The following is a 55200-nucleotide window of genomic DNA, read 5'->3' as shown; positions in this document are numbered from 1 at the left end:
ACCGGCTGGGCTACGCGCCGGACCCGGCGGCGCGCGCGCTGGCCTCGCGCCGCAGCACGCACGTGGCGGTGCTCATTCCCATGCTGTCCAACGCCCTGTTCGTGGACCTGCTGGAGGCGGTGCAGGCCACGCTGCGCCCGGCGGGCTACCAGACGCTCATCGGCGTGACGCACTACGACGACGTGGAAGAGGCGCAGCTGCTGCGCGAGCAGCTGCTGCACCGGCCGGCGGGCCTGCTGGTCACCGGGCTGGAGCGGCCCGAGCCCACGCGCCGGCTCATCGCCCAGGCGGGCGTGCCGGTGGTGCACCTGATGGAGCTGGCCGAGCCCGGCGCCGGCCTGCACTGCGTGGGGCTGTCGCAGCAGGCGGCCGGCGAGGCGATGACGCGCCACCTGCTGGAGCGGGGCCACCGGCGCATCGCCTTCGCCGCGGCCCAGCTGGACACGCGCACGCGCCAGCGCCTGGCCGGCTGGCGCCAGGCGATGCAGCAGGCCGGCCTGCACGACCCGGTGCTGGAGTGGCTGAACCCGGCGCCCTCGTCGCTGGCGCTGGGCGGCGTGATGTTCGAGCAGATCATCGGCCAGCGGCCGCCCGTCGATGCGATCTTCTTCTGCAACGACGACCTGGCGCAGGGCGCGCTGCTGGCCGCCTTGCGCCGCGGCGTGCGCGTGCCGCAGGACATCGCCGTGGCGGGGTTCAACGACCTGACCGGCAGCGACCAGATGGTGCCGCCGCTGACCACCGTGCGCACGCCGCGCGCCGAGGTGGGTGCCCAGGCCGCGGCCATGCTGCTGGCCCTGATGCGCGGCGAGCCGGTGGCGCGGCCCAGCGTGGACCTGGGCTACGAGCTGGTGGTGCGGGGCAGCAGCTGAGGTGTGAAAGGGGCGGCGTGGCCGCTACCCGCGCTGGAACACCTGCGCGGCGATCGCCGCATGCACGGCGTTCTGCCCGGCCATCGGTGCGGTGCTCTGCGTCAGGTAGGCGGCCACCACGATGGGGCGGCCGGTCGATGTCCAGAACACGCCCACGTCGTTGGCGCTGCCCTGGTCGTTGGTGCCGGTCTTGTCGGCCAGCTGCCAGCCGGCGGGCAGCCCCTTGCGCAGGCGGATGCCGCTGGTCACGGTGGCCAGGCCCCACGCCTTCAGCTGCTGGCGGGCGGCCGGTGACAGGCCGTCGCCCAGCAGCAGCCGCTGCATCAGGGCCGCCATGGCGTCCGGGGTGGTGGTGTCGCGCTCGTCACCGGGGCGTGCCTCGTTGAGCGCCGGCTCATCGCGGTCCAGGCGGGTCCATGCATCCCCCTGGGCGCGCACGAAGCGCGTGAAAGCCGACGGGCCGCCCAGGGCGCGCAGCAGCACGTTGGCCGCGGTGTTGTCGCTGTGGGCGACGGTGGCCGCGCACAGGTCGCCCACCCGCATGCCGCGCCCGGCATGCCGCTCGGTGAACGGCGAGTGCGCGACGAGCTCGTCGCGGCCATAGCGCAGCACCTGGTCCAGCGAGGCCGCACCGGCGTCCACGCGGGCCAGCATGGCGGCCGCCAGCGGCCACTTGAAGGTGCTGCACATCGGGAAGCGCTCGCCGCCGCGCCAGGCGACGCGCTGCTGCCGTGCAGGATCGATCAGCGTCACGCCCAGGCGGCCGCCGGCCTGCGCCTCCAGCGCCTGCCAGCGGCGCACCATCGCGTCGTCGTCGTGCGGGGCGGCGGCGTCCGCCGCGCGGGCGAGCCCGCTCGCCGCGAGCGTGATCAGCGCGGCGAAGGATCGTCTGTCCATGTCGTCTCTCCGTGTCGTTCGTGGATGGGGGCGGACGATAGACAGCGGCGCGATCCCGCACAAACGACGATTCGCAGGGGCAGCCCATAGGAAATCCAGGGCAGCGCGGCGACAGAATCCCCGCCATGCACCTTCCCCTGAACGCGCTGCGCGCCTTCGAGGCCTCGGCCCGCCACCTGAGCTTCACGCGGGCCGCCAACGAGCTCAGCGTCAGCCAGGCGGCGGTGAGCCAGCAGGTGAGGAACCTGGAGGAGCGCCTGGGGGTGGCGCTGTTCCGCCGCCTGCCACGCGGCCTGGCGCTCACCGACGAGGGCCTGGCCCTGCTGCCCACGGTGGCCGATGCCTTCGAGCGGCTGGGCCGCGGGCTGGAGCGCTTCCGCCACGCGCCGGAGGCGGACGTGCTCACCGTGGGCTGCGTGTCCAGCCTGCTGGTGCGCTGGCTGATGCCGCGCCTGCCCGCCTTCCAGCGGGAGCACCCGTGGATCGACCTGCGCCTGTTCGGCAACAACAACCGGGTCGACTTGGCGGGCGAAGGGCTGGACGTCGCCGTGCGCTTCGGCCAGGGCGCGTGGCATGGCGTCCACGCGGTGCCCTTGTTCGAGGCGCCGCTGAGCCCGCTGTGCAGCCCGGCGCTGGCCGCGCGCCTGCTGGCGCCGCCGCAGCTCGCGCGCGAGACCCTCCTGCGCTCCTACCGCAGCGACGAGTGGCCGGCCTGGTTCGAGCGCTGCGGCCTGACCGCACCGCTGCTGCGCGGCCCGGTGCTGGACAGCTCGCTGGCCCTGGCCGACGCGGCGCTGCAGGGCGCCGGCGTGGCGTTGCTGCCGGCGGCGCTGTTCGCACACGAGCTGCAGCAGGGCACGCTGGTGCGGCCCTTCGACACCCAGATCCTCACCGGCCGCTACTGGCTCACGCGGCTGCAGTCGCGCCGCGACAGCCCCGCCATGCAGGCCTTCGCCGGCTGGCTGCAGCGGCAGTGCACCGGCTGACCGCCCGCACCGCACCCCCTCCGGCCGGGTGCCGGCACGCCCGCGCAGGCGCCCGTGCCGGGCGCCGTTGCATCCTTGATCCGGTCGCTTGGCAGCCGGCCGGTGTGGCCCTAGGCTTGCAGGTCCCCCCACTTCCGGAACGCCCGCCGTGACCACCCGCCCGCACCGCTTCGAAACACTGTCCGTCCACGCCGGCTATTCGCCGGACCCCACCACCAAGGCGGTGGCCGTGCCCCTGTACCAGACGGTGGCCTATGCCTTCGACAGCGCACAGCACGGCGCGGACCTGTTCGACCTGAAGGTGCCGGGCAACATCTACACGCGCATCATGAACCCCACCCAGGATGTGCTGGAGCAACGCATCGCGGCGCTGGAGGGCGGCATCGCGGCGCTGGCGCTGGCCTCGGGCCAGATGGCGGTGACCTACGCGATCATGACCATCACCGAGGCGGGTGACAACATCGTCGCCTCCAGCGCGCTGTACGGCGGCACCTACAACCTGCTGGCGCACACGCTGCCGCAGTACGGGATCACCACGCGCTTCGCCGACTACCGCCGCCCCGAGAGCTTCGAGCCGCTGATCGATGCGCGCACCAAGGCCGTCTACGTGGAGTCGCTCGGCAACCCCCAGGGCAACGTGACGGACATCGCCCGCATCGCCGAGATCGCCCACCGCCACGGGGTGCCGCTGATCGTGGACAACACGGTCGCCACGCCCTACCTGCTGCGGCCCATCGAGCATGGCGCCGACATCGTGGTGCACTCGCTCACCAAGTACCTGGGCGGCCATGGCACCTCGCTCGGCGGGGCCATCGTCGATTCCGGCCGCTTTCCGTGGGCGCAGCACGCCCAGCGCTTCACCCGCCTGAGCCAGCCCGACCCCAGCTACCACGGCGTGGTCTACACCGAGGCGCTGGGCCCGGCGGCCTACATCGGCCGGGCCCGCGTGGTGCCGCTGCGCAACACGGGTGGCGCCATCTCGCCCTTCAACGCCTGGCAGATCCTGCAGGGCATCGAGACGCTGGCGCTGCGCATGGACCGCATCTGCGCCAACACGCAAGCCATCGCCCGGCACCTGCAGGCGCACGGCAAGGTGGCGTGGGTGAACTACGCCGGGCTGGAGGGCCACCCGGACCACGCGCTGGCGCAGCGTTACCTCGGCGGCCGCGCCTCGGGCCTGCTCACCTTCGGGGTGAAGTCAGCGCCCGGCACGGGCCGCGAGGCCGGCGCGCGTTTCCTGGACGGGTTGCAGCTGTTCACCCGGCTGGTGAACATCGGCGACGCGAAGTCGCTGGCCACGCACCCGGCCTCCACCACGCACCGCCAGCTGTCGCCGGCCGAGCTGGAGAAGGCGGGCGTGGGTGAGGACGCCGTGCGGCTGTCGGTGGGCATCGAGCACATCGACGACCTGCTGGCCGACCTGGACCAGGCGCTGGCGGCGGTCTGATCGCCCGCCCTGCGCGGGGCGTCGCTCAGGCCCGCACCAGCTCGGGCAGCTTGAGCGACGCGGTGCCCGGGAACACGTCCTTGTCGAGCGCCGCGCGCGCGATGTGCATGTGGTCGGCCAGCACCGCCTTGGCCACGGCGCGCAGGTCGGTGGTGATGCGCAGGTCGCGGCCCTCGTAGCGGTCCTTCGGGGCCAGGCCCGGCCAGTCGGCCAGCACCTGGCCGCCGCGCACCGCGCCGCCCAGCACGAAGGCGGCGCCGCCGGTGCCGTGGTCGGTGCCGCGGGTGCCGTTGATGGCCACCTCGCGGCCGAACTCGGTGACCACCAGCACGACCGTGCGGCCCCACAGGCCGTTGGCCGCGGGGGCGGAGAGCTGCTCACGCAGCAGGCCCAGGCTGGTGTCCAGCTGCGCCAGGTTGTTGAGGAAGGCGCTCTTCTCGTTGGCCAGGTTGGCGTGGCTGTCCCAGCCGCCCTGCTCGAGCATGACGAACTGCGGGCCGCGCGGCTGGCGCAGGAATTCCACCGCCTTGAGGGTGAGCCCGGGCAGCGAGCCGCTGGCCATCTTGCCGCCGCTGGCCGGCGGCATCATCGGGTTGCCGGCGCCGGCCGGCATGTCGGCCCGCAGGCCCTGGGCGCGCGTGAGCGCCGTGGCCAGCGCCGGGTCGTTGGCGTAGAGGCGGCCCAGCCGGGCCACCAGGTCGGCGTTCGGCTCCGGCAGGCTGGACGGCGCCCAGGTGTCCACCGGCTTCGGCCCGCGCATGAGCAGCGGCACGGCGGTGGACAGGGCGAGGCCCGGCTGGCCGCCGGCGGCCAGCGCGCGGCCCACCCAGCCCGTGGGCAGCTGGTAGGGGCGCTCGCCGCCGCCTTCCAGCACGTTCTGGGCGTCGAAGTGCGAGCGGTCGCGGTAGGGCAGGCCGGCGGCGTGCACGACGACCAGCTCCTTGTCCTTCCACGCGGCGTGCAGGCGCTCGAAGCCGGGGTGCAGGGCGAACGGGCCGGCCAGCGGCAGCGGCGCGGCCGGGTACTCGGCCAGCTGGCCGCGCGCGGGGGCGAAGTCCGGGTCGCCAATGGCCGGCACGGTCCACAGGCCGTCCATGCCGCCGCGCAGCACGACGACGACCAGGCGCGGGTCGGTGGGCCGGGCGGTGCCGCCCAGGGCGAGCGTGGCCCAGGGGCCGGCGGCGGCCGCGGCGCCGGCGGCCAGGGCGCCGCGCAGCAGGCGGCGGCGGGAAAGGGCGTGTGCGTCCATGAAGGTGTCCTCGTGCGGCGGGGGGCGTCAGCGCCGCTGGAATTCGGGCGACATGAGCAGCAGCACCAGCGCCTGCGGGCCATCGGCCGCGCGCTCGATCTGCTGCCAGGTGGTGTCGGTCAGCCGGGGGCCCAGGCTGGCGCGCGCCAGCGCCCGTGCGTCCACGCGGTCGCCCAGGCGGGTGGCCAGGCGCAGCGCCCACTCCACGCGCTTCCACACCGCGTCCGGACCCAGCCACTCGTCGGCGTCGTCGGGCCAGCCGGCGGGGGAGGGGGCGGTGTGCGGGCGCTGTCCCAGCGCGCCGAGCACGGAATCCTTGCCCCGGGCGAGGTGGCGCTCGCGGCTGTCGAGCAGGCGCATCGACGAGATGGCGAACTCCTCCGGCGTCTTGAGCTTCTGCGGCGCGGGCTGCCAGGCCTCGGGCGATTCGATGAGCGTGCGGTACACGGCGGCCAGCTCGCCGCCGGAACGCTGGTAGCTGTCGGCCAGTCGCTGCACCAGCGGCTGCGAGGGCTCGTCGGCCACGAAGTGGCGTGCCAGCTTGTAGGCCAGGTGGCGGGCCGTGCTGGGGTGGCGGGCCAGGTCGGCCAGCACCATGTCGAGCGCCTGCGGGCCCTCCGGGTAGGTCCTGCCCATCACGGTCTTCGGCCCGGGCTCGTGCACGTCGGGCAGGAAGGCCGTGGCCTGGCCCTGGTGGGGCGGGTCGTAGGCGCGCCAGCCGGTGAGCAGCGCGGCGAAGGCCGTCACGTCGGCCTGCGTGTAGCCGCCCCAGGGGCCGTAGGCGCCGCCGCCGCCGGCCACGCCCAGCGTGTGCAGCTCCAGGATCTCACGCGCCAGGTTCTCGTTCAGGCCGCTGGAGCGCTTGCGCCGCATCTCCGCGTTGCCCTTGCGTGCCAGGCGCTCGGCCGCCCGCGAGCGCGGGCCAGTCGACACGTTGTTGTCCAGGTAGCGCAGCATGGCCGCGTGCAGGCTGGCCTGGCGCAACAACGTCTCGAAGCGCCCCGCGATGTGCGGGCGGATGGCCTCGCGCTCCATTGCGCCGGCCAGGCCGCGCACGGGGCCCTTGGTGATCGACACCGAGAAGTGGTTGGCCCAGAACAGCACCAGCCGCTCGGCAAAAGGGCGCCGCGTGTCGACCGCGGTGGCCAGGCGCGACTCCCCGTCCAGGTTCATGATGTCGCGCAGCGTGAAGGCCGGCTCGGCAGGCGCGGCGCCCGGGCGGCTGGCAGCGCCCGGCACCTCCAGCAGCTTGGACACCGGGACCTTCTGCTCCGCATAGGCCTCTAGGGCCTGCGCGGTGGTGGGGAACGGGCCGCCCTGCGGCGGGTCGGCCGGGCCGATCTGGCGCCGCAGCCAGTCGGCCGGCTCGGCGCCGACCGTGGCGAGGTCGGGCTCGCCGAGTCCGAAGCGGTGGGCGGCGATGGCCGCGTGGAGGGTGGCAGGGCGCATGGCGGCGTGGCGTGAAAGGGCACACGGACGGCCCGCCGTGCGGCGGACCGGAGTGAACCCTTATAACGCCGCCGGGTGGCAGCCGTGCACGGCCCCTCGGGGCCGTGCGGGTAAAGAAGCGTGTCAGCGCGCCAGCAGGGCGTCGGCGGCGTTCAGGTCCTCGGGCTGCAACTGGCCGGCCACCTGGCGCAGCTTGAGGTCGCCCACGATCACGTCGTAGCGGGCCTTGGCCAGGTCACGCTGGGTGGTGAACAGCTGGGTCTGCGCATTCAGCACGTCCAGGTTCACGCGCACGCCCACCTTGTAGCCGAGCTGGGTGGCTTCCAGCGCCAGCTTGCTGGACGACTCCGCGGCCTCCAGGGCCTTGACCTGCGCCCGGCCGGTCTGCACGCCCAGGTAGGCCTGCCGCGTGAGCTGGGTGACACCGCGACGGGATGCGTCCAGGTCGTTGCGTGCCTTCTCTTCCAGCGACAGCGTTTCCTTCACGCGGTTCTGCACCGAGAAGCCGGCGAACAGCGGCACGTTCACCGTCAGCGCCAGTGCCGCATTGCGGCCCTCGCCGTTGCGTGACGTGCTCACGAGGGTGTCGGTGCCGCGCAGGCGCGTCTCCGTGCTGCCGTTCGGCCAGGTCTGGCCGTAGCTGGCGCCGAGCGTCACGGTGGGCAGGTGGCCGGCGCGCGCCTTGTCGGTCTCCAGCCGGGCCACTTCCAGTGCCAGCTGCGCGGCCTGGATGGAGGGGCTGCGCGCTTCGGCGCCGCTGACCCAATCGTCCACGTTGGCGGGCGCCACGGGGGGCAGGGCGACCGGCAGCGCCAGCGGCCGCGGCTCGACCGCGGGCCTGCCCACCAGCTGCTCCAGCGCGAGGCGCTTGACGCGCAGGTCGTTCTCGGCGGCCAGCTCCTGCGCCAGCGACAGGTCGTAGCGGGCCTGCGCCTCGCGGGTGTCGGTGATGGTGGCGGTGCCCACCTCGAAGTTGCGCTTGGCCGAGGCGAGCTGCTCGGAGATCGCCTTCTTGCTGGCCTGCACGGTGGACAGCGTGTCGCTGGCGGCCAGCACATCGAAGTAGGCCTGCGCCACACGCACGATCAGCTCCTGCTCCACCGCCCGCCACTGCGCCTGGGCGATGGCCAGCGAGCGCTCGGCCTGTTCGATGGTGGCGCTGTTGGCGCGGTTGAACAGCGTCTGCTGGGCATTCAGCACCACCTGGTTGGTGGTGGTGTCGACCTCGGTCGTGACGGCCGTGCCGCTGTTCTCGCTGTCCTGCTCGGCGCGCACGAGCGTGGAGCTGGCCTGCAACCCCACGCTGGGCAGGCGCAGTGCCCTGGCCTGCGCCGTGCGGTACTCGGCCGATTCGGCCTGGGCGCGCGCGGCCAGGTAGCTGGCGTCGTAGGCGCGCGCGAGCTCGTACATCTCCTTGAGCGATTCGGCGCGGGCGCCCGCGGCGGCGAAGCCCAGGGCCAGTGCCAGGGCCAGGGGCGTGAGCCCGGCGGCGCGGGTCAGGGCAGGGCGGCGCGTCAGCGTCATGGTCGGTCCTCTCTCGTGTCGTTGGCGTGGTATGCGTTGGCGGCGACGTTGTACGCGAGCAGGGGGCCGTGGCGCAGCCGGAATGCGACGACTTGCGCCCAGCGAACCCCGTGTGGTCGGAATCGGGCGACGGGCTGCGCGGCCATGCGGGCTCAGAAATGGAAGCGCGTCGGCTCCGCGAAGCCGTCCAGGCGGTCGGCCAGCGTGTCGAACAGGGCCACCTTGGTGAAGGCGCCGTCGCCCTGGCGGGTGTAGAGCACCGCCTGCATGATGGGCTCGCTGCCCTCGATGGTGACCAGGCGGCCGCCCGGCTTGAGCTGGGCGAGCACCGCCTCCGGCACCTGGGCCACGGAGCCCGACAGCACGATCGCGTCGAAGGCGGCGGGGCCGCCCACGGCCTGGCGCCCGTCGGCCTCGCGCACCTGCACGTTGGCCAGGCCGGCGCGGCGCAGGTTGTCCGTGGCCAGGCGCACGAGCGCCGGGCGGTTGTCGATGGTCAGCACCTCGCGGGCGCGGTGGGCCAGCAGCGCCGCCATGAAGCCGGAGCCGGCGCCCACCTCGAGCACGGACTCGTGGCGCTGCACCTTCAGCTCCTGCAGCAGACGCGCCTCGAGCTTGGGCGCGAGCATGTGCTGGCCCTCGGGCAGCGGCACCTCGGTGTCCACGAACGCGAGCGCGCGGTAGGCGGCGGGCACGAAGTCCTCGCGCTTGACGGCCGCGAGCAGTTCGAGCACGGCCGGATCCAGCACCTCCCAGGGCCGGATCTGCTGTTCGATCATGTTGAAGCGGGCTTGTTCGATGTTCATGGCGGCCTCGGACGACTCGGGTTGCGGCAGACGAAAGAAAGTGCGGGACAACCCTTCATTCTAGAGAAGCGGTCATGCGCCGGACGTGGGCTTTCGCAAGCCGTAGAGCACGAGGTCCATGTGCTGCCGGATGAACTGCGGCGGCGGCGGCAGGTGCGGGTCGGTGAAGCCGCAGGCGCCCATCGAGTGCTTGTGCAGGCACAGCATCACCATGGGCAGCACGATGGCGTGCACCACGCAGTCGACGTCCACGGCGCGGAACTCGCCGCGGTCGATGCCGCGCTGCACCAGCGTGCCGATGAGCCGGTGGCCCGGCTCGACCACCTCGCGCACGTAGTACTGCCCGATCTCGGGGAAGTTGCGCACCTCGGTCATCACCAGCTTGAACACCGCCGAGCTGGGGCTGTCCAGCACGGCGGACCACCATTCGGTCATCAGCTCCACCAGCAGGTCGGCGGACGGGCCGTCGGCCTGGGCGAGCTTTTCCGCGCCGCGCGCGATGTCGGCCATCAGGGTGTGGCCGATCACTGCCTTGAGCAGCTCTTCCTTGCTGGGAAAGTAGAGGTACAGCGTGCCCTTGGACACGCCGGCGCGTGCGGCCACCTCCTCGGCGCGGGTGGCGGCGAAGCCCTTTTCCACGAACAGCGCCAGGGCCGCGTCCAGCAACTCGCTGGGGCGGGCCTCCTTGCGGCGTTGGCGGGCGGAGGGGGCGGAAGACGGCATGGGCAGTTAATGACTGACTGGTCAGTAATTCTAGCGGCAGGCCGCCGGCCGTCAACCGGCGTGGCCGTAAGATGCCGCGCTTTGCTTGTCTTGTCGGAGCCCCGCTTGGACCCGCTGCTGCTGCTCAAGGCTGCCCTCATGGGGCTGGTCGAGGGCCTGACCGAATTCCTGCCCATCTCCTCCACCGGCCACCTCATCCTCGCCGGGCAGCTGCTGGACTTCCACGACGCCAAGGCCAAGGTGTTCGAGATCGCCATCCAGAGCGGCGCCATCCTGGCGGTGGTCATCGTGTACTGGGCGCGCCTGGCCGGCGCGGTGATCCACCTGCCCGACAGCGCGGGCGCGCGGCGCTTCGTGCTCAACGTGCTGATCGGCTTCCTGCCGGCGGCGGTGGTGGGGCTGCTGGCCTACAAGGCCATCAAGCTGCACCTGTTCAATGCGCCGGTGGTGGCCACCTCCTTCATCGTCGGCGGCTTCATCATCCTGTGGGCGGAGAAGCGCCACGAGGCGCACGAGCCGCGGGTGCTGCACGCCGACACCATGTCGCCGTGGGATGCGCTCAAGGTTGGCCTGGTGCAGTGCCTGGGCATGATCCCCGGCACCAGCCGCTCGGGCGCCACCATCATCGGCGGCATGCTGCTGGGCCTGTCACGCCGCGCGGCCACCGATTTCAGCTTCTTCCTGGCCATCCCCACGCTGGTGGGGGCGGGCGCCTACAGCCTGTACAAGGAGCGCGCGCTGCTGAGCTGGGCCGACGCCCCGCTGTTCGCCACCGGCTTCTTCGTCTCCTTCGTGTCCGCGTGGGTGTGCGTGCGCTGGCTGCTGCGCTACATCGCCAGCCACCGCTTCACGGTGTTCGCGTGGTACCGCATCGCCTTCGGCGGCGTGGTGCTGGCCACCCACTGGCTGGGCTGGGTGCGCTGGACGGACTGAGGCCGCCCGCCGGCGCAGCCGCGGCGCGTCAGCGCCGGCGGAACACCAGGTCCCACACGCCGTGGCCCAGGCGCAGGCCGCGCTGCTCGAACTTGGTGAGCGGGCGGTAGTCGGGTCGCGGCGCGTAGCCCTCGGCGGTGTTGGCCAGCAGCGGCTCGGCCGACAGCACCTCGAGCATCTGCTCGGCATAGGGCTGCCAGTCGGTGGCGCAATGCAGCACGCCGCCGGGCGCCAGGCGGCTGGCGATCAGCGCCACCAGCGGCGGCTGGATGAGCCGGCGCTTGTGGTGCTTCTTCTTGTGCCAGGGGTCGGGGAAGAACACGTGCACGCCGGCCAGCGAGGCGGGGGCCACCATGTGCTCCAGCACCTGCACCGCGTCGTGCTGCACGATGCGCACGTTGCCCAGGCCCATCTCGCCGATGCGCTTGAGCAGGGCGCCCACGCCAGGCGTGTGCACCTCCACGCCGAGGAAATCCGTGTCGGGCCGGGACTGGGCGATCTCCGCGGTGGCGTGGCCCATGCCGAAGCCGATCTCCAGCACCGTGGGCGCCTGCCGGCCGAACAGCGCGGCCATGTCGGCCACCTCGGGCGCATACGGCAGCACGAAGCGCGGCCCGAGTTCGTCGAGTGCCCGCTGCTGGCCCGTGCCCATGCGGCCGGCGCGCAGGACGTAGCTGCGGATCGCGCGGCGTGGGGCCGCGCCCGCGCTGGCGTGGTCCTCTGCGAGGGACGGATCGGGGGCGGGCGTCTCGGGTCTCACGGTCATGGCAGGGTGGCGGCAGGGCGCCGCATTCTGCCCGAGGCCTCATCGGTGCCCCGGGCTTGACCTCGGACAAACAGCGCGCCGTTTCGCGCGGTGCGGCCGGGTGGCGACGGATACATTTGGCCACATCCCTCCGCCGACCGCGCCGCCTCCGGGCACCGCGGTCTCCGTGATGATCCACTGCATTTACGCCAGCGTCAGCGCACGCCACTGGCGCGACGACGAACTCAAGGCCCTGCTGGTGGCCGCGCGCGCCAAGAACCGGAGACTGGGCGTGACGGGCATGCTGCTGCACGCGGACGGCTGCTTCTTCCAGGTGCTGGAGGGGCCGGCGGCCGGCGTGGACGCCGTCTACGCCGACATCGAGGCGGATCCCCGGCACGAGCAGGTGACCCTCATCGTGCGCGAATCCATTCCGCATCGCGCCTTCGACCGCTGGACGATGGGACTGGCCAGCGCCTCCGCCGAGGAGATCGCGGCGCTGCCGGGCCTGAACGACTTCCTGCACCGGCCGGGCGGCCTGGCCGCGCTGGACGCCGGCCGCGCCATGAAGCTGCTGGACGCGTTCCGGCGTGGACGGTGGCGCCTGCGCCTGCACGAGCCGGCGACATGACCCCCCGGTGCCCCCCCGCGCCGGCCGGGCGTCAGGTGGCGTCCGCTCGCGCCACGGGCCCCTGGCCTGCCCATGTGCATGCCTTCCAGCCCATCGTGGACACGCACAGGCAATGCGTGTTCTCGTACGAGGCGCTGCTGCGTGCGGCCGACGGCCGGTCACCCGTCGAGCTGTTCGATTCGCTGCCGCCCGCTGATCGCCACCGGTTCGACGAGATCACGCGGCAGTCGGCCATTGCCGCCGCGGCCCGGCTGGACCTGGCTTGCCACCTGAACGTGAACTGCCTGCCCTGCGGCCTGCTCGAGGACCCGGCCCTGCTGGATCGCACACTCATCGAGGCCGCGCGGCATGGCTGGTCGGCCGACCGCCTCATCATCGAGATGACCGAGAGCGAGGTGATCGACGACCCCACGCGCTTTGCCGGCATCTTCGACCACTACCGGGCCCGCGGGCTGCGGGTGGCCATCGACGACTTCGGCGCGGGCTACTCCGGGCTGAACCTGCTGGCCGCCTTCCAGCCGGACCAGGTGAAGATCGACATGAACCTGGTGCGCGGCATCGAGGGCCACGGGCCGCGCCAGGCGATCGTGCGCGCCATCATGCAATGCTGCACCGACCTGGGCATCGACGTGATCGCCGAGGGCGTGGAGACCATGGCGGAGTACACCTGGTTCGCGGCCGAGGGTGTCCGCCTGTACCAGGGCTGGCTCTTCGGGCGCCCGGCGGTGGGGGCGCTGCGCGCGCCCACGTGGCCACGCTAGAATGCGCAGCTCCTGCGGGCGTCGTTCAATGGCAGGACCTGAGCTTCCCAAGCTCAAGACGTGGGTTCGATTCCCATCGCCCGCTCCACGGCCCCGGCCGTGCGCCGCCGGCTGCGCCTCAGCGCTCGCCGGCCTTGAGGATGCTGATCTTGCCGTCGGCTTCCAGGAACGCGCAGCGCATCTGCGACAGCTCGCAGTCGGCCTCGCGCAGGGATTCCTCCACGTCGCTCTGGCTCAGGCGGTTGCGCTTGAGCACCTCAGGGAACCACCGGCCGTCGCGGCCGATGAGCACCGGTTCTCCGTCGACGAACTTTTCCACCGCCTTGTTGCGCGCGCTGAGCCAGCCGACGGCCGAGCTGAGCGCCAGCAGCGTGGCGGCCACGAGCAGGCCGCCTGGGACGGAGTCGTCGCCACCCGACAGGGAGTTGCTCACGCCTTCGCTGAGCAGCATCACGACGAGCAGGTCGAAGGGCGTGAACTGGCCCACCGTGCGCTTGCCCGAGACACGCACCATGACGAGCAGGGCCAGGTAGATGATGGCGGCACGCAGCGGCAGTTCCCACCACGTGGCCTGAAGTTCGAACATCGGCCGGCTTCGGTTGTCGACGATGCCGGCGATCGGCAAGTGGCGTGCCCCACGGGCACCGGCGCCACCCGGCCTCAGGCGTGGCGGGCGAGCGTCTCGCTGGTGGCCAGCACCGGCGACAGGGCGGCCGACTGCGCCACCACGGCGGCGTCGTAGCTGGCGTCGGCCAGTGCGCCGACGGCCAGCGTCACGATCAGCGTCATCGCCACCGACAGGCCGGCCGCGGCGCGGCGCACGGTGGATTCGTTGGCGGCGAAGCGGAAGGGCGTGCGGTCCATGGTGGGCTCCTGGGGGGTCATCGGGTGTCGATGGAGCCACTGTAGGGAGCCGGCCGCCCGGCGGCCACGCCGGTGCGACGACCCGTCGACCGGCGCGGCTGGCCGGCAGCTGGGGCCGACGAACCGCCGGCCGCCAGCACGGCCGTCAACCGGGGGAATCCCCGTGGGCCGCCGCCCCGGCACCGCCGGCGGGGTGGTGGTGGCGGCGCGGCAGCCAGCCCTGGATCTTGTGCACCACGTCATCCACGAAGGTGAAGATCACCGGGATGACGAGCAGGCTGAGGAAGGTGGAGGTGATGAGCCCGCCGATCACCACGATGGCCATGGGCGAGCGGAAGCTCGGGTCCACGCCCAGGCCAAGCGCGATGGGCATCATGCCGGCGCCCATGGCGATGGTGGTCATCACGATGGGGCGGGCGCGCTTGTGGCAGGCGTCCAGCAGCGCCTCGGTGCGTGTCATGCCGTGCTCGCGCCGGGCCATGATGGCGTACTCCACCAGCAGGATGGAGTTCTTGGTGGCGATGCCCATCAGCATGATCAGGCCGATCATCGACGGCATCGAGAACGCCGTGTGCGTGACCACCAGCGCCAGGAAGGCGCCGGGGATGGACAGGAACAGCGCCATCAGGATGGTGATGGGCTGGACGAAGTCCTTGAACAGCAGCACCAGCACCACGTAGATGCACAGCACGCCGGTGGCCATGGCGAGCGCGAAGCTGTCGAACAGCTCGGCCATGGCCTCGGCGTCGCCCACGCTGCGCTGGATGACGCCGGGCGGCAGCTTGGCCAGGCTGGGCATGGCCAGGGCCTGGCGCTCCACGTCGCCCAGTGGCTGGCCGTTGAGCTCGATCTCGAAGTTGATGTTGCGCAGGCGGTCGTAGCGGTCGATCTGCGCGGCGCCGCTGTCGATGCTGAAGTGGGCGACGTTGCCCAGCATCACCGGCCCGTGCCGGCCCGGCACCGCGAGCCGGGCGAGCAGGTCCAGGTCGGTGCGCGCGTCGTCGGCCAGCTTCACCACCACCGGCACCTGGCGCTGCGAGAGGTTCAGCTTGGGCAGGGCCTGGTCGTAGTCGCCCGACAGCGCGATGCGCAGGGTGTCGGCGATGGCCGCCGAGGTCACGCCCAGGTCGGCGGCGCGGGCGAAGTCGGGCCGCACCACCACCTCGGGCCGCACCAGGCTGAGCGTGGACGTGACCGCGCCGATGCCCGGGATGCTGCGCAGGTCGCGCTCGACCAGGCGGGCGTGCTCGGCCAGCACCCGGCCGTCCTCGCCGGCCAGCACCAGCAGGAACTTCTCGGCCGAGCCGCCGAAGCCCACCTTCACCCGGGCGCCCGGCAGCGGCGCCAGCGCCTCGCGCAGCTGCGATTCGATGGCCTGCTTGCTGACGCCGTCGCGCTCGGTGCGTGGCGTCATGTTGATGGTGAGCGTGGCCTTGCGCACGTCGCCGGAGCCCGACGGCATGAACGGGTCGGCGCCGGTGGAGCCGCCGCCGATGGCGGTGTAGACCAGCCGGACGTGCGGGTGCTTCGAGATGAGCGTGCGTGCCTGCTCGGCCGCGGCGTAGGTCTGCGCCAGCGTGCTGCCCGGCGGCAGGGTGACGGTCACCTGGGTCTGCGACAGGTCGTCCGGCGGGATGAAGCCGGTGGGCAGCAGCCCCACCAGGCCGAAGGACGCGAGCGTGAAGCCCACGGCCGCCAGCGTCACCTTGATGCGGTGCTTCAGCGCCCAGGCGGCCCAGCGCATGTACACCGTCATCCAGCGCGGGTCGGCCTTCTCGGGCTGCGGGCGCAGCACGTAGGCGGCCATCATGGGCGTGAGCATGCGCGCCACCACCAGCGAGAAGAACACCGCGATGGCGGCCGTCCAGCCGAACTGCACGAAGAACTTGCCTGGCACGCCCGCCATGAACGCGGTGGGCAGGAACACGGCGATGAGCGTGAAGCTGGTCGCGATGACGGCCAGGCCGATCTCGTCGGCGGCCTCCAGCGCCGCCTGGAACGGCGTCTTGCCCATGCGCAGGTGGCGCATGATGTTCTCGATCTCGACGATGGCGTCGTCCACCAGGATGCCCACCACCAGCGACAGCGACAGCAGCGTCACCATGTTGACGGTGAAGCCCATCAGGTACATGGCGGCGAAGGCCGGGATGATGGACAGCGGCAGGGCCGTGGCCGACACCAGCGTGGCCCGCCAGTCGCGCAGGAAGAACCACACCACCACGACGGCCAGGAAGGCGCCCTCGTACAGCAGGGTCATGGAGCCGTCGTAGTTCTCGATCACCGGTTCGACGAAGTCGAAGGCCTCGGTGATGGCGACGTCGGGGTGGGCGGCGCGCAGGCGGTCGAGCTCGGCCATGACGCCCTCGGCGACGTCCACCTCGCCGGCGCCGCGGCTGCGCACGATCTCGAAGCCCACCACCGGCTTGCCGTCGAGCAGCGCGGCCTGGCGGCGCTCGGCGACGGTGTCTTCCACCCTGGCCACCTGGTCCAGGCGGATGCGCCGGCCGTCCGACAGCGGGATCTCCATGGCCGCCAGCTCGGCCGCCGACTGCACCGTGGCGATGGTGCGCACGGACTGCTCCGCGCCGCCCACGTCGGTGCGGCCGCCGGAGGCCTCCTGCTGCACCTGGCGCAGCTGGCGGGAGATATCCGACGCCGTGGCGCCCAGGGCCTGCAGCTTGAGCGGATCGAGGGCGACCTGCACCTCGCGGGACACGCCGCCGACGCGGGTCACGGCGCCGACACCGCGCACGCTGAGCATGGCCTTGGCCACCTGGTTGTCCACGAACCAGGACAGCGCCTCGTCGTCCATGCGGTCGGACGCCACCGTGTAGGTGAGGATGGGGGTGCCGGCCAGCTCCATCTTGGAGATCACCGGGTCACGCAGGTCGCCCGGCAGGTCGGAGCGCACACGGGCCACCGCGTCGCGCACGTCGTCCACGGCCTCCTGGGTGGGCTTTTCCAGGCGGAACTCCACCGTGATGCTGGCCACGCCGTCCTGCACGGTGGTGTAGATGTGCTTGATGCCCTGCAGCGTGGCGACCGAGTTCTCGATCTTGCGCGCCACCTCGGTTTCCAGCTGCGAGGGCGAGGCGCCCGGCAGCGAGGCGGTGACGATGACCGTGGGCAGGTCGATGTCGGGGAAGTTCTGGACCTTCATGGCCCGGAAGCTCATCAGGCCCACCACGGTGAGCATGATGAACAGCAGGACCGACGGGATCGGGTTGCGGATGCACCAGGCGGAGACGTTGAACATGGCGGTCCTTCGGGCTCAGCGGGAGGCTGCCGGCGCGGGGGTCGCCGGGGTCGCCGGGGCCGCCGACGCGGCGGCGGCGGCGGCGGCGGGAGCGGCCGCGACCACGCGCACCAGGTCGCCATCGGCCAGGAAGGCGCCGCCCGCGGCCACCACCCGGGCGCGCGGGTCCAGCCCGCCGGTGACCTCGATGCGGTCGCCGACGCGGCGGCCCACGCTCACCTTGGTCTGTACCACCTTGTTGTCCGCGCCGATGCGCAGCACGTAGCTGAAGCCGTCACGCAGCACCACAGCGGTCTGCGGCAGGGTCAGCGCGGGGCTGCGGCCCACCTCGAACTCGCCACGGGCGTACATGCCGGCACGCGGGGCCGCGGTGCCGGCGGGCGCGGGCGCCAGGTCCACGTAGACCAGCGCATTGCGCGTGCGGTCGTCCACCGTGGGGCCCACCGCGCGGACCTTGCCGCGCACCTGGCCGCCGGTGGGCAGGGTGAGCGTGGCGCCCATGCCCGGGCGGATGCGCGGCAAGTCCGCCGCGGGCACCTCGGCGCGCCACTCCAGGCGGCCCTGCCGGATCAGGCGGAACAGCTCCGTGCCGGCCGGCATGACCGCACCCACGGTGGCGTGGCGGGCGGAGATGACGCCGGCATCGGGGGCCACGACCTGGGTCTGCCGCAGCCGCAGCTCGGCCAGGCGCAGCATGGCCTTCTGCGCCTCCACGCGGGCCTGGGCGGTGCGCTCGGCGGTGAGGTACTGCTGCACCTGCTGCGCGCTCAGCGCGCCGCTGGGGGTGAGGTCGCGGGCGCGCTGGGCATTGGCCTGCGCCTCGGCGAGCAGCGCCTCGGCTTCGCCCAGCGCGGCGCGGGCCTGCAGCAGCTCCGCCTGCACGGTCTCGGTGGCGAAGACGGCGAGCACCTGGCCTCGCCGGACCACGTCGCCCACGCCGGCGCGCAGCTCGACCAGCCGCAGGCCGTTGGCCTCGGTGCCGATCAGGGCCTCCTGCCAGGGGGCGATGTTGCCGTTGGCGCCGAGCGAGACCGCCAGCTCCGCGGGCTGCGGCGTGGTGGCCACCACGGTGAGGGCCGCACGGGCGGCCGTGGAGGCGGCTGGGTGGTCGGCCTGGGCCCGGACGGCCAGCGCGGTGACGACCAATGCCGTGGTCGCCGAGACGATGGCGAGCGGGGCAAGGCGACGGGGCAGGGGACGGAGCATGACTTTCCTCGGGAATCGGGGGGGGGCGCAGGGCGGCTCAGGACGCGGCAGCGACCGGACGGGGCGCGGGTGGCGGGCCGTCGGCGGTCCACCCGCCGCCCAGCGCCCGGTACAGGGTCACCCAGGCCGACAGGCGCTCCTGCTGCAGCGCGATCCACTGGCTGCGCGCCGCGGCGGCGCTGCGGCGGGCGTCCTCCAGCTCGAACAGGCTGGCCAGGCCGCCCAGGTGGCGAGCCTCCGTGGCGCGCAGCGAGGCCTCGAAGCCGTCCAGCGCACGCTGCGCATCGGCCGCACGGGACGCGGTGCTGTCCAGCTGCACCAGGGCGGTCTCCACCTCGCGCACCGCCTGGCGCAGGCTGCCGCGCCAGGCGGCCAGCGCCTCGTCGTAGCGGGCGGACGCGGCGTCCACCTGGGCCGCACGGGTGCCGGCATCGAACACCGGCAGGCTCACGGCCAGCGGGCCGAGCGTCCACAGGTTGCCTTCCAGCCGGCCGCCGTCGAAATCCACCCGTGCCCGGCTCACCGATCCGGCCAGGGTGATCCGCGGCCAACGGTCGGCGCGTGCGGCCTGCACCTCCGCCGCGGCGGCCTCCACCGCCCAGCCCGCCATGGCGAGGTCGGGCCGCTGGCCAAGCGCCTGCGCCGGCACGCTGTCGACGGCCAGCGCAGCCGGCGCGGGCAGCCGGGCGGTGCGCTCCGCCAGCTGGCCCGCGAGGGCGGCCTCGTCCAGCGCGGTCAGCGCCACCAGCGACTTGACCACGCCCTGGCACTGGGCCGCCTGGGCCACCGCCTGGGCGCGCGCCTGGGCGGCGCTGGCGTCGGCCAGGGCCGCCGTGGCGGGCGCCTGAAAGCCCACGCGGGCCGCCTCCTGGGTCAAGCGTGCCGTGGCGTCGCGTGAGGTGGCATCGAGCTCCGCCTGCTGGCGCAGGGCCTCGCAGGCGCGCAGGGCCACGTAGGCCTGCGCGGTCTCGGCGGCCACCACGACGCGGGCGTCGTGCCAGCCGGCCTCGGCGGCCGCCAGCCGCGCACCCGCGGCAGCGCGCCCGGCCTGGGCGCCGCCGAACAGGTCCAGCTCCCAGCCCGCCTGCAGGCCCGCGACCGCGGTGTTGGCGATCGGGGTGCCCAGCTCGGCGCGGCCACGCGACAGGCTGGCGCTGGCGTCCAGCGTGGGCAGCAGGCGCGCGCCGGCCGCGGTGCGTGCGGCACGGGCCTCGGCCAGGCGTGCCTGCGCGGCGGCCAGCGTGGGGCTGGCGGCCTGTGCGGCGTCCACCAGGCGGGCGAGCAGCGGGTCGTCGAACCGGGCCCACCACCCGGCGATGGCGGCGGGGTCGCCGGCATGCGGCAGGGGGGCGTGCCAGCGCACGGGCGCCGCGGCCGGGAGGTCGGGACGCAAGGCGCCGGGCGATGCGCAGCCGGCCAGCACGCCGGCAGCGGACACCAGCAGCGCCAGGGCGCGGGGTGACAAGGACAAGAGGGTCTCCTGAAGGGCGGTCCGCCGGGCGCCCAGGGGGCCCGGGGAGGGCGCCGAGCGGCCACGGGGCCACCCGGCAGTCGCAGGCAGGCACCCCGTCTGCCCTGGGGCGCGGCCGTGAGCCTACCTTGTCTTTTCTGCCGCCCCGGTTTCCCCTTCGATCCTGGGGGGGCATGTCGCAAATTGTCACTGCGCGTGCTAACTTGGTGATGAAGCGGCACGGGCAGAAGACCACCACGCGCCCCGCGCCGCGTCCCGGGTGCGGGTTGTCGCGCGCGCCGATCACGTCTACAGGGGGATGCCGATGAACACGTTCCGTGTGCCGGCAGTACGGGGTCGATGGCTTGCCGCTGCCGCGGTGGGCCTGTCCGCACTGCTTTCGCTGCCCGCTGCCGCCGCGCAGCGTGAATGCACCTACCAGGTGCAGACTGCCCTTCAATACGGCACCGGCACGCTGGAGGGCGGCCTGCAGCTGCCGCTGCTGCTGGACGCCTACCTGCCGGTGGCCTGTGCCGACGGCCCGCCCGGCGCCGTGCCGCCGGTGGTGCTGATCCCCGGCGGGGGCTTCAACTGGGTGCAGCGCGACCGTCCCCGCATCGTCGAGATCGCCGACGGCCTGGCGCGGGCGGGCTTCGCCGTCTTTTCCATCGAGCACCGGGTGCGCGAGCAGCAGGGCCTGGTCCCGGTGTCCGAGACCCTGGACACCCCGCAGGAGGTGACCGCCTTCAAGCGCCGGATCCGGCACAGCCCCTATCCCGGCGACCAGCACTTCCAGGCGCTGGTGGCCATGGAGGACGGCCTGAAGGCCGTGGCCTGGGTGCGCGACCGGGCGCAGGTGTTCGGCCTGGATGCGCAGCACCTGGGCCTGCTCGGCGGCTCGTCCGGCGCCTGCACGGTGCTCGGCATGGCCTACTCGGCTGACGAGATGCTGATGTCCCCGCTCACCGGCGCGCAGGCCGTGGTCGACATGTGGGGCGATTTCTATCCCCACACCGACCTGAAGAGCGGGAACGCGCCGGTGCTGGTGCTGGCCGGCACGGAAGACCCCGTCATCCCCTACGAGCAGACCACCGACCTGGTCCAGCGGGCGCGCCGCGTGGGCGTGGAGGCCAGCCGGATCACCATGCCGGGGGTCAAGCACGGGCTCGACGATGCCGACATCTTCCACCGCGAGATCGTGGGCACGGACATCACCGTGTTCGAGGCGATCGTGCAGTTCCTGGAGGCCCGGTTGCGGCCCCAGGGTGGCCAGGTGTGGCCGCCCACCGGCCAACGCCGGGAAATGACCGCCGACGAGCCGCCACCCACGCCCTGACCCCCGGTCAACCGGTCAACCGACCGCCCGGCCGCCCGGCCGTGCGCGGCGCGCCCTGTGCGCCGGGGCTGCCCCGGCGCATACTGTTGGCACAGGGAGCGTCGACCCGCGATGCACGGGTGCCAGTCGGTCAAGGGGCGGCGGAAGGGGATGAACACGATGCGGCCCGGGCGGCGACCCGGGCGGCGCGCGGACGCGGTGGCCGCGTGGCTCGGCCGCGCGCTGCTGGCCGGCGCCCTGTACCACCTGGCGGCGCGCCTGGCGCTGGAGCTGCCCTACCTGGGCACGCAGGTGTCGCTGCTGTGGCTGCCTGCCGGTGTGGCGCTGGCAGCGTGCCTGCGGGGCGGGCTGTCGATGGCCGTGCCCGTGGGGCTGGCGGCCGCGGTGGCGAACTGGTCGCTGGCAGGCGATCCGGTGGTCGCGGTGGGTATCGGGCTCGGCAATGCCGCGGGCCCGATGGCAGGTGCCTGGGCGCTGCGCCGCATGCGCTTCGACCGTCACCTGCTGCGGCGCCGTGACCTGGGCAGCCTGCTGCTGGCGCTGGCGGGTGGCGCCGCGCTGAGCGCGAGCAACGGCGTGGCGTGGCTGCGTGTCGATGGCCTGCCGCCCGTTCAGACCGCTTCGGCCTGGCTGGCCTGGTGGGTGGGCGACAGCGTCGGCGGCCTGATCGCTGCCGCCCCGCTCATGGCCTGGGACCTGCGAGGCTGGCGCGAGGCCATGTCCGCACGCCCGGGGCCGGTGCGTCTGGCCATGTTGCTGGCTGCCGCCGCGGCCGCGGCCCTGGTCTTCTCCGGCCGGGTGCCGGCCGATTCACCGCTGGTGTTCGCGCTGCTGGCCGTGCCGCTGTGCGCGGGTGCTGCCTTGGCGCTTGGCAGCGGCCTGCTGCTGCTGTCGACATGCACGCTCACGGTCAGTGCCATCGCTGCGGCGGGCACAGCCCTGGGCCAGGGGCCGTTCGCCGGCCAGGGGCAGCAGGCCGGCCCGCTGGCGTTGTGGAGCTTCCTGGCCGCCCAGGCCGCCAGCGGGCTGCTGTTGTGGGTGCTGGCGGCCGAGCTGCAGGCGGCGCGCCGCCAGTACGAGGCCCTGTTCGCCCACGGCGACATCGGCATCATCCTGCTGGGCGAGGGCCGGGTGCAGGCGCTCAACCCGGCCGCGGCGGCGCTGCTGGCGGCCGACCCGGTGGGGCGTGTGGGCACCCCGGCCGGGCCGGGCGCCGACGGGGGCGGGCGCCTGGCCGACCTGGCCGGGGGCGACGTGCTGCAGCGCTGGCTGGACGGTCCGGCCGCGGGGCCGGGCGCGGCGGCCGATGGCACCGAGCTGCGCCTGGGCGAACACACCGTGCAGGCGCGGGTGGCCCGCTACCAGGACCCGGGCGGCCGGCCCGCCGCCCAGCTGCTGCTGCACGACGTGAGCGCGCAGCGGGCGGCCGAGCGCCAGGTGGCGCGCAGCGAGCACCAGCTGCGCACCATCACCGACCACCTGCCCGCCCTGGTGGCCTACATCGACCGCGACGAGCGCTTCCGCTTCGCCAACGCCGCCTACCGCGACTGGCTGGGCCTGGAGCCGGCCGACATGATGGGCCGCACCGTGGAGGACGTCCTGGGGCCGCACGCGCGCGCTGTGCGCCAGGCGCCGCTGCGCGCCGCCCTGGCAGGGCAGCGCAGCAGCTACGAGCTGAGCATCGGCCAGGGCGATCGCTTGCGCCACCTGCGTGGTGACTACGTGCCGGACATGGGCCCCGATGGCCAGGTGCTGGGATTCTTCGCCCTGGTGATGGACGTGACGGAGCTCAAGAAGGTGCAGTTCGCGCTGGACCGCCTGGCCCGCTACGACCACCTCACCGGGGTGCTCAGCCGGCAGGAGTTCGAGCGCCGGCTCGACGAGGCGCTCGCGGCGGCGCGCCGCCATCTCTCGCCGCTGGCCCTGTTGTTCATCGACGTGGACGAGTTCAAGGCGATCAACGACCGGCATGGCCACGCTGCCGGCGACCGGGCGCTGCAGGCCGTCACACGGCGCGTCCAGCAGCAGGTGCGCGGTGGCGACCTGGTGGGCCGGCTCGCGGGCGACGAGTTCGTGGTGCTGCTCGACCGGCCCCATGCCCCGGAAGGGGCCACCGCGGTGGCGGGCAAGCTCTGCCAGGCGATGCACGAGCCGCTCGTCCTGGAGCACGGCGCGGGACGCGTGGACCTGCGCGTGAGCATCGGCGTGGCATGGGCGGACGGCGGTGTCCCGGTGGATGCGCCCGCGCTGCTGGGCGCGGCCGACCAGGCGCTGTACGAGGCCAAGCGGGCCGGGCGCGACACCTGGCGGCTGCGCCGCTGCGGCTGAAGGCGCCCGCACCCCCAGGCGCGGCCGGCGCTCAGCCGTTGGCCGCGGCGATCCGCCGTGGCGGGTGGCGCTCAGCCATTGCTGGTGGCACGCACTTCCTCGATGGTCGTGACCCCGGCCAGCATCTTCTCCAGGCCGTCCTGGCGCAGCGTGCGCATGCCCTCGGCCATGGCCTGGTGCTGGATCTGCTCGGCGCGTGCGCCGGTCTGGATCAGCCGGCGCAGCTCGCGCGAGACCACCAGCAGCTCATGCAGGCCCGCGCGGCCGCGCAGGCCGCCCCCTTCGCATTCCGCACAGCCGGGGGCGTGCCAGGCCTGCAGCCGGCCGTTCACGCCGAAGCGGCCCAGCCACTCGGTGCGCAGTTCGTCGGCGCCGGGCGCGTTCGGCGCGTCCGCGAAGGCATGCAGGTAGTCGTGCAGCCACTCGTCCACCTCGTCGTCGCCGGCCGGCCGGGCCGTGCGGCAGCTGGTGCACAGGCGGCGCACCAGCCGCTGCGCCAGCACGGCGAGCAGCGAGTCGGCGAAGTTGAACGGGTCCATGCCCATGTCGAGCAGGCGCGTCACCGTCTCGGCGGCGCTGTTGGTGTGCAGGGTGGACATCACCAGGTGGCCGGTCAGCGAGGACTCGACCGCGATCTGCGCCGTTTCCTGGTCGCGGATCTCGCCCACCATGATCACGTCCGGGTCGGCGCGCAGGAAGGCGCGCAGCGCCTTGGCGAAGGTCCAGTCGATCTTCGGGTTCACCTGCACCTGGCGCAGGCCGGCCTGGGTGATTTCCACCGGGTCCTCGGCCGTCCAGATCTTGCGCTCGGGCGTGTTGATGTGGGCCAGCGCGGAGTGCAGCGTGGTGGTCTTGCCCGAGCCGGTGGGGCCGACGCACAGCACCATGCCGTAGGGGCGGGCGATGGCGTGCTTGAGCGCGTCCAGGTTGCGCGGCGCCAGGCCCAGCTTGTCCAGCGGCAGCGGCTTGGCCGAGGCCAGGATGCGCAGCACCGCGTCCTCGAGGTTGTTCGCGGTGGGGATCGTGGCCACGCGCAGCTCGATGGGGCAGCTGGGCACGAAGCGGCCGAAGGTGATCTTGCCGTCCTGCGGGCGCCGGCGCTCGGAGATGTCCAGGTCGCACATGATCTTCAGGCGTGCGATCAGGGCCGAGCGGTAGGTGTGCGGCAGCTCCAGGTAGGGCTTGAGCGCACCGTCGCGGCGGAAGCGGATGCGCACCTTCTCGCGCCCCGGCTGGGTCTCGATGTGGATGTCGGACACGCGCTGGTTGTGCGCCTCGACGATCATGGTGTTGATCAGCCGCACCAGCGAGTTGTCGCTCTGCTCGATGGCGGTCTCGTCCTCGAACAGCGAGCTGTTGCCGTCGGATTCCCCCTCCAGCACCGCCAGCAGGCGGTCGGCGCCACCTTCCTCGAAGGAGATGGCGCCCGAGGCATCCACCAGGTGGGCGATGCTGCCGTCATCGAAGCCGTGGCGCTGGTAGACCAGCGCGATCTGGCGGCCCAGGTGCTCGGCGGCCGGCAGCACCGGCACCACCTTGCACTGGGCGATGAACTCCAGTTCGTCCAGCACGTCGCGCCGCGACGGGTCCTCGATGGCCACCACCAGCCGGCCGGGCAGCAGCTGCAGGGGCAGCACCAGCAGGCGCTTGGCCGCCGACAGCGGCACCTTGCGCACTGCGTCGGCCTCGATGGGGTAGGCCTCCACGTCGACCACCGGGTAGCCCATCTTGCGGGCCAGGGCGGTGCGCAGGTCGTGCCGGCTCACGGCGCCGCTGCGCACCAGCAGCTCGCCCAGCGGCACCGAGCGCTCGCTGCGCTGCGCCTGCAGCGCATCGTCCAGCTGCGTCTGGCTGATGAAGCCCAGCGCCATGAGCGCCTCGCCCACGCGCACCATGGGCATGCGCGACTGCGATTCCAGGGCCTGGCCGAGCTGCTCGGCGGTGACCACCTTGCCGGCGAGCAGCACGTCGCCGATGCGCTGCTCGCGCAGGCGGTCCTGCTCGGCCAGCGCCGCGTGGATCTGCGCCGGCGTGGCCGAGTCCTCGGCCAGCAGCACCTGGCCCAGGGGAGGGCCCACGTCCAGGCGCTCGTAGGCCGCGCGCGGCACGAACACGCGCAGCACCGCGCCCTGCTCGTCGTGCGGCGGGAACAGGAACAGGCCCTGCGGGGTCTCCACATGGCCGACCGTCTGGCCCGACTGGGTGGCACCGGCGGCCAGGTGCAGGGTGTAGTCGGTGGCGGGATGGAAGTCCATCAGCGCACCCGGCGCGCCGGTGGCGGCGCTCATCGCCGGGCGCAGCGGGGTGCTCAGGGTGAGCATGCGGAACTGCGAGGTGCGCAGCGGCATGGTGCCGCGCGCCGGGGGGAGCTGCACCTGCGCGATGCCCGCCACCGGGTCGAAGGCCGCCAGCCGGGCGCTCATGGCCTTGCCGTTCATGCCCACGATCTCGCAGGGGCCGAAGTCGGCCAGCGGCTGCGCTTCCGGGTACAGCGCGTACGGCGGGGTCGGCCAGGCGAAGCCCAGCGGGCTCGGTGTCTCGGCGTCGGGCAGGGGCGGCAGCGTGGAGAACGCCGTGTCGCGGGGCACGAGGGACAGTTGCGAGGACAGGTCGGACATGGCCGTGCGGGCTGCCTTCCCGCAGGCCGCCCGCGCGCGGAGTGCGCCGGGCCCGGTGCAGGAGGGGGCCGGTGACGATGCTAGGCAAGGTCGCGCACCGCCAGGGGCGGATAAGCGCCTGGCCGACCGCCCAGTTCGCGGCATTGCCACGGCCCTACACTCGACCGCCCATGAGCGCATCCCCCACCGGCGAAGCCGGCCCCGGCCGCTGGCACTTCTGGATCGACCGCGGCGGCACCTTCACGGACATCGTGGCGCGCCGCCCGGACGGCCGGCTCGCGACCGCCAAGCTGCTGAGCGAACGCCCGGAGGCCTACCGCGATGCGGCGGTGGAGGGCATCCGGCGCCTGCTCGGCCTGGCGCCCGGCGAACCGATTCCCGCCGACCGCGTGGCCGAGGTGCGCATGGGCACCACCGTGGCCACGAACGCCCTGCTCGAACGCCGCGGGGAGCCGACGCTGCTGGTGACCACGCGCGGGCTGCGCGACGCACTGCGCATCGGCCACCAGGCCCGGCCGCGCCTGTTCGACCGGCACATCGTGCTGCCGGCCTCGCTTTACGGGGAGGTGCTGGAGGCCGACGAGCGCATGGCCGCCGACGGCACGGTGGTGCAGCTACTGGACGAGGCCGCGCTGGGCCGGGCCCTGGCGCGGGCGCGCGCAGACGGCTGGCGCGCCTGCGCCATCGTGTTCCTGCACGGCTGGCAGCACCCGGCGCACGAGGCCGCCGCGGCCCGCCTGGCGCGGGCGGCCGGCTTCGAGCAGGTGAGCGTCTCGCACGAGGTCAGCCCGCTGTGCAAGCTGGTGCCGCGCGGCGACACCACCGTGGTGGACGCCTACCTCTCGCCCATCCTGCGCCGTTACGTGGCCCAGGTGGCGGCCGAGATGCCGGGGGTGCCGCTGCAGTTCATGCAGAGCTCGGGCGGCCTCACGCAGGCGGCCCGCTTCCAGGGCAAGGACGCGATCCTCTCCGGCCCGGCCGGCGGCATCGTCGGCATGGCGCGCACGGCCGAGGCCGCGGGCCACGGCCGGGTGATCGGCTTCGACATGGGCGGCACCTCCACGGACGTCTCCCACTACGCCGGCGAGTTCGAGCGCGCCTTCGACACCGAGGTGGCCGGCGTGCGGGTGCGCGCGCCCATGATGGCCATCCACACCGTGGCGGCCGGCGGTGGCTCGGTCATCCACTTCGACGGCGGCCGGCTGCGCGTGGGGCCCGCCTCCGCCGGTGCGCGGCCCGGCCCGGCCTGCTACGGCCTGGGCGGGCCGCTCACCGTGACCGACGCCAACGTGCTGCTCGGACGGGTGCAGCCCGCGGGGGTGCCCTCGGTGTTCGGCCCCGCCGGCGATGCACCGCTGGACGTCGCCGTGGTGCGCCAGGGTTTCCAGCGCATGGCCGACGAGATGACCGCCGCCACGGGGCGGCCGGTGGCCCCGGAGGAAGTGGCCGAGGGCGCCTTGCGCGTGGCGGTGCAGGGCATGGCGCATGCGATCCAGCGTGTCTCCGTGGCCCGCGGCCACGACCTGGCCGGCTACGCGCTGCAGTGCTTCGGCGGCGCCGGCGGGCAGCACGCCTGCGCCGTGGCGGACGCGCTGGGCATGTCGCGGGTGTTCATCCACCCCCTGGCCGGGCTGCTGTCCGCCTACGGCATGGGGCTGGCCGACCCGTCGGCGATGCGCGAGCGGGCGATCGAACGGCCGCTGGACAGCGCCGGGCTGGCCGAGGCGGCGCACTGCGCCGATGGGCTGGTGGCGGCGGCCATGGCGGCGCTGCACGGCCCCGGGGTGGAGGGGCGGCAGCGGTCGGTGCAGCGGCGCCTGCTGCTGCGTTATGCCGGCACGGACAGCGCCCTGGCCGTGGACTGGCCCGCCGGCGCGTCGACCGCGGACGACCTGGACGCGCTGCGCCGCGCCTTCGAGGCCGCCTACCGCCAGCGTTTCGCCTTCCTGCTGCCCGACCGCGGCCTGGTCATCGAGGCGGTGTCGGTGGAGGCGACGGCGCGCCTGGCGGCCATCGGCATGCCGGCGGGCGCCCCGCCGGCGCCCCACGCGGCCGCCCCGCTCGACACCGTGGCCGTGCACGCGGCCGATGCCGCCGGCCGGCCCGGCTGGCAGCGTGCGCCGCTGTACCGCCGCGAGGGCCTGGCGCCCGGCGCCACGCTGGACGGCCCGGCGGTGGTGGCGGAGTCGCACGCCACCACGTTCGTGGCCGCCGGCTGGCGGGCGCGCGTCGGTCCGGCGGGCGAACTGGTGCTGCAGCGCCAGGCGCCGCTGCGCCATGCGGGCGCCGCCACCGAGATGACCGAGGGCCAGCCCGACCCGGTGCTGCTGGAGGTGTTCAACCACCTGTTCATGCACATCGCCGAGCAGATGGGGCTGCGCCTGCAGCAGACCGCCGTGTCGGTGAACATCAAGGAGCGGCTCGACTTCTCCTGCGCGCTGTTCGACGCGGCGGGCCAGCTCATCGCCAACGCGCCGCACATGCCCGTGCACCTCGGTTCGATGAGCGACTCCATCCGCGCGGTGATCGACCGCCATCCGGCCATGCGACCCGGCGACGTGTACATGCTCAACGACCCGTACCACGGCGGCACGCACCTGCCGGACGTGACGGTGGTGGCGCCGGTGTACCTGCAGCCGGACGACCCGGCGCCCGCCTTCTTCGTGGCCGCCCGCGGCCACCACGCCGACATCGGCGGCATCACGCCGGGCTCCATGCCGCCGTGGTCCACCCGCATCGAGGAAGAGGGCGTGCTGCTCGACAACGTGCTGCTGGTGCGTGAGGGCCGGCTGCGCGAGGCCGAGGTGCTGGCGTTGCTGGCGCGCGGGCCCTGGCCGGCGCGCAACCCCGCGCAGACGCTGGCGGACCTGCGGGCACAGATCGCCGCCACGGAAAAGGGCGTGCAGGAGCTGCATGCCATGGTGGCGCGCCACGGCCGCCAGACCGTGGCCGCCTACATGCGGCATGTGCAGGACAACGCCGAGGAGGCGGTGCGGCGCGTGATCGCGTCGCTGGCGGGCCGTGCCACGCAGGCGTTCAGCGTGACCATGGACCATGGGGCGGTGATCCGCGTGCAGGTGACTCTCGACGCGCAGCGGCGCGAGGCCACCATCGATTTCACCGGCACCAGCCCGCAGGGCGGGCACAACTTCCACGCCCCGCGCTCGGTAACCACCGCCGCCGTGCTCTACGTGTTCCGCACGCTGGTGGACGACGACATCCCGCTCAATGCCGGCTGCCTGAAGCCGCTGCACATCCACGTGCCGGAGGGCTGCCTGCTGCACCCCCGGCCGCCCGCGGCCGTGGTGGCCGGCAACGTGGAGACCTCGCAGTGCCTCACCAACGCGCTGTACGGGGCCCTCGGGGTCATGGCCTCGGGCCCGTGCACCATGAGCAACTTCACCTTCGGCGACGCCACCCACCAGTACTACGAGACCGTGGCGGGCGGGTCCGGCGCGGGCCCTGGCTTCGACGGCACCGCCGCCGTGCAGACCCACATGACCAACTCCCGCCTGACCGACCCCGAGGTGCTGGAGATGCGCTTCCCGGTGCGCCTGCAGTCCCACGAGATCCGCACCGGCTCCGGCGGGGCAGGGCGCTGGCGAGGCGGCGACGGCGCGGTGCGCCGCATCCGCTTCCTGGCGCCCATGACCGCCTCGCTGTTGGCCAACGGCCATCAGCATCCGGCGTTCGGCATGGACGGGGGGGGCCCAGGGGCACCCGGCGCCGCGCGGGTCGAGCGGGCGGACGGCCGGGTGGAGCCGCTGGGACCGCGCGCCAGCGTGGCGATGGCGCCGGGCGACGTGTTCGTGCTGGAGACGCCCGGCGGTGGCGGCTTCGGCGTGCAGGAGACCGACGATGCCTGAACCGACGCTGCTGCTGACCGGCTTCGAGCCGTTCGGTGGCGAAACCCTGAACCCCAGCCAGGCCATCGTGCAGGCGCTCGATGGCGAGGTGATCGCCGGGGTGCGCGTGGCGGCCCGCGTGCTGCCCTGCTGCTTCGGCGGGGCCCCCGGCGCGCTGGCGCAGGCGCTGCAGGAACTGCGCCCGCAGGCGGTGCTGGCGCTGGGCCAGGCCGGCGGACGGCCGGACCTGACGCTGGAGCGCGTGGCGATCAACCTGGCGGATGCCCGCATCGCCGACAACGCCGGCGAGCAGCCGGTGGACGCGCCGGTGGTGCCCGGTGGCCCGGCCGCTTACTTCAGCCGCCTGCCCGTCAAGGCCATGGTCGCCGGCCTGCGCGCCGCCGGCTGGCCGGCGTCGGTGTCGCACACCGCGGGCACCTTCGTCTGCAACCAGGTCTTCTATGCCCTGATGCACGCGCTGCGCGACCAGCCGGCGGTGCGCGCCGGCTTCATGCACGTGCCCTGGCTGCCGGAGCAGGCGGCCAGGCTGCCGGCCCCGGCGCCGTCCATGCCGCTGGCGGCGCAGGTGGAGGCGGTGCGCGCTGCGTTGGGCGTCGCACTGGCGCACCAGGGGCCGGACCACGCCGCGGCGGAAGGCCGCACGCACTGAGCCGGCGCGGGCGCTCAGCGTTCGCCGTCGTCCCCGTCGCGGTACGCGCGCCAGTTCCCCATGGCCGAGCGCATCAGCGCCACCTGGCGCACGAACCGCGGGCAGGCGGCGCACACCGCCAGGTGCGCCCGCAGGCGCAGGCGGTCCGTCCAGCGCAGCGGCCGGTCCTCGGCCAGCAGCACCAGGCGCGTCGCCTCGCGGCAGTGGATCATCCAGCGGCTCATGCGGCAGCCCCCTTCGGCAGGGGCGTGCCGGAGAACCAGCTCGCCTGCAGGCATTCGCGCAGCCGCAGGCGCGCGCGGTGCAGCAGCACCCAGAGGTTGGACGAACTGATCGCCAGCTCGCGGCAGATGTCGTCCGCATCCAGCTCCAGCCATTCGCGCATCAGGAAGACGCGCCCCTGCGTGGCGGGCAGGTGCTCGACACAGGCGTCGAGCACGGCGAGGAACTGCTGCTGCCGGCACAGGGCCTCGGGCTGCGCGGTCCACTCCACGGGCAGCTCGTGCCAGTGGCCACGTGCGTCGAACAGCAGCTCGTCCACGTCCTGGGCGTCGTCGGCATCCAGCACGGTGGCCTCGCGCGCGTGGCGGCGCAGCTGGTCCACCAGCTTGTGCTTGAGGATGCCCACGAGCCAGGTGCGCAACGCCGAGCCGCCGGCGAACGCCTGGGGCCGCTCGAGCGCCGCCAGGAGGGTGTCCGACACCGCGTCCTCGGCCCACGCCTCGTTGCGCAGCTGGCTGCGCGCATAACGCATCAGCTGGGGGCGAAGGGCCTCCACCTGCTGGGCGAAGCCGGTCGGGGGCACGGCGCGGTCGGTGGAAGAGGACGGCATGGCCGCGCAGTGTAAGGAACCGGCGGCCCTGGCGACTACTGGGTGTCCCGGGCACCTTCTCATCCCTTCACTTCCCTGTACCAAGGAGCATCCCCATGTCCCGTTCCCCTGCATCGCCCGCCACGGGCACCCTCGTCGCCTCCGCCATCGGCGCGGCCCTGGCCCTCGGCCTGGCGGGCCCCGCGCAGGCCGAGTCGGCCGCCAAGGAAAAGTGCTTCGGCGTCGCGATGGCCGGCCAGAACGATTGCGCGAACCTGTCGGGCACCCATTCGTGCGCCGGCCAGGCCAAGTCCGACCGCGACCCGGCCGAGTGGAAGTACGTGGCCAAGGGCACGTGCAAGGACATGGGCGGCCTGACCGCCGAGGAGGCGAAGGCCAAGGCCAAGGCGAAGATGTGATGGGCGGGGCAGCGCTGCATCACCCGCCCGGTCGCTGGGTCGGCATCGGCTGGCGTCAGCCGCACGAGCGCGAGCTGATGGAGCGCCTGCCTCCCCTGGCCTGCCTGGAGGTTCACTCGGAGAACTTCTTCGGCGACGGCGGCGCGGCGCTGGCCGCGCTGTCGGCGGCGCGGACCCAGTACCCGGTGAGCCTGCATGGTGTGGGGCTGGGCCTGGGCTCCGCCGCCGGGCTGGATCCCTGGCACCTGGACCGTCTGGCCGCGCTCGTCGACCGCATCGAGCCGGTGCGCGTGTCGGACCACGCCTGCTTCGCCCGCGTGGCGTCGCCCGCCGGGCCGGTGCTGCACGCGGCGGACCTGCTGCCCATCGCGTTCACCCAGGCGTCGCTGGACATCCTGGCCACCCACGTGCAGCAGGTGCAGGAGCGCCTGCGACGCCCGCTGCTGGTCGAGAACATCGCCAGCTGGATGGCCTGGGCCGACGCGGACATGCCGGAGCCCGACTTCTTCAATGCACTGACCCGCCGCACCGGCTGCGGGCTCCTGCTCGACCTGAACAACCTGATGGTCAATGCCATGAACCGTGCGGAGGCCGACCCGCTGGCGGCCTGCCGCGACTGGGTGGACCGCATCGACGCCGCGTCCGTGGGGGAGATCCACCTGGCCGGCCACGATGCACGTGGCGACCTCGTGATCGACGACCACGGCGCGCCCGTGTCCCCCGCCGTGTGGGCGCTGTACCAGCATGCCGCCCAGCGGCTGGGCCCGCAGCCCACGGTGATCGAGTGGGACACGCAGCTGCCGGCGCTGGACACCTTGCTGGCCGAGGCGGCGCGCGCAGAGGCACTGTGGCGATGAGCACGGCATCGGGGGCCCCATCCGGCTGGCAGGCGGAGGCGCAGCGCCAGCAGGCGCTGTGGGCCGCACTGCAGGCGGCCGACGGGCGGCCCGCCGCGTGCCCGGCCGGTGCGGTGGCGTGGCGCGGGCCGGCGGGGTCGGCGGATGCGTCGGACGGGGTGCGTGCCGGCCGGGCACACGCCCAGGCCTGCGCCTGGCGTGCCGTCTGCGCCCGTTACCCGGTGCTGGCCGAGTGGCTGGGCGAGGAGGCCACGCAGGCGCTGGCACGCGACCTGTGGCGGGCTCACCCGCCGCGCGTGGGCGACCTGGCCCGTTTCGGCGACGAGGCACCCGGGCTGATCGCGGCACAGCCTGACCTGGCGGCCTGGCCCTGGCTGGCCGATCTGGCCCGGCTGGAGGCCGCCGTGCATGCCGCCCGCACCGCGCCGGATGCCCCGGCCGACGTCCTGGCCCGCGGGATGGCGCCGCTGGCGCACGGCGATCCGGCGTCATGGCGACTGCGGCTCGCGCCGGGCAGCGTCGCGGTGGCGGCGCCCTGGCCGGTGTGGCCGGTGTGGTGGGCCCATGCCCGGCCCGACCGCGTGGCCGCCGAGCGGCCCGATCTCGGGGCGGGGCACCCGGCGCGGGCGGCGGACGCGGATGGCGCGCGCACGGTGGCCTGGGTGTGGCGATGCGGCTGGCAGGTGCAGGTCGCGCCGCTGGACGACACGCTGGTGGCCTGGCATGGCGAGTTGCAGGCCGGGCTGGCCCTGGGGCAGGCGCTGGCCGCGCAGTGGCAGCGCGATCCCGCCTTCGACTTCAGTGCATGGTGGCGGAAGGCGCTGACCCGGGGGTGGGTCGTCGGCTGCGAGCCCGTTGACCGTTCCAAGGAGCCGACATGATCCCCTTCGTCCCTTCGCCCGGCGCCGCCGGGGGCCCGGTGGTGCGCGCCGCGCAGCGCGCCGTGGCAGCGCTCGAGCGCCTGCAGCCTGTGGCGCTGCTGGCGGCCCGCCTGTACGTGGCGCGGGTGTTCTTCCTGTCGGGGCTGACCAAGCTGCGCGACTGGGACACCACCGTGCTGCTGTTCACCGAGGAGTACCGGGTGCCGCTGCTGTCGCCGGTGGCGGCGGCCTGGGCGGGCACGGCGGGTGAGCTGCTGCTGCCCGTGCTGCTGGCGCTCGGCCTGGGGGGCCGCGTTGCGGCGGCCGGGCTGCTGGTCGTGAACGGGGTGGCGGTCATCAGCCTGCCCGAGCTGACGGAGGCCGCCGCGCAGCAGCACCTGTTCTGGGGCTGCCTGCTGACGGGGCTGCTGTTGTGGGGCCCGGGCCGCTGGTCGATCGACCGTGTGCTGCGCGGACGCGCTCAGTTCTGACGGATGGTCACCGTCATCGGCGAGTACAGCCTGCCGTTCTCGTCACGCGGCAGCCTGCCGGTGCGGATGATGCCGTTGACCACCGCCTGGTCCCACTCCGGCGTGCCGCTGGAGCGCGCCACCTTGGCGCTGAGGATGTCCCCGGCCGGCGACAGTGTGACGGTCACCTCGGTGGTCGGGTTGCCGGGCAGCAGGATGGGGTGGTTGACGTTCGGGCGGATCAGGCCCGCCAGGCGGCCTGCGTAGCTGGCCGAGGGGCCGGCGCTGCGGGCGGCGGTGCCGGTGGACGTGGCGTCCCCCGTGCCGCCGAGCTGCTCGCTCATGCGGCGCAGCTGGTCCTGCCGTGCCTTCTCGCGCGCGGCGGCGGCCGCCTGGTCCTTGCGCTGCTGCTCCTGCTTCTGCTGCTCGCGCTGCTTCGCCTCGGCGCGTTCGCGCTCCTGGCGCTCCTTCTCCGCCTCGCGCTTCTCGGCCTCGCGCTTGTCCGCGTCCCGCTGCTTCTTCTGGCGCTCGCGCTCGGCCTGCTCCTCCTGGCGCTGCTGGTCCAGCTTCTGCTGGCGGGCCTTCTCGATGGCGATCTCGGCCTCACGCTCGGCCGGGCTGGGCTGGGGCGGCGCCGCGCGTGGCGGCGGAGGCGGGGCGGGAGTGGGTTCCTCGGCGGGGGGCGGCGGCTCCGCCCGGGGGGCGGCCACCTGCGGCACGGCGGCCCACAGCTCGGCGCTCACGCCTTCGGGGTCGGCGGTGCGCCATTGCACGCCCACGGCGAGCGCCACGATGAGGCCCACATGCGCCAGCAGCGACAGCCCGAGGCCCAGCCGGCGGTTGTCCGACGACGGCGGGCGCAGTGCGTCGCGCGGGATCGCCAGCGACTTCAGCGGATGGCGGGGGTCGAAGCCGGAAGCGGTGGCCATGCCGGTGGATTGCAACGCGTGTGCCCGGGGAACCTGAGGGCGGCCGTCGGAGGACGTGCCTCAGCCGCCCTGCTTGACGGACAGCCCCACCCGCTGCACGCCGGCGCGCTGCAGGGTGTCCATCACCTTCACCACGGACTCGTACTTCACCTGCCGGTCCGCCGAGATGACGACGGGCACGTCGGCCTGGTCGCGCTGCACCTCGCGCACGCGGGCGGCCAGCTGCGCCAGGGCGACGGGCTCGGCCTCGCCCTTGTCCACCTTGAGCCTGAGCTTCTCGTCCTGGCCGACGATGACCTCGACGACGGCGGACGGGCGCTGCTTGGCACGGCCGACGCTGGGCAGGTCCACCACGCCGGTGGTGATCAGCGGGGCGCTGACCATGAAGATGATCAGCAGCACCAGCATCACGTCGATGAACGGCACCATGTTGATCTCGTTCATCGTGCGGCGGCGGCCGGTGCCGCTGCGGGCCATCACGCCGGGCATGGCAGGCGCCCCTTCACCGCACCGTGGGCGCCGAGGCGGGGGCCGCCACGTTGCGCTGCAGGATGTTGGAGAACTCCTCGGAGAAGCTCTCGAGCTGGATGGCGATGCGGTCGATGTCGCGCGCGAAGCGGTTGTAGCCCACCACGGCGGGAATGGCCGCGAACAGGCCGATGGCCGTGGCCACCAGGGCCTCGGCGATGCCCGGCGCCACCGTGGCCAGCGTCACCTGCTGCAGGTTGGACAGGCCCACGAAGGCATGCATGATCCCCCACACCGTGCCGAACAGGCCCACGTAGGGGCTGACCGAACCCACCGTGCCCAGGAAGCCGAGGTTGCCTTCCAGCGCGTCGAGCTCGCGCTGCAGGCTGGCGCGCATGGCCCGGCGGGCGCCGTCTAGCTGCGCGCCCGCGTCCAGCCGGCGCTCGCGCAGCTTCATGAACTCGCGCATGCCACTGGCGAACAGCCGCTCCATGGGCGAGCTGTCCGCCCGGTTGGCCGCGCTCTGGTAGAGGTCGTTGAGGTTCTTGCCCGACCAGAACTCCTGCTCGAAGCCGTCGTGCGCCCGGCGCACGCGCGCCAGCCCCGAGAGCTTGGCGAAGATCACTGCCCAGCTGGCCAGCGACATCAGCAGCAGGCCGGCGATGACGAGCTGGACGACCCAGCTCGCGTGCATCACGAGGGTGACGATGGACAGGTCCTGGTTCATGCGGTGAGGCGGGCAAGAAGGTCGGTCGGAATGCGGCGGGGGCGGAAGGTTCCCTTGTCCACGCAGGCCGCGCCGATCTCGCCTTCGACCAGCAGGGCCTCGCCACACCAGGCCTGCTGCGCCACGCGCAGGCTGGCGCCGGCGATGCGCAGCGGCTGCACGGTGACGCGCAGTTCGTCGTCCAGGCGGGCGGGCTTCAGGTAGCGCAGCCGGCTGTCGGTGACCACGAACAGCGCCCCGGTGGACTCGGCCAGCGCCTGCTGGCCGAAGCCGGCGGCGCGCAGCCATTCGGTGCGCGCGCGCTCGAAGAACTTCAGGTAGTTGGCGTAGAAGACGATGCCACCGGCATCGGTGTCTTCCCAGTACACCCGCAGCGGGAACACGAAGCAGGCGTCATGGGGCGGGCTCATCGATGGCGCGGGCTCGGCGGGACAAGCCGGCGATGATACGCGAGCCACCCCCTGCGGGCGGGGCCGCCCCGGAGCGGGCCGCTCAGGGCTGCCGGGACGCCTCGTACACCGGGCCCCAGACCGGGTGGCCGGCCTCGGCCTTGTTCAGCTGGAAGCCGGGGTCGGCCGTGCGCGCGGCTCGGAAGGCGGCGCCGCACTCGGGCGTGCGCCCGCTGGTGCAGTAGATGAAGGCCAGCGTCTTGTGGGCGGTGGCGCGGTCGCGCGCGGTGGACAGCTTCAGCGACAGGGCCTGGCCGAGGTAGCGCTCGGCGTCGGCGTAGTTCGCCTCGTCGTAGGCGCGCAGCCCCAGCAGCAGGTGGCGCTCGGCGGGCCGGTCGAAGGCGTCGCTGACGCTGGGCGCCTCGCCGGGCGTGGCGCAGCCGGTGAGGGCCGCGACGCACACCCACGACACGACAGCGGCAATCCGGTAGGCGGTCCTCATTGTTCGAATCGGTGCTTGATGGTCACCGGCTGATCGGCAGAAACCTCGACCACACGAACCAGGGGTGGTAACTCGCCGTTACGGACGGTGATGGTGTGGCGGCCCGCCGGCAGGCTGAGCCGGCTCAGCGGCGGTGCGATGCCGACCACCGCACCGTCGACCTCCACCTGGCCCCAGGGGCTGATGGCGAGTTGCACGTGGCCGGGCGGTGGGGCGGGCGCGGGCTCGATCGGCGCGGCGGTGGCCGGGGCAGGCGCCGCCTTGGTGCGTCGGGCGGGCGCGCGCGGCCGGGCGGCGGACGCGGCGGCCTCGGGCGACGTGGGCAGGGGCGTGGCCGCGGAAGCCGCGGCCTCGGGCGCAGAGGGTGCGTTGTCGGCCGGGGGGGGCGCCTCGGTGGGCTCGGTGGCAGGCGGCGCGGCGGCGTCCACCGGTGCCTCGGCGACCGCCTGCACCATGGCGGGTTCGGGCTCGGCCGGTGCCGGCTCGGGGGCCGTGCGTGACCACAGCGCCTGCCCCAGGGCCACCACGCCGACGCTGGCGGCGACGACCGCGCCCAGCATCAGGTGGCGCCGCCGGGCATGGCCCGGGTCTTCGGCCAGCGCGCGCGCCTCGGGCTGGTCCAGCCAGTGCCGCAGCTCCAGCGACAGGTGGCGCGCCGACGGGTAGCGGCTGGCCGGCTCGCGGGCCATGGCACGGGCCACAATGGCCGACAGGGCCGCCGGCACCTTGGGCTGCACCTGCCGCGCCAGCGGGGTGGGCGCCTGCAGCACGGCCTCGGTGATGTCCTCGAGCGTCTGGCCGGTGAAGGGGCGCTGGCCGGTGAGCAGCTCGAAGAGCACGACGCCCAGCGAGTAGACGTCGCAGCGGCGGTCCAGCGGCTCGCCACGCAACTGCTCCGGCGCGAGGTAGTAGGGCGATCCGGCGAGCGGCCCTTCCACGGAAGGCGCGTCGCGGTGGGCGATGCGCGCGATGCCGAAATCGAGCACCTTGGGGCTGCGGCGGCCCACCATGAAGATGTTCGCCGGCTTGATGTCGCAGTGGATCACGCCCTTGCCGTGCGCGTAGGCGAGGGCGTCGGCCACGCGCCGCACGATCTGCGCGGCTTCCACCGCCGAGGGGCGCCAGCCCTCGTGCAGCATGTGCCGCAGGTCGCGCCCGCGCAGCGGCTCCATCGCGATGTAGATGCCCTGCTCGGAGGGGCCGGCATCGAACACCGTGACGATGTGGGGGTGCGACAGCCGGGCCGCGGCGCGCGCCTCGTTGAGGATGAGGTCGTCCTGGGTGCCGGACACCGGCTGGTCGGCGTGCAGGCGCAGGGTCTTGACGGCCACGGCCCGCGACAGCAGCGGATCCCAGGCGGCGTACACCGTGCCCAGCCCGCCCTCGCCCAGCACCGCCTTGAGTGCATAACGCCCCACATGGCCGATCACCGGACGCTTGACGGGCAGGGTGATCGCGCCGACGTCGGCCCGGCGCTGGCGCGACGCGGCGGCCGGCGCCCCGGGGGCGTCGCTGGCCTCGTCGCCGGCCTGCGTGCTGGCCGCCAGGTCCTCGGCCACGGTGGCCTCGAAGGCGGAGTCGGACGAGTCCCTGGCCGGCACTCGCCGGAACGGGTTCCAACGCATGGTGGGAAGCATAGCCAAGGGGCGTGCGGGGCGACTACGGAAAAAGTGGACTGCCGTGCGCCCAATAACGCCTTGTCACCGATTCAGCTCGGCGCGCAGGCGGCCGACGGCTTCGCGCAACAGCGGCAGGCTGGTGGCGAAGGACAGGCGCAGGTAGCGCTCGGCGGCGGCGGGGCCGAAGTCGCGGCCCGGCGTCAGCGCCACGTGGGCGCGCTGCATGAGACGCTCGCACAGGGCCCAGCTGCTGTGCGCGTGCGCACTGCAGTCGGCCCAGGCGTAGAAGGCGCCATCGGGTGCCACGGGCACGGGCAGTCCCAGCTCGGCGAGGGCCGGTACGATGAAGTCGCGCCGCTCCCGGAAGGCCAGGCGCCGGCGCTCGTATTCCGCCAGGGACTCGGGCTCGAAGCAGGCCAGCGCGGCATGCTGGGCGATGGCCGAGGCGCAAATGTAGAGGTTCTGCGCCAGCTTCTCGATGGGCGCCACCAGCTCCGGCGGCACCACCAGCCAGCCCAGGCGCCAGCCGGTCATGGAGAAGTACTTCGAGAAGCTGTTGACCGAGATCACGCGCTCGCCCAGGCCCCCCGGCAGCGCCAGCGCGCTGCGGCTGAATCGGGGGTCGTGGCTCAGGCCGAGGTAGATCTCGTCCACGATGCTGACGCCGCCGCGTGCGTCCACCGCCGCGACGATGCGCTGCAGCTCGTCGGGCTCGATGGAGGTGCCGGTGGGATTGGACGGCGACGCCAGCAGCACGCCGCGGCTGGCCGGCGTCCACGCCGCCTGCACGCCGGCCGCATCCAGCTGGAAGCGGGCCTCGGGCCCGGCGGGCAGCAGCCGCGCGGTGGCGCCCGTGGCCGCCACGAAATGGCGGTTGCAGGGGTAGCAGGGGTCGGGCATCAGCACGTCGTCGCCGGCCTGGAACAACGCCAGGCAGGCCAGCTGCAGCGCCGCGGAGGCACCGGCGGTGACGATGATGCGCGACGGGTCGATCGCCAGGCCCTGGGTCTGGGCGTACCAGCGCGCGAGCGCCTCGCGCAGCGCCGGCAGGCCGGTGGCGTCGGTGTACTGGCTGCGGCCGGCGGCCACGGCGGCGTGGGCGGCGGCCTGCACGGCCGCGGGCGCGGTGAAGTCGGGCTCGCCGATGTTCAGGAAGATCATCGGCCGGCCGCCCTGGGCGGGGTCGCACGCCGGCGAGCGGGCCAGCTCGGCGGCGGCCTTGGCGAACTCCATCACGTAGAACGGCTCGATGTGGTCGAGCCGCTGCGCCAGCCGAACCGGCCCGCCCGGAGGGGCGCTCACCGGGGCGCTCACCGCCGCGCCCGCGCCGCGGCCACCTCGGCCGGGCGCAGCTCGGCGGCCGCCTTGTCGAGCACGCCGTTCACGTACTTGTGGCCGTCGGTGCCGCCAAAGGACTTGGCCAGCTCCACCGCCTCGTTGATGGCCACCCGGTACGGCACGTCGATGCACTGGCGCAGCTCGAAGGCGCCGATCATCAGCACGGCATGCTCGATGGGCGAGAGCTCCTGCGTGGGTCGGTCCACATGGCGCGCCAGCACGTCGTCCAGCGGCGACGCTTCACGGATGCAGCCGTGCAGCAGGGTGTCGAACAGCACGGCGTCGCACTTGGCGAAGCCGTCCTGCTCGCGCATGTGGGCGTCGATCACGCCGGCGTCGCTGCCGGCGATGAGCCATTCGTACAGTCCCTGCAGCGCGAACTCGCGGGCGCGCCGGCGAGGCGACTTGGCCGGCGGCGCGCGGCGGGCGGGCTGGGCGGGGGTGGGGGTGTTCACAGCAGGTCGTCCAGCAGGTTGGCCATCTCCACCGCCACCCGGGCGGCATCGCGGCCCTTGTCGGCGGTGCGGGCCAGGGCCTGCGCCTCGTTCTCGACGGTGAGGATGGCGTTGGCGATGGGAATCTGGTGGTCCAGCGACACGCGGGTGACGCCGGCGCCGCTCTCGTTGGCCACCAGTTCGAAGTGGTAGGTCTCGCCGCGGATGATGCAGCCCAGCGCGATCAGCGCGTCGAAGTCCTCGCTGTCGGCCATGGCCTTGAGTGCCACCGGCACCTCCAGCGCGCCCGGCACGGTGACCTGGGTGATGTGCTTGTCGGCCACGCCGAGGGCGGCCAGCTCGGCCAGGCAGGCGTCGGCCAGCGCGCGGGTGATGGCGTCGTTGAAGCGCGCCCGGACGATGCCGATGGACAGGCCCTCGCCGTCCAGCGGAGCGCTCTGGCCCTGGTCAGCACCTTGCATTCTTGAATCCTTGGAAATGGGTGTCGGTCGGGGCGGCGGCGTGGCCCGCGGCCCTCATTCGGCAGGCTGGAAGCCGGTGACCTCCAGCCCGTAGCCCGTCATGCTGGGCATGCGGCGCGGGCTGCCGAGCAGGCGCATGCGGCGCACGCCCAGCTCGCGCAGGATCTGTGCGCCCACGCCGTAGGTGCGCAGGTCCATGGCAGCGGGTGCCGCGGGCGGCGTGCCTTCGGCGGGCACCAGGCCGGCCAGCAGGCGCTCGGCCTCGCCGGCGCCGCAGTTCAGCAGCACGGCCAGCCCGTGCGGGGCGGCCTGCAGCCGGGCCAGCGCCTGCGGCAGCGGCCAGGAGTGGCCCGACGGGCCGGCATCGAGCAGGTCCAGCACCGACAGGGGCTCGTGCACACGCACCAGCACCTCGTCGTCCTCGGCCCAGCGGCCCTTGGCCAGCGCCAGGTGCACGCCACCCGAGCGGTCGCGGAAGACGTGCGCGTCGAACAGGCCCTGGGCTGTCTGCAGCGGGCGTTCGCCGACGCGCGCGACCAGGGACTCGTTGCGACTGCGGTACTGGATGAGGTCGGCGATGGTGCCGATCTTCAGGCCGTGCTCGCGGGCGAACACCTCCAGGTCGGGCAGGCGGGCCATGGTGCCGTCGTCGTTCATGATCTCGCAGATCACGGCGGCGGGGGTCAGGCCGGCCATGGCGGCCATGTCGCAGCCCGCCTCGGTGTGGCCGGCGCGCATGAGCACGCCGCCATCCTGGGCCTGCAGCGGGAAGATGTGGCCCGGTTGGACGAGGTCGGAGGCCTTGGCCTCTTTCGCCACCGCGGCCTGCACGGTGCGCGCCCGGTCGGCCGCGGAGATGCCGGTGGTCACCCCGGTGGCCGCCTCGATGGACACGGTGAAGGCCGTGCCATGGACGGTGCCGTTGCGCGTGGCCATGGGCGGCAGGCGCAGGCGCTCGCAGCGCTCGCGGGTGAGCGTGAGGCAGATCAGGCCGCGTCCATGCTTGGCCATGAAGTTGATCGCCTCGGGCGTCACGTGGTCGGCGGCCAGGACCAGGTCGCCCTCGTTCTCGCGGTCTTCCTCGTCCACGAGGATGACCATGCGGCCGGCGGCGAGCTCGGCCACCAGCTCGGGAATCGGGGAAATGGGCATCCCGCGATTGTAGGCGGCGGGCCCGTGGCGGCGGGCCGCCAGGGCATGGCGCGAGCGTCAGTCCTGCACGCGGCGCAGGCGCAGGCGCAGGTCGTCGCCGACGGGCGTGCAGTCGTGCAGCCGGAAGCGGGGGGCGTCGGCCAGCCGCTCGAGCGCGCCGAGGGCCGCCATGGGGCGGCCATCGCCCAGCAGCACCGGTGCCTGGTAGAGCAGCAGCTCGTCCACCCAGCCGGCCGCCAGCAGTGCACCATTGAGGCGGGCGCCGGCCTCCACATGCAGCTCGTTCACCTGGCGCCGCACGAGCTCGGCGTGCACGGCCGCCAGGTCCACCTGTCCGCCGGCCCCGGGGGCGGCCAGGAGCTCGGCGCCGCGGGCCCGCAGCGGGGCGGCACGGTCGCCGTCGAGGGCGGCGCCGACGATGAGCAGCGGCGCCTGCGCGTCGAACAGGCGCGCCCCGGGGGGCGTGCGCAGCTGCGAGTCCAGCACGACACGCAGGGGCTGGCGCTGGACCGGGTGGCCCCGCACGTCCAGGCGCGGGTCGTCGGCCAGCACCGTGCCCGAGCCGGTGAGCAGCGCGGCGGCGCGGCGGCGCCAGGCGTGGCCGTCGTGGCGCGCCGCCTCGCCGGTGATCCACTGGCTGGCGCCGTTGGGCAGGGCGGTGCGGCCGTCCAGCGAGGCGGCCAGCTTCATGCGCACCCAGGGCCGGCCACGCTCCATGCGGCTGAAGAAGCCGATGTTGAGTTCGCGGCTGGCGCGCTCGGCGGCGGGGCCGGCGCGGTCCACCTGGATGCCGGCGGCGCGCAGACGCGCCATGCCCTGGCCATTGACCAGCGGGTTGGGGTCGCCCGCGGCGACGACCACGCGCGCCACGCCCGACTCGACGAGCGCGTCGCAGCAGGGCGGGGTGCGGCCGTGGTGGGCGCACGGCTCCAGCGTCACGTAGGCGGTGGCGCCGCGCGGGTCGGCGCCGGCCGCGCGCGCGGCCCGCAGTGCCATGACCTCGGCATGGGCCGAGCCGGCGGCCTGCGTGTGGCCCTCGCCCAGCCAGCGTCCATCGGGCGCCACCACCACGCACCCCACCCGCGGGTTGGGCTCGCTGAGGCCCACGGCGCCCTCGGCCAGGGCCAGCGCATGGGCCATCGGGTCGGCGGTGGGCGGGTCGGGGGGGCACATGCGCGCAGTGTACGAAGCCCCCATCGGAGGGGAGCGGCGCCCCCTCTCCAGGGGGAGCGACCGGCGGGCGGCGGCTGCGAAGAATGCGCCCGTCTCGGGAGGACATCATCCATGCGAACCGACCTCACACTGCGCATGCCGCAGGGCTTCACCTTGGCCGAAGTGCTGGTCGCGCTGGCGGTGGCCGGCGTGGCGGCCGCGGCCGCCGCCCCCAGCCTCAACGGCTTCATGCAGCGCTCGGTCGTCCAGGCCCAGGCCGAGTCGCTGCGCTCCGCCCTGCGGCTGGCACGCCAGGAAGCCATGGCCCGCGGCGAGACGGTGACGGCCTGCGCCCTGGATGGGCAGGCGCGTGCGCAGGGCCGCGCGGCCTGCGCACCGCAGGGCGAGGACTGGAGCGCCGGCTGGCTGGTGTTCGTGGACCGCGGCGACCGGGGGGCCGTGGATGGCGCCGACCGCGTGGTGTCGGTGGCCGTCGCGCCGCAGCCGTCGGGCTCGGTGATCGGCACGGATCGCTACCTCAGCTTTCGGCCCAGCGGCGTGCTGCTGTCGGGCATGGGGCACTTGCGTGTGCTGCCGCCTGGCGCGCCCGCGGTGGACGAGCCCGCGCCGGGGTCGGTGCTCGTCTGCGTGAACCGGACCGGCCGGCCGCGGCTGACGGACACGGCCGACTGCGACTGACGGCCCGTGCCGCCGGGCACCGCCCGGCGCGCCGCTCGTCGGCGAGCGCTCGCCGTTCGTCCGTCGCGGGCCGCCCGGGGGGGGCTGCCAGGCCGATCATGGCCAGATGGACCGTTTCCCGCATCCCTCGACGACCCGTCGGCGGCGTCCGTCCGGCTTCACGCTGGTCGAGATGCTCGTCACCTTCGCCATCGCCGCGGTGCTCGTCGCGCTTGCCGCACCCGCGATGACCAGCTTCCTGGCCGAACAGGCCGCGGCCGGCAACGCCGACGAGCTGGCATCCGATCTGCGGTTCGCGCGGTCGGAGGCGGTCAAGCGGTCTGCCAGCATCACCGTCTGCGCCAGCAGCGACGGCTCCACCTGCGGGGAAGACTGGGCCGCGGGCTGGATCATCTCGGCGGGCGACAACCTGCTGAAGGTGCAGAACGGCCTGCGTGCGATGGACCATGTCGATGCGGACGCGGATTCCGTGACCTTCGCCCCCAATGGCCTGGTCTCCGACGGCGGCGGCAGCGGCTTCACCTTCGTGCCCACGGGTGGCGACACCAACCTGCAGCGTGTGGTGCAGCTCGACGTGCAGGGCAAGGTGCAGGTCACCAAGGGGAGCTCCTGATGGATCGGCTCACACCGGGGCGCCGGCAGCGCGGCGTGTCCCTGATCGAGGTGCTGGTGGCGATGCTCATCGTGTCGCTGGGTGTGCTGGCCATGGCCGGCCTGCTCGCCACGGCGTCGCGCTACGGCCGCACCAGCGAGTTCCGCGCAGTGGCCACCCTGCTGGCCAATGACATGGCGGACCGGATCCGTGCCAACAAGGCCGCGCTGGACGACCGGTTGGCGGGGGGAGCGCTGACGAACTACGACATGACCGGTGGCTACGACACCTGGGCGGACGAGCCGGCGGATCCGGCGGCGTGCGACATCGCCACCGAGTGCCGCGTGGATGAAATCGCGGCGCAGGACCGGGCCGCCTGGGCGCACGCCGTGTTCACCGGCCTGCCGGGCGGCGCCGGCTTCGTGTCCGTGTCCGAGCCCTTGGCCGCCGTGGGCGCCGACAGCCGAAGGAACTTCACCGCTGACATCTGGGTGGCCTGGCTGGATCCCGATGCCGATGACGACCAGCCGGTGGCTGAGAACGAATGTCCGGAGGCCTTCCGCGGACAAACCCCGCAGCCGCGCTGCGCCTTCTTCCGCGTGGGGCTGTGACCATGCACGCACACCGACTTGCGCTCCGCCAGGCGGGCTTCTCGCTCATCGAGCTGATGATCTCCATGGTCATCGGCCTGGTGGTCATTGGCGCCATGTTCGCGGCCTACGTGGGCAGCGGCCTGTCCAGCCGCAACACACGCGCCATGTCCCAGATCACCGAGGACGCCAGCATCGCGCTGAGCGTGATGCGCTCGGCGATCGCGGCCACCAGCTACATCGTGCCAGAGGGCTCGGACGCCACCGGCTTCCTCAGTGCCACGGGGAACAGCGGGCGTGACAACACGCTGAGCGGCTGCAACAACACCTTTGAGGACCCGAGCGCCACCCTGGGCACCCTGGATTGCAGCGAGGGCGACGGGCCGCACGCCATCGCGGTCAGCTACGAAGCCGACGCGCAGAACAGCGCCGTGTCAGCCGGTGGCGTGCCGCTGGACTGCCTGGGCAATGAGATCCCCGACAGCGGTGGCGTCCGGCCGGCTTACCAACGCTTCTATATCCAGGACGGCGCGCTGCACTGCCGAGGCCCGGGCAACGACAGCTCGGCCGCCCTGGTGGACAACGTCATCGACATGCGCATCCAGTACGGCGTGGCATGCACCCCGGCGGGCGTGCCGGTCAGCCCCTGTTCGGAGCCCGAGCAGGAGGGGCGTGTGGTGCGCTACATGGACGCCGCGGCGATCCGCGGTGCCGACACCCGGCTGTTCGACTGGGCGGTGTCCGTGCGGCTGTGCGTGACCGTGGCCAGCGCCGACAACGTGCTCGACACGACCACGCAGTACACCAACTGCGATGGCGACAAGGCGGACGCGCCCGATGGTGACTCGGACCGCCGGATGATCCGCTCGTTCACCACCACCATCATGTTGCCCAACCGGCAGGAGGGCCACCTGTGAATACGCTCCGTTCCCGCGGTCGGGCGCTGCAGCGCATTCCCCGAGCGCAGCAGGGGGTGGCCCTGCTCGTGGCGCTGGTCATGCTGGTCATCATCGGCCTGGCGTCGGTGTCGGTCATGCGGGGTGCCCTGAATTCCGACCTGATCGCCAATAACACCCGCGTCCAGTCCCTGGCGACCCAAGCGGCGCAATTGGGCCTGGCCTACTGCGAGCGCCTGTTGAACGACAGCACGCCGTCCGACGGCTCCGACATGGAGAAGCTGCACACGACGGCTGCGGACGCGCCGGCGTTCTACAACACGTTGGCCAACTGGGCGGACGCCAACGTGCACACTGTGCCGGAGGACTGGATGGCGTCCGCGGACAGCAGCTTCAGCCCCGAGAACCGGCCCCAGTGCATGGTGGAGCAGTTGAACAACACGGCAGGGGGCGATGACCGCCAGTTCGCCGTGACCGCCCGGGGCTTCAGCCCGGACTATTCCGCCGACGACAACGGCAACCCGGCTTCCGGGTCCGTCGTGTGGCTGCAGTCGCGCGTGGTCTACGAATGATGCACACGCGCGCCACGTTCCACCATCAACGACTGACCCGGCCGACCCGACCGACCCGACCGACTCACGAGGTCCCCATGTCGCTCTCTACATCTCCTGTGGCCCGCCGCGCCTGGCTCGGCGCCCTGCTGCTGGCTGCCGCGTCCGGCGCCGCCCTGGCCGCCGAACCCGCGCAGATCCCGCTGTCCAGCCGGGTGTCCGACCCACCGACGCCCAACGTCATGGTCACCATCGACGACTCGGGCTCCATGCTGGCCGACTATGTGCCCGAGGGCTCGTTCACGCTCAACGGCTGGACGGGCTCGCTGATCAGCGGCTGGGTCTCGGCGTTCCCCGGTGACTGGCGCAAGCTCTGTTCCGACGCCAAGGCCAGTTGCAGCACGCCGCCCAAGGGTTGGGCATGGGACACCGGCAACTACCTGGACGGCACGGTCACGTCCGTCAAGGGCGGCACCGGGGAAACCAACTTCCAGCGGCGGTTCCGCTCGCCCGACGTCAACAAGATCTTCTACAACCCCGACGTGCGCTACCAGCCGTGGTGGAAGCCCGATGGCAGCGCCCGCATGGCGAACGCCATCGCCTCGGCCGCGCGGTTCGATCCCATCTACAACTCGGGCACCATCAACCTCACCGCCAAGCTGACGGGCAAGACGCGCTGGTACACCGGGCCCACGAGCTACGTCGATGAGTCCCGCGATTTCTACCCCGGCTTGGTGTACCGCCTGAAGGCCGGCGGCAATCCGGATGTGGCGGCCAACTGGACGCGCTACGACATCAACGTGGATGGGGAACACGCGCCGACCACCAAGCACCCGAACCGCACCGATTGCGCGGGCACACGCTGCACGCAGACCGAGGAGCGCCAGAACTTCGCGAACTGGTTCACCTACTACCGCATGCGCGAGCTGCTCACCAAGGGCGCCGTGTCGGAGTCCCTGTACGCCTTCAAGGACAAGCTGCGTGTGGGCTGGGGACGCATCAACAAGACCTCCGAGTCCAACATCGACGGCATCAACTTCTCGGTGATCGAGACGCCTGCGAACGGGGGGCCGATCCGCCAGTTCAACGCGGCCCGCATGCAGACCGTGCTGACGGGCGTCCAGAACATCCTGTCCTGGCCCAGCACGCCGCTGCGCACGGCGCTGGACGAGGTGGGCAGCTACTTCAAGCGTGACAGCAGCACGCAGGGTGGCAGCCCGTGGCTGGAGGACCCGGGCACCGCAGGCTCGGCCAAGCTCGCCTGCCGCCGGTCCGTGAGCCTGCTCATGACGGACGGCTACTACAACGACAGCTACAGCGGTGCAGGGGATGTCGACGGGGTCAATGGCCCCGACTATGCGGGCGCCAACCCGAACGGCTACACGCCCACACGCTACACGGCGGAGAAGCCGTACATCGACGGCCCGCCCACGGTGTCGAACACCCTGGCCGACGTGGCGATGAAGTACTTCGTCAACGACCTGGACCCCACCATCGACAACAAGGTGTGGACGGTCGACGGGGACATTGCCTTCTGGCAGCACCTGACGCAGTTCATGGTGGGCTTCGGGGTGAAGGGCACGCTCGATTCGTCCACGGCGGAGAAGAAGGCGGAAACGCTCGCGCTGCTGAAGAGCGGCGCGGTGAAGTGGCCGAACCCCACCTCCGGCAGCCCGCAGAAGATCGACGACATGTGGCATGCGGCCGTGAACACGGGAGGCGACTTCTACTCGGTGTCCAACGTCACGGAGCTGACCGAGGCCCTGGTGGACGCCTTCGGCAAGGCCGCGGGCAGCGAGGCCAAGGAGGCCGGCGTGTCGGTGGCCATGCCCTTCACCGCGGCGGACAACGTGAAGTACGTGCCCAAGTACAAGTCGGTGTCCTGGTATGGCGACGTGGAGGCCTACGAGCTGTCCGAGACGGGCAAGCAGGAAAGCCTGAAGTGGAAGGCCAGCGACGCCGTGCCTGCCGCCGCCAACCGCAACCTGTTCACCTGGGACGGCACCTCGGGCGTTCAGTTCAAGTGGGGCACGGGTGGCATGGGCTCGGTGAACCAGGCGCTGGTCGGCACCGAGACGCTCACCAACTTCATCCGCGGCGACCACAGCCAGGAAGGTGACGGCAAGCTGTACCGCGACCGCGGCGGCAAGGTGCTGGGCGACTTCGTGAACTCGCCGCCGGTGCTGGTGGGCTCCTACCTGAACCACGGCTACTCGGCGATCGACGGCAGCTACACCGACTACCTGGTGAGCAAGCGCACCGGTCGGCTGGAGCCGCTGGTCGTCGTGGGCGGCAACGGCGGCATGCTGCACTTCTTCCGCGGCAGCGACGGCACCGAGGTGTTCGGCTACCTGCCGCGCACCGGCCTGCCGAACCTGAAGCTCATCGCGGACAAGGACTACGGTGGCAACGACAACTTCCACCGCTTCTTCGTGGACGGCCCGATGACGGAGACCGACGTGAAGATCGGCGGCCAATGGACCAACGTGGTGGTCGGCGCCATGGGCGCGGGCGGCAAGTCGTTCTTCACGCTGCGCATTCCCACCGCCTACGGCACACCGACGGCCACCGACTTCGGGGCCAGCACCGTGCTGTGGGAGAAAACCGGCGCCACGGATGCCGACATCGGCTACATGTTTGCGGATTTCGCCGCCGGCAAGGTCAAGAACGGTGGCTGGAAGATCTTCGTCGGCAACGGCGTGTACAGCACGAACGGCAACGCCGTGCTGCTCGTCGTGGATGTCGAAACCGGCAACATCGACAAGAAGATCACCGTGGCCACCGGCGGCGACACCGGCCTGATGGGCGTGTCGCTCATGCGCGACGCCACCACGGGTGAGGTGGTGGGCGCCTATGCGGGCGACATGAAGGGCAACCTGTGGCGCTTCGACTTCGAAGGCGGGGCGCCGTCCGACTGGAAGGCCGGCTTCGGTGGCGAGCCGCTGTTCGTCGCCACCGATGCGGGCGGGCAGCGCCAGCCGATCACCGCACCGCCGGTGTACGTGGCGCACGGCGAACGCGGTCGCGTGGTGCTCTTCGGCACCGGCAAGCTGGTCGACGAGGCCGACTCGCTGGACTCGGAAACGCAGACTTACTATGGCGTCTGGGATCCGACCGAGGTCGGCGCGTCCTCCGTCGGTGACTCGAGCCCCTTCAACAGCATCTCGCCCGACCGAAGCGCGCTGCAGGTGCAGACGATCCTCACGGACCCGATCACCGACGACAACGGCACCTATTACAAGGTGGACTCGAAGGAGGTGGACTGGAACACGCACAAGGGCTGGCTCATCGACCTGCCGTGGAGCCGCCAGCGTGTCATCTACCCCTCCATGGTGCTGGCAGGTGAGTACGTGTACTTCAGCTCGCTGGTGCCGGCCGCGCCGGCGGAGCAGTGCGACGTGTCCACCGGCGAGGGCTACAACTTCCTGCTGCGTGCGGTGGATGGTGGCGTCCTCACCGACCCGGTGTTCGATACCGACGGCGATGGCGACATCGACGATGAAGACCAGGTGGTGCAGGGCAAGAAGGCGCTGGCCGACGGCCGGGATGGCCTCATCCTGGACGGCGGTGGCGATGGTGGCGATCCGCCGACGGACTCGGAATGCGTGAACGGCTGGCGCACCTACTACTTCGTGGACACCACCGGCAACGTGCAGCAGGCCCGCGTGCCGTGCACGTCCTCGGATGGTCCCAAGGACCGTGTCTGGAAGCAGATCGTGAACCCGCCCACCGGGGGTTGACCATGGGCCACGCGCGCACCGACATTCACGCCATGACGCATCGCACCTACGCCTTCGGGCCGGCCGGGCGGCCGGCCCGAACCGCCGGCTTCACCCTCATCGAACTGATGATCGTGGTGGCCATCATCGGTATCCTGGCCGCCATCGCCTACCCGGCCTACACCGAGCAGGTGCGGCGCGGGAAACGCAGCGACGCCACCACGGTGATGATGGAAGCGGCGCAGTTCATGCAGCGCTACTACAACGCCAACAACTCGTTCGGGGAGACGGACGACGTGCAGACCCTGCTGGATGACGCCAAGCTCGGCAGTTCACCGAAGGGGGCCGCGACGGCGGACTACACCATCACCATCGATGTAGACGACGACGGCCGCGGCTACGAACTCACGGCGGATCCCGCTCATGACGACGAGGCGTGCGGGAACCTGACGCTCACGCACCGCGGCGAAAAGGGCACCTCCACCGACAACGTGGCGGAGTGCTGGCGTTGATCGTCCCCGCGGCATCGCGCCGCGGGCTTCGGCTCAGATTTCCTTGATGAGCCGGCTGAACTCGTCCACGTCCTCGAAGCTCCGGTACACGGAGGCAAAGCGGACGTAGGCGACCTTGTCCAGGCGCTTGAGCTCGCGCATGACGAGCTCGCCCACGCGGGTGGAGGGCACTTCGCGCAGGCCGCTGGCCAGCAGCTTGTCCTGGATGCGCTCGATGGCGGCATCCACCTGCTCGATGCTCACCTGGCGCTTGCGCAGTGCCAGCGTCATGGAGGCGCGCAGCTTGGCGGGGTCGAACTCCACCCGCGCGCCACTGCGCTTCACCACGGCCGGCAGGGCGATCTCCGCCCGCTCGTAGGTGGTGAAGCGCTTGTCGCACTTGCCGCAGCGCCGGCGGCGCCTCACCACGTCGCCCTCGTCCGATTCCCGGGTCTCCACGACCTGGGTGTCGGCATGGGCACAGTAGGGGCAGCGCATCATTCAACGGCCAGGCGGGCAGGCACTCGGGTGGCCGCGGCTCAACGGTAGACCGGGAAAGCGCGGGTGAGGGCGGCGACCTGCTCGCGCACGCGGGCCAGCGTGGCCTCGTCGTGCGGGTTGTCCAGCACGTCGGCGATGAAGTGGGCCGTCTGGCGCACCTGCTCTTCCTTGAACCCGCGGGTGGTCATCGCCGGGGTGCCCAGGCGGATGCCGCTGGTCACCATGGGCTTCTGCGGGTCGTTCGGGATGCCGTTCTTGTTGCAGGTCATGTGGGCGCTGCCCAGGATGGCCTCGGCTTCCTTGCCCGTCAGGTGCTTGGGCCGCAGGTCCACCAGCATCACGTGGCTCTCGGTGCCGCCGCTGACGATGCGCAGGCCGCGCTCGATGAGCGTCTGAGCCAGCACCTTGGCGTTGGCGACGACCTGGGTCTGGTAGGCCTTGAACTCCGGCGCCAGCGCTTCCTTGAAGGCCACCGCCTTGCCGGCGATGACGTGCATCAACGGGCCGCCCTGGATGCCGGGGAAGATGGCCGAGTTGATCTTCTTGGCGATGTCTTCGCTGTTCGTCAGCACGATGCCGCCGCGCGGCCCGCGCAGGCTCTTGTGCGTGGTGGACGTGACCACGTCGGCATGGGGCACCGGATTCGGGTACACGCCCGCAGCGATGAGGCCAGCGTAGTGGGCCATGTCGACCATGAAGTAGGCGCCGACCGCCTTGGCCACCTTGGCGAAGCGCTCGAAGTCGATGCGCAGGCTGTAGGCCGAGGCGCCCGCGATGATGAGCCTGGGCTTGTGTTCGTGCGCCAGGCGCTCCATCTGGTCGTAGTCGATGGCCTCGTTGGCGTCCAGCCCGTAGCTGACCACCTTGAACCACTTGCCGCTCATGTTGAGCGCCATGCCATGGGTGAGGTGGCCGCCTTCGGCCAGGCTCATGCCCATGATGGTGTCGCCCGGCTGCAGCAGGCCGAAGAACACGGCCTGGTTGGCCTGGGAGCCGGAGTTGGGCTGCACGTTGGCGAAGCCGGCGCCGTACAGCTGCTTCAGGCGGTCGATGGCGAGCTGCTCGACGATGTCCACGTACTCGCAGCCGCCGTAGTAGCGCTTGCCGGGATAACCCTCGGCGTACTTGTTGGTGAGCTGGGAGCCTTGCGCGGCCATCACGGCCGGCGAGGTGTAGTTCTCCGAGGCGATGAGCTCGATGTGCTCTTCCTGGCGGCGGTTTTCGGCCTGGATGGCGGCCCAGAGGTCGGGGTCGACGTGGGCGATCGTCGATTGCGAGCGGTCGAACATGAGGTTTCCTTCAGGACGGGGCGGTCGGGCCCGCGCCGGCCGGCATCGGAACCGGCGGCGGGCAGCCCAGGCGAACGGCGTGAAGCAGGCGGTCTCGACCGCCCTCGCGCTTCCCGGTGGTGATCCACCTCGCGGCGCCTCGCGGGGAGGGGCCCTTATCGCCAGTTGCGCGTGGCGCTAGTGTAGCCGGCCGGGGCGGCTCAGCCGGCGAGGGCGACCTTCTCCGCGGGCGCGGCCAGCGGCGCCGCGTCGGGCGCTGCGGCCGCGCTGCCGGCGCTGCCGGGCGCGGCAGGCACCGTGCGCTCGGCCACGGCGGCCTCGGGCACCACCAGGGGGGCGGACACCGGCACGGACTCGCCCGCGGCCACGCGCGCCAGGTGGCGGTGCTCGGCCAGCACCTTGGCCGCGTAGCCGCCGTCGTCGGCCGCGTTGGCGCTGCCCACGTAGTACTTGAGGCCAGCTTCCAGGCTGCCGGCGCGCGCGATGCACTCCTTGAGCACCTGCACACCGACACGCAGGTTGGTCACGGGGTCGAAGGCGGCCAGGCGGCCACCGAACACCTCGTACTTGTCGTCGTGCACACGTGTCATCACCTGCATCAGGCCCTGGGCACCCACGGAGCTCTGCGCGAAGGGGTTGAAACGCGATTCGATGGCCATCACGGCCAGGATCAGGGTGGGCTCCAGCTTGGCCCGCTGGCCGACGGCCCAGGCTTCCTGCACCAGGCGCGCCACCGGCTCGGGCGCCACGCGGTAGCGGCGCGACAGCCACCTGGCCACGGCCGCCTGCTGGCGGTTGAGCTCCGCCGGGTCCGCCGCCAGCGCCTGGGCCAGCGCGGCCGATTCCGGGCCGTCCGGCTCGGCCACGAAGGCGAGTTCCTCGATGCGCGGTGCATGGCGCTGCTGCAGCCAGTCCAGTGCGCGTTGCTCCACCGCATGGCGCAGGTCGGCGCGGCCGGCCGCGAAGACCACGACGGCGACGACGAGCAGGCCCACCAGGGCCAGCATGTTGTGGCTGACGTCGAGCAGGCCCTGGCCCACGTCACGCAGGAAGATCCCGCCGGAGCGGCGGGCGGCCTGGGCCATGCGCAGCCACCAACGGGGCTCGGTCATGTCCATCCTTTCATCATTCGCGCCAGCGCACGGACGGCGTGGCGGGCCCCTCGGGGGCCCGGCCCCACGCCGGGGGCTGGCGATAATCGGCTGCCACCTCGCAAAGACGCACCGAGGCAAGGTCGGTGGCCGGCGGCAGGGCGGGGCGTCTACCCGTTCAGAAGTGCCTCTCCAGGGCGGCGGGGGTAAACCCGGATCTCAATCGCGGCGCATTGTAGGAAGGCTGGAAATAACCGGTCAAGGATAAGGGCTGCCGCTCTAATAACCATTGATTATGAAGTATCGCGACCTCCGTGATTTCATCCACGGCCTGGAAGGCCGGGGAGAACTGCGTCGCCTGGCGGCCCCGGTGTCCCCGCAGCTCGAGATGACGGCGCTGGCCGACCAGGTGCTGCGTGCCGGCGGGCCGGCGCTGCTGCTGGAAAACGTGCCCGGCTTCACCCAGACCGCGCTGGTCAACCTGTTCGGCACGCCGCGGCGCGTGGCGCTGGGCATGGGCGCCGAGGACGTGTCGGAACTGCGGGACGTGGGCCGGTTGCTCGCGGCGCTGAAGGAACCGGAGCCCCCGGCGTCGCTGCGCGAGGCGGGCAAGCTGTGGGACATGGCCAAGGCGGTGTGGGACATGAAGCCGGCGCGCGTGGGGCATCCGGCGTGCCAGGAGGTGGTGGTGCCCGGGCCGGAGGTGGACCTGTCGCGCTGGCCCATCCAGCACTGCTGGCCGGGCGATGCCGGCCCGCTGCTCACCTGGGGGCTCGTGATCACCCGGGGGCCGCGCACGGCGCCGCGGCCGCGCACGCGCCAGAACCTGGGCATCTACCGCCAGCAGGTGATCGGCCGGCGCCGGCTGATCATGCGGTGGCTGGCCCACCGCGGCGGAGCGCTCGACTTCCGCGACTTCGCCAGGCTGAACCCCGGCGTGCCCTTTCCCATCGCGGTGGCGGTGGGCGCCGATCCGGCGACCACCCTGGGCGCGGTGACGCCCGTGCCGGACACCCTGTCGGAGTACCAATTCGCCGGCCTGCTGCGCGGTGGCCGCACGGAGCTGGCCGACAGCGCCGTGGGGGAGGGTGACCTGAAGCTGCAGGTGCCGGCGACCGCCGAACTGATCCTCGAAGGCCACATCCCGCCCGCACCCGCGGGGTTCGAGGGGCGCAGCGAGCTGGGGGTGCCGCTCAAGGAGGTGAGCGGCTACCTGCACGCCCTGGAAGGCCCCTTCGGCGACCACACCGGCTACTACAACGAACAGGACTGGTTCCCGGTGTTCGAGGTGAGCCGCCTCACCCACCGGCGCGATCCGATCTACCACTCGACCTACACCGGCAAGCCGCCGGACGAGCCGGCCGTGCTCGGGGTGGCGTTGAACGAGGTGTTCGTGCCGATCCTGCAGAAGCAGTTTCCCGAGATCACCGACTTCTACCTGCCGCCCGAGGGCTGCAGCTACCGCATGGCGGTGATCGCCATCCGCAAGAGCTATCCCGGGCATGCCAAGCGGTTGATGTTCGGCCTGTGGAGCTTCCTGCGCCAGTTCATGTACACGAAGTTCATCGTGGTGACC

The 55200-nt window shown here is 72.8% G+C and carries 51 protein-coding genes, 1 tRNA gene and 1 riboswitch (2 of these 53 only partly in view); of the genes, 23 read left to right on the top strand and 29 right to left on the bottom strand.

The features are described from left to right. Positions 1-872, top strand: the 3' portion of a protein-coding gene (locus ACE3UN_RS00795) for a LacI family DNA-binding transcriptional regulator (protein ID WP_374672994.1). The gene continues 157 nt to the left of window position 1, outside the view; the window shows 872 of its 1029 coding nt (coding positions 158-1029); its start codon lies off the left edge, out of view; its stop codon occupies positions 870-872. Positions 873-896: 24 nt separating this feature from the next. Here the strand turns inward: ACE3UN_RS00795 and bla are convergent, their stop codons facing one another. Continuing rightward, positions 897-1769, bottom strand: coding sequence for a class A beta-lactamase (gene bla / locus ACE3UN_RS00790; RefSeq protein WP_374672993.1), 873 nt, complete (start codon positions 1767-1769; stop codon positions 897-899). Positions 1770-1894: 125 nt separating this feature from the next. Between bla and ACE3UN_RS00785 the strand changes: the two genes are divergently transcribed. Then, on the top strand, positions 1895-2755 hold the full coding sequence (locus tag ACE3UN_RS00785) for a LysR family transcriptional regulator (RefSeq protein WP_374672992.1): 861 nt from the start codon (positions 1895-1897) through the stop codon (positions 2753-2755). Positions 2756-2903: 148 nt separating this feature from the next. Beyond that, positions 2904-4202 carry an O-acetylhomoserine aminocarboxypropyltransferase/cysteine synthase family protein gene (locus ACE3UN_RS00780; protein WP_374672991.1) on the top strand — a complete coding sequence of 433 codons (1299 nt, stop codon included), beginning with the start codon at positions 2904-2906 and terminating at the stop codon, positions 4200-4202. Positions 4203-4227: 25 nt separating this feature from the next. Here the strand turns inward: ACE3UN_RS00780 and ACE3UN_RS00775 are convergent, their stop codons facing one another. The 5 genes from ACE3UN_RS00775 to ACE3UN_RS00755 form a co-directional block, all read right to left on the bottom strand. Beyond that, positions 4228-5451: a DUF1501 domain-containing protein gene (locus ACE3UN_RS00775; RefSeq protein WP_374672990.1), complete on the bottom strand. Its 1224-nt coding sequence runs from the start codon at positions 5449-5451 to the stop codon at positions 4228-4230. 27 nt (positions 5452-5478) lie between these two features. After that, positions 5479-6900: a DUF1800 family protein gene (locus tag ACE3UN_RS00770; protein WP_374672989.1), complete on the bottom strand. Its 1422-nt coding sequence runs from the start codon at positions 6898-6900 to the stop codon at positions 5479-5481. 123 nt (positions 6901-7023) lie between these two features. After that, positions 7024-8424 (bottom strand): TolC family outer membrane protein, encoded by a 1401-nt coding sequence (locus ACE3UN_RS00765; protein WP_374672988.1) that lies wholly within the window; start codon positions 8422-8424, stop codon positions 7024-7026. Between the two features lie 152 nt (positions 8425-8576). Then, complete coding sequence (locus ACE3UN_RS00760; RefSeq protein WP_374672987.1) at positions 8577-9230, bottom strand: protein-L-isoaspartate O-methyltransferase; 654 nt, start codon at positions 9228-9230, stop codon at positions 8577-8579. A gap of 72 nt (positions 9231-9302) precedes the next feature. After that, complete coding sequence (locus ACE3UN_RS00755; protein ID WP_374672986.1) at positions 9303-9953, bottom strand: TetR/AcrR family transcriptional regulator; 651 nt, start codon at positions 9951-9953, stop codon at positions 9303-9305. Between the two features lie 105 nt (positions 9954-10058). On the opposite strand from ACE3UN_RS00755, the gene ACE3UN_RS00750 reads away from it, so the two are divergent. After that, positions 10059-10886: an undecaprenyl-diphosphate phosphatase gene (locus ACE3UN_RS00750; protein WP_374672985.1), complete on the top strand. Its 828-nt coding sequence runs from the start codon at positions 10059-10061 to the stop codon at positions 10884-10886. Between the two features lie 28 nt (positions 10887-10914). Here ACE3UN_RS00750 and trmB read toward each other — a convergent pair whose 3' ends face one another. Next, positions 10915-11652 carry a tRNA (guanosine(46)-N7)-methyltransferase TrmB gene (gene trmB / locus ACE3UN_RS00745; protein WP_374672984.1) on the bottom strand — a complete coding sequence of 246 codons (738 nt, stop codon included), beginning with the start codon at positions 11650-11652 and terminating at the stop codon, positions 10915-10917. Positions 11653-11821: 169 nt separating this feature from the next. Here trmB and ACE3UN_RS00740 point away from each other — a divergent pair, with 169 nt between their 5' ends. From ACE3UN_RS00740 to ACE3UN_RS00730, 3 genes are all read left to right on the top strand, one after another. Beyond that, positions 11822-12262 carry a BLUF domain-containing protein gene (locus tag ACE3UN_RS00740; protein WP_374672983.1) on the top strand — a complete coding sequence of 147 codons (441 nt, stop codon included), beginning with the start codon at positions 11822-11824 and terminating at the stop codon, positions 12260-12262. Continuing rightward, positions 12259-13023 (top strand): EAL domain-containing protein, encoded by a 765-nt coding sequence (locus tag ACE3UN_RS00735; protein ID WP_374672982.1) that lies wholly within the window; start codon positions 12259-12261, stop codon positions 13021-13023. Before ACE3UN_RS00740 ends, ACE3UN_RS00735 begins: the two co-directional genes overlap by 4 nt. Before the next feature lie 14 nt (positions 13024-13037). Further along, a tRNA-Gly gene (locus ACE3UN_RS00730) sits at positions 13038-13111 on the top strand. A gap of 30 nt (positions 13112-13141) precedes the next feature. Here the strand turns inward: ACE3UN_RS00730 and ACE3UN_RS00725 are convergent. The 5 genes from ACE3UN_RS00725 to ACE3UN_RS00705 all read right to left on the bottom strand — a co-directional run bounded on the left by ACE3UN_RS00725 (position 13142) and on the right by ACE3UN_RS00705 (position 19820). After that, positions 13142-13609 (bottom strand): DUF421 domain-containing protein, encoded by a 468-nt coding sequence (locus ACE3UN_RS00725; RefSeq protein WP_374672981.1) that lies wholly within the window; start codon positions 13607-13609, stop codon positions 13142-13144. A gap of 74 nt (positions 13610-13683) precedes the next feature. Continuing rightward, positions 13684-13887: a hypothetical protein gene (locus ACE3UN_RS00720; protein ID WP_374672980.1), complete on the bottom strand. Its 204-nt coding sequence runs from the start codon at positions 13885-13887 to the stop codon at positions 13684-13686. 145 nt (positions 13888-14032) lie between these two features. Further along, positions 14033-17143 (bottom strand): efflux RND transporter permease subunit, encoded by a 3111-nt coding sequence (locus ACE3UN_RS00715; RefSeq protein WP_374672979.1) that lies wholly within the window; start codon positions 17141-17143, stop codon positions 14033-14035. A gap of 15 nt (positions 17144-17158) precedes the next feature. Beyond that, on the bottom strand, positions 17159-18349 hold the full coding sequence (locus ACE3UN_RS00710) for an efflux RND transporter periplasmic adaptor subunit (RefSeq protein WP_374672978.1): 1191 nt from the start codon (positions 18347-18349) through the stop codon (positions 17159-17161). A 37-nt stretch (positions 18350-18386) separates the two neighbouring features. After that, positions 18387-19820 (bottom strand): efflux transporter outer membrane subunit, encoded by a 1434-nt coding sequence (locus ACE3UN_RS00705; RefSeq protein WP_374672977.1) that lies wholly within the window; start codon positions 19818-19820, stop codon positions 18387-18389. 358 nt (positions 19821-20178) lie between these two features. On the opposite strand from ACE3UN_RS00705, the gene ACE3UN_RS00700 reads away from it, so the two are divergent. Together ACE3UN_RS00700 and ACE3UN_RS00695 are read left to right on the top strand one after the other, a co-directional pair. After that, entirely contained in the window at positions 20179-21135 is a 957-nt protein-coding gene (locus tag ACE3UN_RS00700; protein WP_374672976.1) for an alpha/beta hydrolase, read from the top strand. Between the two features lie 150 nt (positions 21136-21285). Next, positions 21286-23463, top strand: a complete 2178-nt coding sequence (locus tag ACE3UN_RS00695; protein WP_374672975.1) for a diguanylate cyclase — start codon at positions 21286-21288, stop codon at positions 23461-23463. Between the two features lie 71 nt (positions 23464-23534). Here ACE3UN_RS00695 and ACE3UN_RS00690 read toward each other — a convergent pair whose 3' ends face one another. Continuing rightward, positions 23535-26081, bottom strand: a complete 2547-nt coding sequence (locus ACE3UN_RS00690; protein WP_374672974.1) for an ATPase, T2SS/T4P/T4SS family — start codon at positions 26079-26081, stop codon at positions 23535-23537. A gap of 170 nt (positions 26082-26251) precedes the next feature. Between ACE3UN_RS00690 and ACE3UN_RS00685 the strand changes: the two genes are divergently transcribed. Beyond that, on the top strand, positions 26252-29947 hold the full coding sequence (locus ACE3UN_RS00685) for a hydantoinase B/oxoprolinase family protein (protein ID WP_374672973.1): 3696 nt from the start codon (positions 26252-26254) through the stop codon (positions 29945-29947). Then, positions 29940-30596: a pyroglutamyl-peptidase I gene (pcp, locus tag ACE3UN_RS00680; RefSeq protein WP_374672972.1), complete on the top strand. Its 657-nt coding sequence runs from the start codon at positions 29940-29942 to the stop codon at positions 30594-30596. The genes ACE3UN_RS00685 and pcp overlap by 8 nt, the downstream gene beginning before the upstream one ends. 14 nt (positions 30597-30610) lie before the next feature. Here pcp and ACE3UN_RS00675 read toward each other — a convergent pair whose 3' ends face one another. Together ACE3UN_RS00675 and ACE3UN_RS00670 are read right to left on the bottom strand one after the other, a co-directional pair. Beyond that, complete coding sequence (locus ACE3UN_RS00675; protein WP_374672971.1) at positions 30611-30820, bottom strand: zf-HC2 domain-containing protein; 210 nt, start codon at positions 30818-30820, stop codon at positions 30611-30613. Continuing rightward, positions 30817-31428: a sigma-70 family RNA polymerase sigma factor gene (locus ACE3UN_RS00670; protein ID WP_374672970.1), complete on the bottom strand. Its 612-nt coding sequence runs from the start codon at positions 31426-31428 to the stop codon at positions 30817-30819. The genes ACE3UN_RS00675 and ACE3UN_RS00670 overlap by 4 nt, the downstream gene beginning before the upstream one ends. A gap of 95 nt (positions 31429-31523) precedes the next feature. Between ACE3UN_RS00670 and ACE3UN_RS00665 the strand changes: the two genes are divergently transcribed. The 4 genes from ACE3UN_RS00665 to ACE3UN_RS00650 are packed head-to-tail and all read left to right on the top strand — an operon-like array spanning position 31524 to position 34034. Continuing rightward, a complete protein-coding gene (locus tag ACE3UN_RS00665) occupies positions 31524-31826 on the top strand; it encodes a DUF2282 domain-containing protein (RefSeq protein WP_374672969.1) in 303 nt (100 codons plus the stop codon). After that, positions 31826-32683, top strand: a complete 858-nt coding sequence (locus ACE3UN_RS00660) for a DUF692 domain-containing protein (protein WP_374672968.1) — start codon at positions 31826-31828, stop codon at positions 32681-32683. Before ACE3UN_RS00665 ends, ACE3UN_RS00660 begins: the two co-directional genes overlap by 1 nt. Further along, a complete protein-coding gene (locus ACE3UN_RS00655; RefSeq protein ID WP_374672967.1) occupies positions 32680-33564 on the top strand; it encodes a putative DNA-binding domain-containing protein in 885 nt (294 codons plus the stop codon). Before ACE3UN_RS00660 ends, ACE3UN_RS00655 begins: the two co-directional genes overlap by 4 nt. Continuing rightward, the gene (locus tag ACE3UN_RS00650; protein ID WP_374672966.1) at positions 33561-34034 is read left to right on the top strand and encodes a DoxX family protein; all 474 of its coding nucleotides are present in this window, start codon (positions 33561-33563) and stop codon (positions 34032-34034) included. The genes ACE3UN_RS00655 and ACE3UN_RS00650 overlap by 4 nt, the downstream gene beginning before the upstream one ends. Here the strand turns inward: ACE3UN_RS00650 and ACE3UN_RS00645 are convergent. The 11 genes from ACE3UN_RS00645 to ribD form a co-directional block, all read right to left on the bottom strand. After that, positions 34025-34942, bottom strand: coding sequence for an energy transducer TonB (locus tag ACE3UN_RS00645; protein ID WP_374672965.1), 918 nt, complete (start codon positions 34940-34942; stop codon positions 34025-34027). The genes ACE3UN_RS00650 and ACE3UN_RS00645 overlap by 10 nt on opposite strands. 60 nt (positions 34943-35002) lie before the next feature. Continuing rightward, positions 35003-35431 carry a protein TolR gene (tolR, locus tag ACE3UN_RS00640; RefSeq protein WP_374672964.1) on the bottom strand — a complete coding sequence of 143 codons (429 nt, stop codon included), beginning with the start codon at positions 35429-35431 and terminating at the stop codon, positions 35003-35005. Between the two features lie 13 nt (positions 35432-35444). Further along, complete coding sequence (gene tolQ, locus ACE3UN_RS00635) at positions 35445-36137, bottom strand: protein TolQ (RefSeq protein ID WP_374672963.1); 693 nt, start codon at positions 36135-36137, stop codon at positions 35445-35447. Continuing rightward, on the bottom strand, positions 36134-36547 hold the full coding sequence (ybgC, locus tag ACE3UN_RS00630; RefSeq protein WP_374672962.1) for a tol-pal system-associated acyl-CoA thioesterase: 414 nt from the start codon (positions 36545-36547) through the stop codon (positions 36134-36136). The genes tolQ and ybgC overlap by 4 nt, the downstream gene beginning before the upstream one ends. Before the next feature lie 82 nt (positions 36548-36629). Then, positions 36630-37028: a TssQ family T6SS-associated lipoprotein gene (locus ACE3UN_RS00625; RefSeq protein WP_374672961.1), complete on the bottom strand. Its 399-nt coding sequence runs from the start codon at positions 37026-37028 to the stop codon at positions 36630-36632. Next, positions 37025-38653, bottom strand: coding sequence for a serine/threonine-protein kinase (locus ACE3UN_RS00620; protein ID WP_374672960.1), 1629 nt, complete (start codon positions 38651-38653; stop codon positions 37025-37027). Before ACE3UN_RS00620 ends, ACE3UN_RS00625 begins: the two co-directional genes overlap by 4 nt. Before the next feature lie 75 nt (positions 38654-38728). Continuing rightward, the gene (locus tag ACE3UN_RS00615) at positions 38729-39949 is read right to left on the bottom strand and encodes a pyridoxal phosphate-dependent aminotransferase (RefSeq protein WP_374672959.1); all 1221 of its coding nucleotides are present in this window, start codon (positions 39947-39949) and stop codon (positions 38729-38731) included. Positions 39950-39957: 8 nt separating this feature from the next. After that, positions 39958-40440, bottom strand: coding sequence for a transcription antitermination factor NusB (nusB, locus tag ACE3UN_RS00610; RefSeq protein ID WP_374672958.1), 483 nt, complete (start codon positions 40438-40440; stop codon positions 39958-39960). After that, positions 40437-40901 carry a 6,7-dimethyl-8-ribityllumazine synthase gene (gene ribH / locus ACE3UN_RS00605; RefSeq protein WP_374672957.1) on the bottom strand — a complete coding sequence of 155 codons (465 nt, stop codon included), beginning with the start codon at positions 40899-40901 and terminating at the stop codon, positions 40437-40439. Before ribH ends, nusB begins: the two co-directional genes overlap by 4 nt. 54 nt (positions 40902-40955) lie before the next feature. After that, on the bottom strand, positions 40956-42053 hold the full coding sequence (gene ribBA / locus ACE3UN_RS00600; RefSeq protein WP_374672956.1) for a bifunctional 3,4-dihydroxy-2-butanone-4-phosphate synthase/GTP cyclohydrolase II: 1098 nt from the start codon (positions 42051-42053) through the stop codon (positions 40956-40958). Positions 42054-42110: 57 nt separating this feature from the next. Then, on the bottom strand, positions 42111-43226 hold the full coding sequence (ribD, locus tag ACE3UN_RS00595; RefSeq protein WP_374672955.1) for a bifunctional diaminohydroxyphosphoribosylaminopyrimidine deaminase/5-amino-6-(5-phosphoribosylamino)uracil reductase RibD: 1116 nt from the start codon (positions 43224-43226) through the stop codon (positions 42111-42113). A 111-nt stretch (positions 43227-43337) separates the two neighbouring features. Here ribD and ACE3UN_RS00590 point away from each other — a divergent pair, with 111 nt between their 5' ends. The 7 genes from ACE3UN_RS00590 to ACE3UN_RS00560 all read left to right on the top strand — a co-directional run bounded on the left by ACE3UN_RS00590 (position 43338) and on the right by ACE3UN_RS00560 (position 50764). Continuing rightward, positions 43338-43904 carry a GspH/FimT family pseudopilin gene (locus tag ACE3UN_RS00590; protein ID WP_374672954.1) on the top strand — a complete coding sequence of 189 codons (567 nt, stop codon included), beginning with the start codon at positions 43338-43340 and terminating at the stop codon, positions 43902-43904. 106 nt (positions 43905-44010) lie between these two features. Further along, positions 44011-44517, top strand: coding sequence for a GspH/FimT family pseudopilin (locus tag ACE3UN_RS00585; RefSeq protein ID WP_374672953.1), 507 nt, complete (start codon positions 44011-44013; stop codon positions 44515-44517). After that, the gene (gene pilV, locus ACE3UN_RS00580) at positions 44517-45107 is read left to right on the top strand and encodes a type IV pilus modification protein PilV (protein ID WP_374672952.1); all 591 of its coding nucleotides are present in this window, start codon (positions 44517-44519) and stop codon (positions 45105-45107) included. The genes ACE3UN_RS00585 and pilV overlap by 1 nt, the downstream gene beginning before the upstream one ends. Positions 45108-45109: 2 nt before the next feature. Continuing rightward, complete coding sequence (locus ACE3UN_RS00575; protein WP_374672951.1) at positions 45110-46003, top strand: PilW family protein; 894 nt, start codon at positions 45110-45112, stop codon at positions 46001-46003. Then, positions 46000-46554 carry a hypothetical protein gene (locus tag ACE3UN_RS00570; RefSeq protein ID WP_374672950.1) on the top strand — a complete coding sequence of 185 codons (555 nt, stop codon included), beginning with the start codon at positions 46000-46002 and terminating at the stop codon, positions 46552-46554. The genes ACE3UN_RS00575 and ACE3UN_RS00570 overlap by 4 nt, the downstream gene beginning before the upstream one ends. A gap of 77 nt (positions 46555-46631) precedes the next feature. Continuing rightward, positions 46632-50273 (top strand): pilus assembly protein, encoded by a 3642-nt coding sequence (locus ACE3UN_RS00565; RefSeq protein WP_374672949.1) that lies wholly within the window; start codon positions 46632-46634, stop codon positions 50271-50273. Positions 50274-50305: 32 nt separating this feature from the next. Further along, positions 50306-50764: a type IV pilin protein gene (locus ACE3UN_RS00560; protein ID WP_374672948.1), complete on the top strand. Its 459-nt coding sequence runs from the start codon at positions 50306-50308 to the stop codon at positions 50762-50764. Positions 50765-50797: 33 nt separating this feature from the next. Here the strand turns inward: ACE3UN_RS00560 and nrdR are convergent, their stop codons facing one another. From nrdR to ACE3UN_RS00545, 3 genes are all read right to left on the bottom strand, one after another. Then, a complete protein-coding gene (gene nrdR, locus ACE3UN_RS00555; protein WP_374673183.1) occupies positions 50798-51241 on the bottom strand; it encodes a transcriptional regulator NrdR in 444 nt (147 codons plus the stop codon). Between the two features lie 41 nt (positions 51242-51282). Continuing rightward, complete coding sequence (glyA, locus tag ACE3UN_RS00550; RefSeq protein ID WP_374672947.1) at positions 51283-52533, bottom strand: serine hydroxymethyltransferase; 1251 nt, start codon at positions 52531-52533, stop codon at positions 51283-51285. A 57-nt stretch (positions 52534-52590) separates the two neighbouring features. Further along, a riboswitch (ZMP/ZTP riboswitch) is annotated at positions 52591-52712 on the bottom strand. A 21-nt stretch (positions 52713-52733) separates the two neighbouring features. Beyond that, entirely contained in the window at positions 52734-53645 is a 912-nt protein-coding gene (locus tag ACE3UN_RS00545) for a transglycosylase SLT domain-containing protein (RefSeq protein ID WP_374672946.1), read from the bottom strand. Between the two features lie 274 nt (positions 53646-53919). Here ACE3UN_RS00545 and ACE3UN_RS00540 point away from each other — a divergent pair, with 274 nt between their 5' ends. Further along, positions 53920-55200 carry the 5' portion of a UbiD family decarboxylase domain-containing protein gene (locus tag ACE3UN_RS00540; protein WP_374672945.1) on the top strand. Its footprint extends 270 nt past the window's final position, so 1281 of the gene's 1551 nt are visible here — the first part of the coding sequence; the start codon lies at positions 53920-53922; its stop codon lies off the right edge, out of view.

It is taken from the genome of Ideonella sp., assembly GCF_041918995.1.
Lineage (GTDB): Bacteria > Pseudomonadota > Gammaproteobacteria > Burkholderiales > Burkholderiaceae_C > Ideonella.
The sequence above is the reverse complement of the archived record's forward strand: the minus strand, read 5'-3'. Positions and strand labels throughout refer to the sequence as shown.

Bases quoted from the DNA above. Each gene is read 5' to 3' on its own strand.
- bla (WP_374672993.1), bottom strand. From the start codon at position 1,769: ATGGACAGACGATCCTTCGCCGCGCTGATCACGCTCGCGGCGAGCGGG.
- ACE3UN_RS00785 (WP_374672992.1), top strand. From the start codon at position 1,895: ATGCACCTTCCCCTGAACGCGCTGCGCGCCTTCGAGGCCTCGGCCCGC.
- ACE3UN_RS00775 (WP_374672990.1), bottom strand. From the start codon at position 5,451: ATGGACGCACACGCCCTTTCCCGCCGCCGCCTGCTGCGCGGCGCCCTG.
- ACE3UN_RS00770 (WP_374672989.1), bottom strand. From the start codon at position 6,900: ATGCGCCCTGCCACCCTCCACGCGGCCATCGCCGCCCACCGCTTCGGA.
- ACE3UN_RS00765 (WP_374672988.1), bottom strand. From the start codon at position 8,424: ATGACGCTGACGCGCCGCCCTGCCCTGACCCGCGCCGCCGGGCTCACG.
- ACE3UN_RS00760 (WP_374672987.1), bottom strand. From the start codon at position 9,230: ATGAACATCGAACAAGCCCGCTTCAACATGATCGAACAGCAGATCCGG.
- ACE3UN_RS00755 (WP_374672986.1), bottom strand. From the start codon at position 9,953: ATGCCGTCTTCCGCCCCCTCCGCCCGCCAACGCCGCAAGGAGGCCCGC.
- trmB (WP_374672984.1), bottom strand. From the start codon at position 11,652: ATGACCGTGAGACCCGAGACGCCCGCCCCCGATCCGTCCCTCGCAGAG.
- ACE3UN_RS00740 (WP_374672983.1), top strand. From the start codon at position 11,822: ATGATCCACTGCATTTACGCCAGCGTCAGCGCACGCCACTGGCGCGAC.
- ACE3UN_RS00735 (WP_374672982.1), top strand. From the start codon at position 12,259: ATGACCCCCCGGTGCCCCCCCGCGCCGGCCGGGCGTCAGGTGGCGTCC.
- ACE3UN_RS00725 (WP_374672981.1), bottom strand. From the start codon at position 13,609: ATGTTCGAACTTCAGGCCACGTGGTGGGAACTGCCGCTGCGTGCCGCC.
- ACE3UN_RS00720 (WP_374672980.1), bottom strand. From the start codon at position 13,887: ATGGACCGCACGCCCTTCCGCTTCGCCGCCAACGAATCCACCGTGCGC.
- ACE3UN_RS00715 (WP_374672979.1), bottom strand. From the start codon at position 17,143: ATGTTCAACGTCTCCGCCTGGTGCATCCGCAACCCGATCCCGTCGGTC.
- ACE3UN_RS00710 (WP_374672978.1), bottom strand. From the start codon at position 18,349: ATGCTCCGTCCCCTGCCCCGTCGCCTTGCCCCGCTCGCCATCGTCTCG.
- ACE3UN_RS00695 (WP_374672975.1), top strand. From the start codon at position 21,286: ATGAACACGATGCGGCCCGGGCGGCGACCCGGGCGGCGCGCGGACGCG.
- ACE3UN_RS00690 (WP_374672974.1), bottom strand. From the start codon at position 26,081: ATGTCCGACCTGTCCTCGCAACTGTCCCTCGTGCCCCGCGACACGGCG.
- ACE3UN_RS00685 (WP_374672973.1), top strand. From the start codon at position 26,252: ATGAGCGCATCCCCCACCGGCGAAGCCGGCCCCGGCCGCTGGCACTTC.
- pcp (WP_374672972.1), top strand. From the start codon at position 29,940: ATGCCTGAACCGACGCTGCTGCTGACCGGCTTCGAGCCGTTCGGTGGC.
- ACE3UN_RS00675 (WP_374672971.1), bottom strand. From the start codon at position 30,820: ATGAGCCGCTGGATGATCCACTGCCGCGAGGCGACGCGCCTGGTGCTG.
- ACE3UN_RS00670 (WP_374672970.1), bottom strand. From the start codon at position 31,428: ATGCCGTCCTCTTCCACCGACCGCGCCGTGCCCCCGACCGGCTTCGCC.
- ACE3UN_RS00665 (WP_374672969.1), top strand. From the start codon at position 31,524: ATGTCCCGTTCCCCTGCATCGCCCGCCACGGGCACCCTCGTCGCCTCC.
- ACE3UN_RS00660 (WP_374672968.1), top strand. From the start codon at position 31,826: ATGGGCGGGGCAGCGCTGCATCACCCGCCCGGTCGCTGGGTCGGCATC.
- ACE3UN_RS00655 (WP_374672967.1), top strand. From the start codon at position 32,680: ATGAGCACGGCATCGGGGGCCCCATCCGGCTGGCAGGCGGAGGCGCAG.
- ACE3UN_RS00650 (WP_374672966.1), top strand. From the start codon at position 33,561: ATGATCCCCTTCGTCCCTTCGCCCGGCGCCGCCGGGGGCCCGGTGGTG.
- ACE3UN_RS00645 (WP_374672965.1), bottom strand. From the start codon at position 34,942: ATGGCCACCGCTTCCGGCTTCGACCCCCGCCATCCGCTGAAGTCGCTG.
- tolR (WP_374672964.1), bottom strand. From the start codon at position 35,431: ATGCCCGGCGTGATGGCCCGCAGCGGCACCGGCCGCCGCCGCACGATG.
- tolQ (WP_374672963.1), bottom strand. From the start codon at position 36,137: ATGAACCAGGACCTGTCCATCGTCACCCTCGTGATGCACGCGAGCTGG.
- ybgC (WP_374672962.1), bottom strand. From the start codon at position 36,547: ATGAGCCCGCCCCATGACGCCTGCTTCGTGTTCCCGCTGCGGGTGTAC.
- ACE3UN_RS00625 (WP_374672961.1), bottom strand. From the start codon at position 37,028: ATGAGGACCGCCTACCGGATTGCCGCTGTCGTGTCGTGGGTGTGCGTC.
- ACE3UN_RS00620 (WP_374672960.1), bottom strand. From the start codon at position 38,653: ATGCGTTGGAACCCGTTCCGGCGAGTGCCGGCCAGGGACTCGTCCGAC.
- ribH (WP_374672957.1), bottom strand. From the start codon at position 40,901: ATGCAAGGTGCTGACCAGGGCCAGAGCGCTCCGCTGGACGGCGAGGGC.
- ribBA (WP_374672956.1), bottom strand. From the start codon at position 42,053: ATGCCCATTTCCCCGATTCCCGAGCTGGTGGCCGAGCTCGCCGCCGGC.
- ribD (WP_374672955.1), bottom strand. From the start codon at position 43,226: ATGTGCCCCCCCGACCCGCCCACCGCCGACCCGATGGCCCATGCGCTG.
- ACE3UN_RS00590 (WP_374672954.1), top strand. From the start codon at position 43,338: ATGCGAACCGACCTCACACTGCGCATGCCGCAGGGCTTCACCTTGGCC.
- ACE3UN_RS00585 (WP_374672953.1), top strand. From the start codon at position 44,011: ATGGACCGTTTCCCGCATCCCTCGACGACCCGTCGGCGGCGTCCGTCC.
- pilV (WP_374672952.1), top strand. From the start codon at position 44,517: ATGGATCGGCTCACACCGGGGCGCCGGCAGCGCGGCGTGTCCCTGATC.
- ACE3UN_RS00575 (WP_374672951.1), top strand. From the start codon at position 45,110: ATGCACGCACACCGACTTGCGCTCCGCCAGGCGGGCTTCTCGCTCATC.
- ACE3UN_RS00565 (WP_374672949.1), top strand. From the start codon at position 46,632: ATGTCGCTCTCTACATCTCCTGTGGCCCGCCGCGCCTGGCTCGGCGCC.
- ACE3UN_RS00560 (WP_374672948.1), top strand. From the start codon at position 50,306: ATGACGCATCGCACCTACGCCTTCGGGCCGGCCGGGCGGCCGGCCCGA.
- nrdR (WP_374673183.1), bottom strand. From the start codon at position 51,241: ATGCGCTGCCCCTACTGTGCCCATGCCGACACCCAGGTCGTGGAGACC.
- glyA (WP_374672947.1), bottom strand. From the start codon at position 52,533: ATGTTCGACCGCTCGCAATCGACGATCGCCCACGTCGACCCCGACCTC.
- ACE3UN_RS00545 (WP_374672946.1), bottom strand. From the start codon at position 53,645: ATGACCGAGCCCCGTTGGTGGCTGCGCATGGCCCAGGCCGCCCGCCGC.